This is a genomic window from Metabacillus sp. 113a (genome assembly GCF_050107635.1).
Lineage (GTDB): Bacteria > Bacillota > Bacilli > Bacillales > Bacillaceae > Metabacillus_B.
Map to the genome: position 1 here is coordinate 1 of NZ_JBNILJ010000003.1, position 57,671 is coordinate 57,671.

Sequence of the window (57,671 nt, forward strand, 5' to 3'; positions counted from 1 at the left end):
TCCACATTTAGGGTAAGATTAATCTGGGTCATATTCATCCTCCATTACATTTTTTCTTGGTCGAAAACATTGTAACATGAGGGTGATATGACCCTTTTTCTATTTACACAATTATATGGACTTTACCAAAACCCGGCCGATTTAAGCAAGTATCGGTCGATTTATATGAAGGTCAGCCAATTTAAGCGGGTTTCGGCCGATTTCAAAGGGTTTCAGCCAATTTAAATGAGTTTCGGTCGATTTATATGCGGTTCGGTCGATTTATATGAATTTCGGTCGATATAAATGGGTTTCGGCCGATCTATATGAAGTTCGGCCGATTTAAATGAGTTTCTACCGATATGCAACAACACCCGGCCGATACCCTGCTCATTGGCTACCAGGAGCAGCTTTAAAACCTCCAATACAGCTGAACCGTAGACGGCACCTCCCTCCTGTCCCGCACAATGGACATGGAGAAACCGATTTATCAAAAATGAGACTTGAAAACTGCGCCATAACACAATCTTTCACTCTTCCAAGCTGCCATATTCCGGGCTTCACAGCTAAATGTTTCGAAAGAAATGAGCAGGAGCACAAGCGAGATGCCGCGCCTGGATCAAGTTCTGAACCGCCAGCTTCACTAGAACGCGCGGGGGACAGCGGAAAATCGGAACACACGGCAAAAAAAGTGCTCTGAGCCACTGCTCTGAGCACTTTAAACTATCCTCTTACGGGAGTGACGCAATCCGGTTTGGAATCACGGCACAGGGTCTGAGCTAAGCCCGGTTTCCTCGCCGCTCTTTTTTAATGCTTTATCTGTTGTTTTTATTCACTTGCATGTTTTCTTTCTTTTCGGCTTGGAAGAGAATCCTCAGCACGTACGGCATCTGCAGGTTGGGTTTCTGCACTATGCGGTGATGAACGTTTCCGCTCTTCTAATTCTTTTTTCAGTGCTTTATTCTCTTTTTTTAGAAAGCGGATTCTGCTCATCCCAGTGTACCCCGCCATTAGAGCTCCCATTAGTACGGAGCCTAAAACGATGAGAATCAGCGGCCATTGCGCCTGCCCGAATAAATAATCCACTTCCACCGCTTCAACATTTATAACCGCAAAAACGGCAACAATAAGTGCGAAAAACATGACTAAAAATAAGCTCCATTGCTTTTGCAATTGGATTCCTCCTTTTTAAGAGGTATATGGATTGACATGAACGAATACATTTTGGACTCCATCATGTTCAATCAGGGCACGTTTTACGTTAATGGCAATATCATGCCCATCTTTCACTGTGAGGAAGCTGTCTACAGAGATTTTCACATCCACAATTGCATAATGCCCATGTTCCCTTGCAAACAATTCGTCAATCCTTTTTACACCCTCTACTTGTAAAATGGTCTCTTTCATTTCGGCTGTATCTTCTTCATGCATGACGTGGTCAAGCGAAGCATGAATCGCCTCACTCCCTACTTTCCAGGCGGTAAAAAGAACGAGCATGGAGACAGCGACACCTGCAAATGGATCTGCATATAAAAGCCAGTTCACATTATACCATGAGCCTGCAATGGATCCGGCAATCCCCAGCAGGGCAGCAATAGAGGCAAATACATCCGAGCGATGGTCATAGGCGTTTGCAATAAGAGCATCACTCTTCAATCTTTTACCCAGTCTGTAATTGTATTGAAACATGAGTTCTTTAATAAAGATCGCGGCCACAACCGCTGCGATTGCAATCGGTGAAGGGGCCTTTGCCGGTTTGAAGAAAGCTTCAAACGAGGTCTTTCCAATTTCAAAGCCTACAAGAGCGAGTAATACGGCAACAATTACTGCTGCAATGGACTCCGCTTTTCCATGGCCATACGGATGATCCTTATCGGGCGGTTTTTTGGCCAGCCTGATCCCGAACAGGACCACGACAGAACCGGCTACATCTGTCACAGACATCGCCGCATCAGCAATGAGTGCTTTACTTCCAGAAATAAACCCTATAACTCCTTTTAAAACAGCGAGCAGCAGATTTCCGGCAATTCCTGCCGCTGCTGCAATCTGCACTTTTTTAAATCGCTCTTTCTCCGTTTTAACCGCCCTCCTCCAGCATGGATGCTTCCTCTTATCATATCCCCTTCCAAGTAATTGAATGAGCACAACCATTCATTCCCTCTCTAATTTTTTTCAATAAGGACATATTAGTTTAGAGATCCTTCAACAGGGAGGTGCTGAATGATAATGGAAAAGACGAGCGAATTTGTCAAAGATCTGCATGAGCGGCAGGAAAAAGATGAAGCAAACCGCAGACAGCAGGGAAACCGCAACCCAGGAAGAAAGTCTCCCAGCAAAACAAATAAATAAAATTATTGTTTAGGGTGATTTCCGCTTCAGGACTCCCTCATGCAGGCTGGCGGTGAGCCTCCTGGTTGCCGTCACCGGGCTTTCACATGCCAGCTGGCATGCCGCATTCAAGTAAAAAAACAGGGAAGCGCTGGAATGCGCCTCCCTGTTTTTTCTTCTGATAGCTTCTTGGCTTACACCTCTGGATGCTGGTTGGAATGAATTTCTTTCGTTTGTTCATCTTTCTTTTTCAAGAATTCTCTCTTTTTCATGATAAGCCACAGCTGGGCTGCAATGAAGATAGAGGAATAGGCTCCTGAAATTAATCCGATGAGAAGCGCGATGGAGAAGTTCCGAATTGCTTCGCTTCCGAAAATCAGCAGGGCTACTGTAGTGAACACTACTGTGAGCACCGTGTTGATGGATCTGGTGAAGGTCTGCTGCAGGCTTTTGTTGACAATCGTTTTTAGATCATCGACAGAGCGTACCTTCGTTTTTTTGTAAAGCTCCCTGATCCGGTCAAACGTAACGATCGTATCATTGATGGAATATCCGACAATCGTTAAAATGGCTGCGATAAAGGTTAGCTCAACCTCGAGCCGGGTTAAGCTGAAGATGGCAATGATAAAAAATGCATCGTAAAGGAGCGCTGCGATCGAAGCAACTCCCATCCGCCATTCAAATCTTACCGCTACATAAAGGACTATGCCGACGGATGCAATCAGGATTCCATACAGGGCATTTCTGGCCAGTTCTTTTCCCACTTCAGGTGAAACGGTACTGACCCCAGGCTCCTGTCCGTATCTGGAAGTAATCTGAGTTTTCAGTTCAGCAATTTCCTCTTTATCCAAAACCCCAGCAAAACGGGCAACAGCTGTTTCATTGTTGTTTCCTGCAAGCACAATTTCGCTTGCTTCCATGTTTAATTCCTTCAGATCCGTTTCAACCTGTTCCGCAGTCAGCGGCTGATCCGAACTGATTTGCACCCTGGTTCCACTCGTAAAGTCAATGCCGAGATTCAGTTTGAATAGAAGCAAGATAACGATTCCCGCTGCGATGGTGATCCCTGAGAATGCGAAAAAGGCATTTCTGTATTTAAGAAAATCCACTTTATCAAACCGGGTTGGGGCATCTGTATATTTATCTGTCTCATAAATTTCAAGCATCTGGCTCTTTTTGACGCCGAACCATGATTTCTTTTTGTCCAGCCAGCGGCTTTCCACAAGAAGGGAAAGCAGGATTCTCGAAAGGAACACAGCTGTGATAAAGCTCGCTGTAATACTGACAAGAAGCATGGTCGCAAACCCTTTAACAGCACTGGTTCCAAAGAAAAAGAGAACGCCTCCGGCCAGCATCGTTGTTAAGTTCGCATCCAGGATCGTCATAAAGGATCTTCTGTTTCCGGACTTAAATGCCGAGCGGACCGACTTGCCGAGCTTAAGCTCTTCTTTAATCCGCTCATACGTGATGATGTTGGCGTCGACCGCCATCCCTACCCCAAGAATCAGGGCTGCGATTCCCGGCAAAGTCAGGACTCCGTTCATCCAGTCGAAAATTTGAAGAATAAGGAAAATATAGGCGCTCAGCGTGATAACCGCAACTGCACCGGGCAGTTTGTAATAAAAGAGCATAAACACAAAAATGACCGATACCCCGATAATGCCTGCAAGAACTGTTGTGTTCAGGGCTTCTTCCCCGAATTTAGCTCCAACAGATGTCGAGTACGTCTCGTCCAGCTGCACAGGAAGAGATCCAGCATTCAATAAATTGGCAAGCTCCTGGGCTTCTTTTATTGAAAATTGGCCGGAAATGATGACGTCTGAAGTGTCCAGCACTTCATTTACATTCGGATTAGAAAGATATTTCGGGTTCTCCTTTGTTCTTTCTTCCTTATACTTGTCCCCAGACTGATAATCGAGCCAAATGATCAGCTGATTTTCTCCTTGAGGCTGCTTTGAAAAAATTTCAGCAGTCGTTTCTTTAAATTTATTCTGGTCCTTAAGCTTGACAGAAACGACCGGCTCGTTGGAATTTGGATCGAACGTTTGCTTTGCCGCCCCCTGGACAAGGTCTGACCCGTTCAAGTATTCCTTGTCCTCCACATCCCGGAACGTAAGCTTTGCTTCGGTTGAGAGAATTTCACGGGCTTTATTCTGGTCCTCCACCCCGGCAAGCTGAACCCGGATCCGTTCGCCTTCGATTTGTATATTCGGCTCACTTACACCAAGCACGTTTGCCCGGTTTTCCAGGGCTCTTACTGTGCTGACTAACGCTTCTCTGTCAACAACGTCCCCTTTATTCGCAGGCTTTACATCATAAAGAACCTCGAACCCGCCTTGCAGGTCAAGGCCTTTCGGGATATTTCCTGTTACCTCATCCGTTCTGAATCCGATGATAACCCCTATTAATATTGTTATGAAAAAAAACGCAAGGATGCGCCCCCGCTTAATCATTATGTATCCTCCTTAGCTACCTGAACCTATCCATTAAAGCAGTTCATCCAGCATTCTGCTGCCCTCATCACTGCCGAACCAGTTAGGTGTCTTATATGATTCGACGGCTGCATAATTCATGAATTCACCTGCTCTGACAGACATGATGCCGCTCACCATTTTATGTACTGCTATTTCTTCATCTTTGCTGATTGTTTTCCACTTCTTTTTCACTAAGTATGTCCATAATTCCTGCTCTGAGACCTGATCATAGCCGAGTACTGCAAACTCTTCCAGCTTGCTTTTCATAAATGGCCTGACATGATGCCTGTACAGTTCTGCAGGATGTTTCTCCATTTGCGCACGCTCCTTTGCCAAAGCATTTCAGTTTTATTTTGCCGTACGATAGGCCTTTATTCGTAAACTTGTCATGCTTGGCCATCTGACAGTCATATAGTAATTGTATATGAAAACAAGCTATTTGAGAAGGCAGGGAAGGAAATGTCCAAGCAAACTTTTTTAAAGGGAACGATCATTCTAATTGCCGCAGGACTCGTCACCCGGGTTCTTGGATTTATTAACAGAATTGTCCTTGCGAGATTCGTGGGGCAGGAAGGGGTCGGCCTTTATATGATGGCCGTTCCCACTCTCGTTTTAATTATCACGATTACTCAATTTGGCCTTCCTGTTGCCATATCCAAGCTTGTGGCAGAAGCAGATGCCCGAGGCGACCAGAGACGCGTCAAAAAAATATTAGCTGTTTCTCTCGCTCTGACGGGAACCTTAAGCCTTCTCTTTACACCATTGATCTTGTTATCGGCTCCTTTTTTATCCAATCACCTTTTTACTGATCCCAGAACCTATTATCCTCTGATCGCGGTAGCGCCTGTCGTTCCGATAGTAGCCATTTCCTCTGTTTTGCGGGGGTATTTCCAGGGGAAGCAGAACATGAAGCCGGCAGCCTATTCCCAGGTGCTTGAACAGATTGTACGGATTTCTCTCATCGCTGTATTTACTACTGCGTTCCTTCCATACGGCATCGAATACGCCGCAGCCGGGGCCATGTTTTCTGCGGTAATAGGTGAGCTTGTCTCCCTTTTCTACCTGTTTATCATGTTTAAAAGAAAAAAGAAAATAAAAATCCGGAAAAACTTCTTTCAGTCTGTAAAGGCCGGAAAAAGCACACTAAACGATTTAATGGAAATAGCGGTGCCGACTACGGGAAGCAGGCTGATCGGGTCAGTATCATGGTTTTTCGAACCGATTGTCGTCGCACAAAGCCTGGCCATCGCGGGGATTGGCGCGGCGGCTGCTACGAGCCAGTATGGAGGGCTGACAGGATATGCGCTCCCGCTGCTTATGCTGCCTTCTTTTGTTACCGTATCCCTTTCAACTTCACTCGTACCGGCGATCAGCGAGGCAATGGCACAGGGAAAAAAGAAGCTTGTCGAGCATAGACTCCGTCAGGCCCTGAGACTTTCGCTTGTAACAGGGGGACTTGCAGCTGTCGTTTTATATGTATTCGCCGAACCGCTGATGGAAGGAATGTACGGAAATAAGGATGCCGCCGTGTTCGTTAAGCTTATGGCCCCATTTTTTATTTTCAACTATATTCAAGGCCCGCTGCAGGCCGTTCTTCAGGCTCTGAATTTAGCGGGAGCAGCGATGATTAACAGCCTGATCGGAGCAGCCGTCAAAACCGCCCTGATTTTTCTGCTTGCCTCACGTCCGGAAATGGGGATAAAAGGGGCCGCTTTAGCGATTGTCATTGGAATCATGACCGTAACCCTTCTTCATCTTGCAACGGTCATTAAGGTCGTCGCCCTGACGATTTATGTAAAAGAATATGTTAACAGTTTGTTTGCAATGGCCATCACAGGAATTATCAGCTATTACGCTTATTATAGCTGGCTCGAACAGTTCGGCCTTCTAACCGGACTTTTACTAGCTTTAACTCTTTGCTGCCTGATCTACCTGTTCATCTTATTGACGCTAAAACTCGTGCTAAAAGAAGAGCTGGAGCGCGTTCCTTTTTTAGGGCGGACACTGGCTAAATGGATTCCTTCATCCCGATGATTATACATTCGAAAGATCCACATAAAGCTCTCCGTTTGAAAACGAACAAAAAGAAATATGCTGTACTTCAGGATAGCCCAGCCTGCGGAGCTCCTGCCTTAGCCATAGCTCCGTTTTCCCTGTCTTTTCAAGGTGGCCGGGCTGAATTTCCCCATCAATAATCAGCGCCAATTCAAGTGGCTGCATCGGCTTGCCTTCTTCTTTTTTAAAAACATTCAGCTTCCCCGATGTCTCAAGGATGGCAAACTCTACATCTGAAACGCTGCGCACATCTTTTTCACGGAGCTGGGTCATTAAGTCATCAAAATTGTACCTCTGCGATTTCATCGCTTTCTCATCAATCTTCCCTCTATTGATGATAATGGTCGGCTTCCCATCGATCAGCTGTCTGACTTTCTCGCTTTTAAGTGAAAGTTTAGCAAGAATGTATTGAATGACCAGCAGGAAAAGCATGGATATGACCGAGTTAAGCAGCGGGGCTTTAGGGTCTTCTATGGCCGTCACAGCAAGCTCTGCAATCATAATAAATACGACGAGATCGAGAATGCTCAGTTCGCCGATTTCCCGTTTCCCCATCATCCGGAAAATAAAAATGATTAAAAAATACAGCAGCGCCGTACGGGCAATGATAATCAGATAAACTTCCACCAATGCCCCTCCCTTCGCAATTATGCTCCTAATAGTTTGTACTGGTCATGGCAAACCATGCGGCTTTTTTACATGAATTGATTCTAAACCTGCATGCAGAAGAATACCTTTACACTAGACGAGCATAAACAAGCATGCGCCAAAAGGGAGAGATGCTTATTATGGAAACAAAAAAATGGGGAAAAGCAATATTAAGCGGATTAGCCGTTATTTTCTCAAGCGCCATCCTTATCAGTGTGATTTTTTCACTGCTTCTCAAATTTACCGGGATGACGGAAAGCTCCATTCAATGGATTCTGCTTGCCCTCTCATTTATTACTCTTTTCATCGGCGGTTTCATTGCAGGCGGTAAAGGCAAAGAACGCGGCTGGCTTCTTGGTGGAATTACTGCTTTGTGCTTTACACTGATCATTGTACTATTTCAGTTTCTCGGTTTTGGCTCTTCCATGAAACCAATGCAGCTCCTCTACCATGCAGGCTTCCTCGGCATGGCGATGCTGGGCGGAATGATCGGGGTCAACCTGTCATCGGATTAAAGGTTCAGTAAGCCCCCGGCAGCCGGGGGCTTTTGATTGCTGCAGGGCATTTCACCGGAACGCGTGTTTGACAGCGGATGTTTACTCTTTACACTGTTTTCCCACGCATCCTGCTCTGCCTTCACGTTTTCCAGCCATGCTGCTTCCCGCACATTCCACGGTTCATCCTAAGTACCTGAAACTCAAAAAAAAACAGAGAAAGCATTAAGCTTCCTCTGTTTTATGTAGGACGGATTTTTCTTTTACTTCACGGATGGCTCTCCGTTCGAAGGTTAAACGGGAACCTTCGCCCGTTTTAAGTACGGCTTTTTCTTCATCGATTGATTCGATAGTAGCGTGAAGGCCGCCGATTGTTACGATTTTATCGCCTTTTTGCAGGCTGCTTTGCATTTCGCGGAAAGTTTTTTGCTGTTTTTGCTGCGGACGAATCAGCAGGAAATAAAAAATCGCGAACATTAAAACCAGTGATAGGATCGTAGTCATTGAATTACCCATTTACATTTCACCCCTTTCAAGAATTAGAAGTTGCGAGCGTTCGGTTTATTGAATCCATATTGTTCAAAGAACTCATCTCTGAAATCGCCAAGACGGTCTTCTCGAATCGCTTGTCTAACTTGCTCCATTAATTTTAACAGAAAATGAAGATTATGATAAGACGTAAGTCTGATACCAAAAGTCTCTTCGCATTTGATTAAATGGCGAATGTAGGCGCGCGAGTAATTTTTGCATGTGTAGCAATCGCAGTTTTCATCAATTGGACCGAAATCCTTTGCATATTTCGCATTTTTGACTACCAGCCGCCCTGTGCTCGTCATCAGTGTTCCATTTCGGGCAATGCGGGTTGGGAGTACGCAGTCAAACATGTCAATCCCGCGGATCGCACCGTCTATGAGTGAGTCCGGTGAACCGACCCCCATCAGGTAGCGCGGTTTGTTATCAGGCATCCAGGGAGTGGTAAATTCCAGAACACGGTTCATGACATCCTTCGGTTCACCAACCGATAGACCGCCGACTGCGTAACCGGGAAAATCAAGCGACACAAGATCTTTGGCACTCTGCTTCCGTAATTCCTCATATTCTCCGCCCTGAATGATTCCGAAGAGGCCCTGGTCATTCGGCCGGCCATGCGCATTCAGGCATCGTTCTGCCCAGCGGCTAGTCCGCTCAACAGATTTTTTCATGTAATCGTACTCAGCTGGATACGGGGGACATTCATCGAAAGCCATCATAATATCGGAGCCGAGATCATTTTGGATGTGCATCGCTTTTTCAGGCGAGAGAAAAAGTTTATCCCCATTTAAATGATTTCGGAAATGGACGCCTTCTTCTTCGATTTTCCTGAATTCGCTCAGGGAGAATACTTGAAATCCCCCTGAATCCGTTAAAATAGCCCGGTCCCAGTTCATAAATTTGTGAAGGCCGCCTGCCTCTCTGACAATCTCATTGCCAGGGCGAAGCCAAAGATGGTAGGTGTTGCTCAAGATGATATTGGAACCCATCTCTTTTAAATCTTCAGGAGACATTGTTTTTACTGTAGCCAGTGTTCCGACCGGCATGAAGGCAGGTGTATCAAATGAGCCGTGGGGAGTATGGACCTTTCCGAGTCTCGCACCTGTCTGTTTGCATGTTTTTATAAATTCGTACCGTATCGGTGATGATGAAGCTGTCACCGTCTCTCCTCCTCTGTGTACTGCCTTTTATTCAGTCTATCCTAATTTAATTGATTATAAAGCTTATGCTTCTCGTTTTACAGGATCAGCATGGCGTCCCCGAAGCTGAAGAACCGGTATCGTTCGCTTACTGCCGTTTCATAGGCCCGCAATACATTCTCCCTGCCCGCTAGTGAACTGACGAGCATAATCAAAGATGATTTGGGGAGATGGAAGTTTGTGAGCATTCCGTCTATTGCTTTAAACTCATAGCCCGGATAAATAAAGATGCTGGTCCATCCGTTTTCTTCTCTGAACGTTCCTTCATGGGCTGAAGCGATGGTTTCGAGTGTCCGCGTTGAAGTGGTTCCTACTGAAATGATGCGGCCGCCGTTTGCTTTTGTTTCGTTCAGCAAACGGGCTGTTCCTTCTGTCATCTGATAAAATTCCGCATGCATTTCATGCTCTTCCACCGTTTCTGCGCTGACTGGACGAAAGGTTCCAAGACCTACGTGCAGGGTAATATAGGCTACTGAAACTCCCTTTTCCTGCAAGCCGTTTAAGATCTCCTCTGTGAAATGGAGTCCGGCTGTAGGGGCTGCTGCGGATCCTGCTTCCCTGGAGAAAACTGTCTGGTAGCGCTCGCGGTCGTCAAGCTGCTCTTTTATATATGGAGGCAGCGGCATTTCACCGAGCGACTCGAGAACCTCGTAAAAAATACCGTCGTACGAAAAGTGCAGCGTCCTGCCTCCGTGCTCCTGTTCCTCTACACACTTTGCCGTGAGTTTTCCGTCCCCGAACGTTATAATCGTTCCTTCTCTCACACGTTTTGCAGGCTTAATCAGCGTTTCCCAAGTGTCCCCTTCAGCCTGCTTCAGAAGCAAAACCTCTATTTTGGCGCCAGTGTCTTCTTTCATTCCAAAAAGTCTGGCTGGAAGCACCCGGGTATCATTCAGCACAAGGCAGTCACCAGGCTCTAAATAGCTTGAAATGTCAGGGAACGTCCCATGATTGATGGTTCCAGAGTGTTTGTCAAGCACCATCAGTCTGGAAGCATCCCGTTTTTCAAGGGGAACCTGGGCAATCAGTTCTTCCGGAAGGTTAAAATCAAATAGATCTACTTTCATGTTATCACCTGTTTTTCTGTTGTCATTTAAATCGCCCAAAAATAGAAAAAAGGACGGTCAGCAGGATACTGATGATAATGGAGGTGGCAATCGGGAAGAAAAAGGTGGTATTGCCCTTTTTAAAGACTAAATCGCCCGGCAGCTTTCCCACCGCCTGCATAAACAGGCCGGCTGCAAAAAGAACTCCTCCAATAATCATCAGCAGTTTAGGCATTTCAGTCATGCTCCGGAACCTCCAGGTTAAAATGTCTGTAAACCGCTTCGGTTACCATTCTTCCCCTGGATGTTCTTTGTAAAAACCCTATTTGTAAAAGATATGGTTCATAAACATCTTCAATGGTATGTGATTCTTCTCCAATGGTCGCAGATATCGTATCAAGGCCGACCGGACCTCCCTTATACTTTTCAATGATCCCGGTCAGAAACTTATGGTCAATATGGTCAAGGCCAAGCCGGTCAACCTGAAGCCTTTCAAGAGCCTCTGATGCCAGTTCTTCCGATATGGCATCCCTGCCGAGAACCTGTGCGAAATCACGGACCCTTCTAAGCAGACGGTTGGCAATCCTGGGAGTCCCCCTGGATCTTCTTGAGATTTCTGCTGAAGCGGGCGGATCAATCCCGATCTGCAGAATATCCGAGGTACGGTTAACAATTTCAGAAAGCTCCGTCTCCGTATAATACTCCAGTCTGCTCAGGACACCGAAGCGGTCTCTTAATGGCGCGGTCAGCAGCCCTACCCTTGTGGTAGCTCCCACAAGCGTGAAAGGAGGAAGGTCAAGCCTCACAGATCTCGCATCCGGCCCTTTGCCGATAACGATATCCAGACAAAAATCCTCCATGGCCGGATACAGCACCTCTTCTATCGAACGGTGAAGCCTGTGAATTTCATCTATAAATAAGACGTCACCCGGCTCAAGAGCGGTTAGGATCGCTGCCAGGTCTCCAGGCCTTTCAATGGCCGGTCCGGACGTGGTCCGGAGATTGACCCCCATTTCATTGGCAATAATAGCTGCAAGGGTCGTTTTTCCCAATCCGGGCGGACCATACAGAAGAACATGGTCGAGTGTTTCTTCGCGCATTTTTGCTGCCTGGATAAAAATATCAAGGTTCTCTTTTACCTTTTCCTGCCCGATATACTGACTAAGTCTTTGCGGGCGAAGGCTGAGCTCCAAATATTGCTCTTCATTTTCAGCACTCCCGGAAACAAGCCGGTCATTCATGGTCATCACCTTACTTTAAAAGCTTTTGCAATGCTTTTTTTACGAGCTGGTCTGTGGTCAGCGGCTCATCTTTTAAAGCCGGAATGACCTTGCTGATTTCCCGCTCCGCATAGCCAAGGACTTTAAGCGCTTCAACGGCTTCTGATAAAGCCTTGGCTGAATCATCTTTTTCGGCGTACATTTCATGGGTAAACAAAGATGGAGAAAAAGCCGGTGCCACATCTCCGAGCTTTCCTTTTAAATCAAGGATAATTTGTCTTGCCGTCTTTTTTCCCACTCCCGGAAACTTAATGAGGAAGGCTTCATCCTCGGATTCGATAGCCTGTACAACGCTTGAAGGATCTCCGGTTGCAAGAATGGCCAGCGCCCCTTTAGGTCCTATGCCCGTAACATTTAAAAGCTTTGTAAACAATGCTTTTTCTTCTCTTGATCTGAAACCGTACAAGGCAAGAATATCTTCTCTGACATGCTGGTATGTATAGATGACGGTTTCCGCGCCGTTGGTATAAACAAATGGATTCGGAGCAAAAATTTTATAGCCGATCCCGTTATGGTCGATCACAATATATTCAGGGGAGATAAAGTCAATCCTCCCGCGTACAAATTCAATCACACTGTTCACCTCTTTGCAACTGTACCTCATTGTACCATAAAACAGGCAGGCCAAGAACAAGAACGTTCCATATGTCCGGAATTCCGGCAGTCGCTGTGTTAAATGAGGAGAAAAACAAAAAAACCTGCTTATGCAGGCGGAACAGCTATTTTTTTGCAGGGGGAGTGCCGTAATTCCTGAAGGTTTCAATGACTTTTAAGTAACGGTTTCTGCTTTCAACCCTGATCCCGTTTTCGAGCTCGCAATGTCTTCTCGTTTCCAGTTTCCCAACATCAATCTGGTAGAAGGACTGAATGACTTTCACGGCTTCATCCGGCTTCCCGTCATAAATAGTCAGTATTCCTTCGTTGTCCAAACCAAAATACCCATTTGCTTTCATCAGCGGGGATATATCGTTGATTTTTTTTCTTAATAGGATGGACTGTCCGCTGTGCCTCTCCACAGTCCATCCGCTGTCCCGGGCCATGAGAGATTTAATGTTCCGAACCGTTTCTTCCTTTGTTTCAATGCTTACTTCCCCATCTAAGTACGTTCTTTCAAAATCCACCTTTAGGCGGTCAGCCTGAGCGAACGCAGATTCAGGCGGAACAGACAAAAAGAGAGTGAGAAGCATCATTGATACATAAATCATCCATTTGGCCATTGAAGCCACCTCACGTTCAATTAATAAAATTCACAGGCAGGTATCTTCATCCCTAGAAAAATCATCCATGATTGCCGCATTTATATTGTTGCCATTCCCCGTCAAATTAACCCGGAAAATAAAAAAGCCAGGGAATAAACCCCTGACTTTACCGGTTTGGATTAAGCGTACGCTCAATCGTTTTTCCGGTATTCTTCATAAATTCCTGGATGTCGGCATCAATGCTTTTGCGGTCTGTTCCGCCTTTTATATCGTTATCGATCTGCACGAGACGGTCAAATGAGCCTTCATCTGTGAAAACGTCAACATTTTTGCCTTCTGCCATCTTTTTCGTTTCCTTTATGATGGCATTTTTAGCATTCTTATCATTCACATCACTGGTATCCACACCGACTACCACGTTATCCTCTGTGACAATCGTTCGAACATCGTCGACATTCGGCATGCCGGCAATTTTTTTGGACACTTTATCGGCTATTTTCTGTTCATTATCTGAGTAATACCCGTTTCCATCACCATGATTGTCAGCGATGGGAACCGTCAGGTTATTCATTCCCCGTTCGTTTATTCCTCTATCGGGGCGGTCATTTCTGTCTCCGTCCATCATTTCCGTAATCGGACCTTCGTTATCCGCATGGTCTCTCCCTCTGCCGTCATGTTCATTTGAGTACATTCCGATAGGCTGCATGTTGTCATTGTAATTCATTGCATTATCATCGTTATTTCCGCAGCCGCCCAGCACCCCTGCAGTCAGAAGAGCTAAAGATCCGAATTGAATGGTCTTTTTTATCAAGATGACAACCCCCTGTTTTTGACCAATTGAGCATACATGCTCCTGGTTAGCTTGTGCTGAACAGAATGTTTTAATCTTGACAGTTCTCTCCAGAACCAATCGGCTGCCGTATAATTATCTGGCGGATTTTTATCATCTACAGCCCGGTCTTCCTGTCCCTTTTTTCCTTGCTTTCTTACATTTCGGGGCTGATAGCTCCCTTCCGTTGGGTACAGATTTTGTTATCATCTTCCAAGCCAGACTCCCCTAAATATAAACAGGGAAACGCTGGAATGCGTCTCCCTGTTTATGGTATCGTACCTTTTCAAAGCATCTAGTAAAGATTTCTTAATCTTCTTCCCCATTGTAGAATTCAGGGCGGCCAAACATCGGTCCGTATCCAGGCTGCATTCCGTAGCCCTGTCCCTGCATACCTGGTGTTCCGCATCCGCAATCCTGAGGCATTTGGCCGTACGCGCCGCCGGTCATGGGCTGGCCTTTTCCTTGCTGCGCACCCATTACGTTCGGCATGTTTTCATCCATAGCGCCCATCACGTTCGGCATGTTAGGTGACATGGCACCCATCACGTTCGGCATATTTGGAGACATCGCACCCATCACGTTCGGCATATTCTCATCCATGGCGCCCATTACGTTTGGCATATAACCTCCGTAAGCACCCATCACACCAGGACCAAAACCGGAACCCGGCATGACCGGCGACGAAGGAGTGCATCCTGGAGGGTATGGAGAATACCCCATTTGCGGCATCATTTGCGGCATGCTTTGAGCACCCATTACATTCGGCATGTTTTCATCCATCGCACCCATCACATTTGGCATATTCGGGGACATGGCGCCCATCACGTTTGGCATGTTTTCATCCATCGCACCCATCACGTTCGGCATGTTCGGAGACATGGACCCCATCACGTTTGGCATGTTCGGAGACATCGCACCCATCACATTCGGCATGTTGGGAGACATGGCGCCCATCACGTTTGGCTGGTTCTCGAAGGCACCCATAACGTTTGGCATATTCGGGGACATGGCGCCCATCACGTTTGGCATGTTTTCATCCATCGCACCCATCACATTCGGCATATTCTCATCCATGGCTCCTGCCACTCCATACGGCATCATCGGCGGGGATGGGTAGCACCAATATGGCATTGGCGGGGGTGGACAATGGTGATGATGGTGCATAGGATAGCCATATCCGTACATCGGAGCCTGCATTCCGTATCCAGGACCACCATACATCGGCTGCTGCATAGATGGCTGCATGGCTCCTGCCACTCCCGCAGGAGCGGAATAAGGCATATTAGGCATTTTCTCCATATTCTTTGTTGCCTCCTCTTTCTTGGCTGGTGAAAGTGCCTTTTGTGCATCTTGTTTGGCAGCTTGTTTTTCTGCTGGCTTCTCCTCCGGTTTTTTCATGGCCGGCATGACGTTTGTTGGTTTCTTCATTTCCGGCATGACGTTTGCCGGCTTCTTCATTTCCGGCATGACGTTTGCCGGCTTTTTCATCTCAGGCATAACGTTGGCTGGCTTCGGAGGAAGCTGCGGCTGTTTTGGCGGCATCGACATGTTCACCATATAGTAATTGTTAATGTCCATTTCAGGGAAAACAGGCTGCGGAATATTAGGCATTTTTGGCATGAAAGGAGTTATTGGCTTTTCTTTTTTCGGCTCTTCAACCGGCTGAACCTCTTTTGGCTTTTCCTTAACAGGCTGCTGAACCGGCTGTTCCTTCGGTGGCATTTGCATTTCTTTTTTCGGATTGAAGTTAATCTGAGCCTCTTTTTTAACCGGAACACTTCCAGTCGGCACTTTAATTTTCATACCGGGCATTATGGAATCGGGATTGCTTAATTGAGAGTTCATCTTTTTTAGTTCTTCGAAGTCAGCACCATATTTTTTCGAGATGTTCCACAATGTATCCCCTTTTTGAACGATATGGATTTTCAAAGGTTCCCCCTCCTATGCATTAACTGTATAGTAAAAGCATACAGGCTAATTGCCGTTATTCTTCACCACAAGTTATGCACAAAAGAGAGCGAATATGCCTTTCTTGAAAATACCCGCCCTTGCCTGCAAGTTTTTCCCCTTCGGAAACTTCCCTATTATAAAACGCAGAAACCGTGACAGATGTGCCACTTTTTATGAAATTTTATCCGCTCGTGCCCTGATCAGCTCCTGACCGGCAGAACCGTTTTTCAAAAAATAAATAAAACCCGCATACCATTGCGGGCTGATAACTTTTTATCCGAGAGGCTGGTTTATAGCCTTTCCGATGCCTAAATGGAAAGCATCCTGTTCAATGCGAGTACAGCGTGTCTGGTAACCTCGACGCTGACTTTGATCCGGTTGATTTCTTTCCCTTCAGCAATCGATTCAAGAGACCATAGCAAATGCGCCAGGTCAATCCTGTTCATCGTCAGGCAAGGGCACATATAAGGATTCAGGGAGACAATTTCCTTATCCGGATGAGTGGCGATTAATCTGCTGACGAGATTCATTTCGGTTCCGACAGCCCACTTTGAACCAGGCTCTGCTTTTGAAATTTGGTCGATAATGTATTTGGTCGACCCTGCCATGTCTGATAGCTGAACGACTTCATGAGTGCACTCCGGATGGACAACGATTTTCATCTCGGGTTTGGTATTCCTGATATGGGCAATGTTTTTTTCGGTGAACTTTTCATGGACAGAGCAATGCCCCTTCCAAAGCAAAATCGTTAGTTCCTCTGGATTTCCTTCGTATTCAAGGGTTTCCTTCACCGGATTCCAGACTGCCATGTTTTTGAGCGGAATGCCGAGATCAAAAGCTGTATTTCTGCCAAGGTGCTGATCCGGCAGGAAAAGGATCCGTTTCTTTTGCTTCAGCGCCCAGGCCACGATTTTTGCTGCATTGGAAGATGTGACAGCAGCCCCGCCATTTCTTCCGACAAACGCTTTTATAGCGGCGGTTGAATTGACATAGGTTAACGGGATAATCGTATCCCCGAACTGTGCTGTCAGCTGCTCCCAAGCGCGCTCTGTTTGTTGAATATCCGCCATATCTGCCATGGAACAGCCTGCTCTCATATCAGGCAAATAGACGTTCTGACGGCTTTCTGTCAGCATATCCGCGGTTTCCGCCATAAAATGCACACCGCAAAAGACAATGTGTTCGGCTTCTTTGTTTTCAGCTGCCGCCTGTGCAAGCTGCAGGGAATCCCCTGTGCAATCAGCGAACTGGATCACTTCATCTTTTTGATAGTGGTGGCCTGGAATAAAAAGCCTGCTGCCGAGCTCTTTTTTTATTTTCCAGATTTTCTTTTCCATTTCTTCTGAGGGAAGCTCCGCATAGACAGGCGGAATAAGCGAAACAGCCTCCTCATGCAATTCATCCAGTAGATTCATCTTTTTAATCCCCCTATTTCATCAGCAGGCTGAAATCCAGCGCCTTGACTGAATGTGTTAAGTATCCGAGCGAGATGAAGTTGACCCCTGTTCCTTTGTACTTGTGAAGATTTTCGGGAGTAATTCCTCCGGATGCTTCAGTAATAATGGACGAAGGAGTCATTTCAGCAAATCTTTTTATTTCTTCAGGCGAACGGTTGTCAAACATAATAATGTCAGCCCCTGCCTCAATCGCCTCTAAAAGCTGGGATTCAGTTTCAACTTCCACTTCAATTTTAACGGTATGGCCGATTCTGTTTTTTACTTTGCTGACCGCCTTCCGGATACTTCCGGCAAATGAAATATGATTGTCCTTTATCATGACCGCATCATAGAGTCCGTTTCTGTGGCTTCGTCCGCCGCCGCACTTTACAGCGTATTTATCAAACATCCGCAGTCCGGGTGCTGTTTTTCTGGTATCACAAATAAGCGTTTCAGGACTGTCCAGCAATAGGATGGCATTCCTTGTGGCTGTAGCAATTCCGCTCATTCTTTGAATAAGGTTCAACCCGGTTCGCTCTGCACCGAGGATCGAAGGAATGCTGCCTGAAATGATGGCGACCGCTTCCCCTTTTTCGACCTGCTCGCCGTCTCTTTTAAAAATCCTGATTCCGGCCTGCCCGTCAAGCATCGAAAAAACAATTTTCAATACCATTTCTCCTGAAAAAATCCCGTTTTCCTTCGCCGTTATAACAGCTTCTCCACGGTCAGAATGCGAAAATATTCCGTTTGAGGACACATCTCCATCCCCAAGATCCTCGATTAAAAATTGCCGAAGAGCCTCTTTTACCTTAAGCGGATTCATCGATTCACCTCTAAAGCTTTTTTATTTGGTTGCCATTTGATTTTCCGGCGGGTCCACTCTGTCTGTTTTTCAGGAAAATCCGACCTGAAGTGACAGCCTCTGCTTTCCGTTCTTTCGAGGGCTGCACGGGCAATAAGTTCTCCTGCAGTGATCATATTGGCAAGCTCCATGGTTTCATGGGTCAGTTGGCCGGCATCCCTTGCCTCAAGCTTAAGCTTCTTGAACCAGCCGGATAAATACGTTAAACCCTCTCCGTCTCTTTCAATGCCGGCAAAGCGGTCCATCATCTCCGCTACCTCTTGTTTTGTAGCTGGATAGGTTTGTACTGAAGTGAAGCGGGCAGGTTTTTCAGGAAAGGAAGGAAGAGGCGGAAGGAGGAAAAGATCCTCCGCTATTTTTTTCCCAAATACGATCCCTTCGAGAAGGGAATTGCTGGCCAGCCGGTTTGCACCGTGTACGCCATTACAAGCTGCTTCACCTGCTGCGTAAAGGCGGTGAATACTCGTTCTGCCGGCAAGGTCCGTCTGGACGCCGCCCATCGCAAAATGCATGCCCGGCATGACAGGTATCAATCCTTCTGACAGATTCACTCCTTGCTCCGTACACATCCGGCTGATGTTTGGAAACCGCTTCTGGAAGCCGGTAATTGGTTTGATGTTAAGAAAAACCTGTTCTCCCTTCTGAATGGTGCGGAAAATTTCTCTTGCCACCACATCCCTCGGTGCCAGATCGGCAAGAGGATGGGCTTGCTTCATCAGTCTTCGTCCTGATGTGTCCTGAAGAAAAGCGCCTTCCCCTCTGACAGCTTCGGATATTAACCCCTCCGTCCTTCCGTTCCGGTAAAGCATCGTAGGATGGAACTGCACGAACTCGAGATCCGACAAAATGGCCCCTGCCTGATAGGCGAGGGCGATGCCATCCCCCGTGCTGTTTTTATGGTTAGAGGTATAGCTGTATAGCGCTCCGCAGCCTCCAGTGGCAAGAACCACGGCCGAGCTGTAAATGGAATGCTGTCTTCCCTCCAAATCCACAGCGCGCACACCGTAACAGCTTCCATCCTTTACGAGAAGCTCTGATACCATCATCCCTTCAAGGATCTTTACCTTGCTTCTCGTTTGCTCTGCGAGGAATCCAACAGCCGCCCTCCCTGTCTGATCTCCCCCTGCATGAATGATCCGATTAATGCGGTGGGCCCCTTCCCTGCCAAGCGCAAGGCTGCCGCAGCTCGTTCTGTCTGCCGGCAAACCCATTGAAATCAAGTCACGGATAAGCTTTTCTCCCTCTTTAGCGAGCATTTCAGCTGCATGGGGGTTTGTATGGCCATCTCCAGCCTGCATTGTATCAGCTAAATGAAACTCCCATGAATCGTCCTCTGCAAGGGCTGCTGCAATGCCTCCCTGAGCCATAGCGGAGTTTCCATCATGAAGCTTGCCTTTCGTGACAACGGTTACGTTCAATCCTTCACAAATATAATAAGCAACGGCTAAAGCTGCGATGCCGCTTCCGACAATCAGCACATCAGTTTGCTGCATAGTTTCACCTTACTTTACATGTGTCTTGACACTTATCTTTACATAATTTTAAAATAAGCACAAGAGTTTTTTAATTGGAGGAACCCCTATATGATCTACTTGGATTACGCAGCTACAGCCCCTATGCGGCAGCAGGCGGTTGATGCATATGCAAAAGCGGCGAAAACCGTTTACGGCAATAGCCAGAGCCTTCATGAAGATGGGGGCCGGGCTGCTGAATGGCTCAATGCCTCAAGGAAGAAAATTGCTTCTTTTCTGGGAGGGGAAGCAAAAGGGCTTTATTTCACCGGCAGTGGTAGTGAGGCGAATACACTTGCAATCCGCTCCCTTCTAAACGGAGCAGACACTTATAAAAACGAGATCGTGTCAGGGGGAATGGAGCATGCTTCCATCCGTACGTATCTGGATGATTTAAGCAAATCCGGATATGTCATAAGGAAGGTGCTTCCAGGCGAAAATGGCCATATAGGAGCTGCTGAGGTGGAACCCCATCTATCCAGCCGCACAGCGCTCATTACGGTCCAGCATGCGAACTCAGAAACCGGAATTGTTCATGATATTAAAGAAATCAGCAGGCTTGCTCAGCGCAGCAGCATCCTGTTTCACTCGGATTGCGTACAGACGTTCGGGAAAATTCCCATTCCAGCAGAGGAGTGGGGGCTGAGTGCAGTATCCATCTCGGCTCACAAAATTGGAGGTCCTAAAGGAATGGGGGCGGCTTATATTACGCCAGAAGCAAGATGGAGGCCTGTTATTGAAGGGACAGCCCACGAAGGAGGCTTCCGTCCCGGCACAGCGGACGTGCCGGGGGCCGTTTCTTTTGCAGTGGCGGCAATGGAAACGATGAAGCATATGGACAGAGAATGGACGAAGATGAGAGAATACAGAAAGCATTTAACCACTTTCGTGAACCATACGAAGCTTGGAAAAATAGTTGAAGCGGCAAGACCGGAATTTCAGCTGCCGGGAATCACCGGCATCCTGCTCTCTCATCGTGAGGGGCAGTATGCGATGCTGGCCTGCAGCCAGATGGGCATTGCTGTATCGACAGGAAGCGCCTGCCACGCCGGTATGACGCACCCGCCTCCCGCCCTTCTTGCGCTGGGTATTCCGGAAGAGGAGGCTCATTGTTTTATCAGGGTCTCAGCCGGAGAAGGCACGGCGCTTGCCCATTTAGAGAAACTGGAAGCCATATTATCGGCAGCATGTTCCGGAGCGGAAAGGATGAATCACCTTTGAATTCAAAGATATACGGGGATGAGCGCCGGGAGCGCATTTTGCAATTGCTGAAAAAAAGCCCTGCTCCTATAACCGGGAGCGGGCTTGCTAAAGAAATGAATGTCAGCCGTCAGGTAATCGTTCAGGATATCTCCCTTTTAAAAGCAAAGTCCGAACCAATTGTAGCCACCAGCCAGGGATACGTGTATATGCTCCAGCATGCACCCAGGAAAGCCGCCGAGCGCCTGATCGCCTGCTCTCATCCTCCAGAACGGACGGAAGAGGAATTAAAAATAATTGTCGATTTCGGAGCCGCTGTAAAGGATGTATCCGTTGAGCACCCCGTATATGGAGATATAACAGCCTCCATCTTGGTGCACAGCCGCAAGGAAGCGGATGAATTCCTTGCAAAAATCAAAAACACCCAGTCCTTTTACCTTTCCCAGCTGACAGAAGGAGTTCACATGCATACCATTTCTGCAGATTCGGAGGACATTCTGGATGAAGTGTGCAATGCATTGGACGAAGCAGGGTTCCTTATTAAAGATTAAGCGGATTGTGCGGCAGGCACACAATCTATTGGTACATGGGGTAAAATGCGGATAGAAGCCTTTACCTGAAGCGAATCGAAAAGCACCAGAAAATAAAGAAGCTGAACCGGACAGTCCGGTTCAGCTTCTTTTACGCGTAAAACGCTTTATAGCTTCCAAGAATTTTAACACCGCAGCCAAGAGCTTCAAGCTCATTCACAGCTCCCGGAATCAGCACGCTGTCCATTGCATGCTCTAAGTCAATGATAAAAAAGTAATTGCCAAGCCCGGTTTTCATCGGTCTGGATTCAATTTTGGACATATTCAGCTTTCTCCAGGAAAAGGCAGAAAGGACCTGATGCAGCGTTCCGGACTGATTGGAGGGCAGCGTAACCATGACCGTAGTTTTATCCTTGGCTTCGTAGCCGGGCAAAGTCGGAGGCTTTTCATCCATTGCCGGGTGCAGGATGGCGAAAAGCGTATGGTTGTAGCTGTAGTCATGAATATCCCGCTTAACGATGGATAAACCATAGACTTCCGCAGCCATTTCGTTCGCAATCACTCCCGCGTTTTCCTCGGGATGGGAGCTCACATACTGGGCAGCTGCTCCTGTAGAAGCAGCATGGGAGTGCTCAGCGCTTGGAAATTGCTGATGCAGATACCTGTGGCACTGGGCAATCGCATGGGAATGGGAGACGATTCGCTCAACTTTTTCCCATGCGCCTGCCCGATCAGGATGAACCATAAAGTGCTGGCTGATGGGTACGACCAATTCACCGACAATGTGCAGAGGCTGTTCATGAACCAGGTAGTCCACCGTCAGATTAACGGATCCTTCAATCGCATTTTCAAGGGGAACAATAGCAAAATCCACGTCACCATCAGCAACCGCATCCATGCATGCAGGAATGGTCGCATAAGGAATTTGGATGTTTTGTGAATGAAAAAATGTTGAAACGGCCAAATGGGTAAACGTTGCTTCAGGTCCTAAAAATCCAATGCGATAACTCAATAGTACCAACTCTCCTTAAGCGCCTGATCCAAGAATCTCTACTTTTTCGACAAACTCCATTTTTTTAAAGCGGGATATTAATTGGTTGATATCTACATTCATTCCGTTAATATTCAACGACAGGGTTACGTTCGCTCTGCCCTGAAGCGGAATGGTCTGATGAATGGTCAGAATATTGCAGCCTGCACCGGCGGCAATCCCAAGCAGCTCCGACAGCGTTCCGGAGCGGTCTTCAAGCTGAAAGAACAAGGTAATGATTTTTTCCTTTACGACTGTATGGAATGGGAAAACAGCGTCTCTGTATTTATAAAAGGCGCTGCGGCTGAGGTCTACTCGCTGAACCGCTTCAGCTACGGAGCCTGCCTTTCCCCTCTCCATCATTTTTTTTACTTCCAGCGTCTTTTTCATCGCTTCTGGAAGGACGTCTTCACGGACGAGAAAAAACGTTTCTTCTTTCAACCCTATCACTCCTCCTGGAAAAAAGTAAGTGAAGAAAAGGACAGCACGAGAGGACCCGCGGAACCTCGTGATTTACTCAATATGTACAATGTCCAGGCAATTTGCCTGGACATTCTTTCGTTTCTCAGTCAACAAAATCAAATTCGTAATCAAGCAATCTGACCGTATCTCCGTCCTTTGCCCCTCTTTTGCGGAGAGCTTCGTCCACTCCCATGCTTCTAAGCTGGCGGGCGAAGCGGCGGCTCGATTCTTCCCTGCTGAAATCTGTCATTTTAAATAGACGTTCGATTTTTTCACCTGTAACGTCAAAAACACCTGCACTGTCTCTGGTGATGACAAACGGAATTTCTTCTTCTTCAAGCGTGTAAACAACCCGGTGCACGCCTGGATCTTCCTCTTCCTCGTGAAGAGGGAATTCCGGTGTGTCTTCAAGTGTATCCGCTATTGTGAACAGCAAATCGCGAATCCCGTCTCTCGTTGCCGCTGACACAGCAAACACCGGATAATCCTCCTGAAGCTTTTCTTTAAAAGCTTTCAGGTTTTCTTCGGCTTCTGCAATGTCCATTTTGTTGGCGACAATAATTTGAGGGCGCTCCGTCAGGCGGAGATTGTATTGTTTCAGCTCTTCATTTATTGTTAAATAGTCTTCGTAAGGATCCCGTCCTTCAAGCCCGGACATATCGATCACATGGACAATAACCCTTGTCCTCTCGATATGGCGGAGGAACTGATGCCCCAGTCCGATCCCTGAATGGGCCCCTTCAATCAAGCCCGGTAAATCTGCCATAACAAAGCTGCGTCCATCCTGGGTTTCAACCATTCCAAGGTTTGGAGCGAGCGTCGTAAAATGATAGTCGGCAATTTTCGGTTTAGCCGCCGATACGACAGATAGCAGGGTCGATTTCCCTACACTTGGGAAACCGACGAGACCGACGTCAGCAAGCAGCTTAAGCTCCATGACGATATAGCGCTCCTGACCCGGCTCGCCATTTTCAGCAATCTCCGGTGCCGGGTTGGCCGGGGTAGCAAAACGCGTATTTCCGCGTCCCCCTCTTCCGCCTCTGGCAATGATTGCACGCTGGCCGTGCTCTGTCAGATCCGCTAGCACCTGCTTCGTATCGTCATCCATAACGACCGTGCCAGGCGGAACCTTGACAATCATTTCCTCCGAATTGCGGCCATGCATATTTTTAGACATGCCATGCTCTCCGCGGTCTGCTTTAAAATGTCTCTGATACCGGAAATCCATGAGGGTGCGCAAGCCTTCATCCACTTCGAACACGACGTTTGCTCCCTTGCCTCCGTCGCCGCCTGCAGGACCTCCGTCCGGTACATATTTTTCACGGCGGTACGCAACCATCCCGTTGCCCCCGTCGCCGCCTTTTACATATATCTTGACCTGATCGACAAACATTATGTCTTTCCTCCGTTCTATTAAAACGCCATTACTGTGTATAGAAAATGACAGCCGCTGTAAATTCTTCAGCTGAAATTGTCAGTTCTGATAATTGATTTTTCTTCAGCTTTTGAAAGTATGTATGCAAACCGGCCGTTTCCTTTAGCATGCCATGAAAATCTAAAAAGAAACGGACTTGCCCCATCTCTTCAAACATTTCCATCGTAATGACAAGCTGATTGTCACTCTTTTCGCTCACACACCGATCAAGAAGTCTGAAAAAATCACCGTACCATGCCGAAAGCCATTTATCAATTGAACTCAGATGAAAGGTATCTCCGATTATTTCATATTCAAGGGAAAAGGAATGGCGGTCCCACCCAAAGCTGATCAGCCTCTCTGCGAGCTCGGGGGCCTTCAGATTGCACAGCTTGGACTCCTGCTGGGCTTCAATAATAATTTCTTCCATGATTTCATTGACCCGTTCATATTTTTCAAGAGACAGATTGCCCTTGATCAGCTGCAGGCGGTTCATCCAGTCATGTCGGTAGTGGCTGATGGCTTCAACCATATTCCAGTTTTTACTCTCTTTTGTCATCTGCACTCCACTCTTTCTATTTCTTTTAGGAGCATGTATTGATCCAATGGCAGGTAAATTAGCTGGTTTCTCTAAAATGCAGCATTTCAGAGGAAGAACGTATTTTTGAAAAGTTTACTTGATGAAATTATAGCAAACCTATGAGCTGAATAGAAACGGTTTCTAGAGAAAATAGGGATTAAAGAGGTTTCAGAGAGGATTTCCTGCCTGCCAATGCGTTCGCTGAAAAAGCTCTGTTAAACAAGACGGCTGATTTCCGCTGCAGCTGTCCGGTATGATCAGGGCGGGGGCTGTGCCTCCTCAGCTCTTTGCATGTGCGCAGCCACACCTGTCACGCTGCTCCCGCAGGAGTCTCACAGCTTGCTCCATTCAACAGGTGCTTTATACTTTATCACTGTAAAAAAAAAAGAAACTCTAGCCCTTATTCAGCTAGAGTTTCGGTTGAATTAAGCTTCTTGAGCTGCAGGGTATACGCTCACTTTTTTGCGGTCGCGGCCGAAGCGTTCGAAACGCACTACACCGTCAACTTTAGCAAATAGAGTGTCGTCACCGCCGCGGCCAACGTTCTCACCAGGATAAATCTTTGTACCGCGCTGGCGGTAAAGGATGGATCCTCCACTTACGAATTGTCCGTCAGCACGTTTAGCGCCAAGACGTTTCGATTGTGAATCACGGCCGTTTTTTGTGGAACCTACTCCCTTTTTGGAAGCGAAAAATTGAATGTCCAATTTCAACATGAGGTTCACCTCCTACCTTTGCAGAATGGTAACGCGAATGTATTCTCCATATTGATCTTCAATCGTCTTCATGGAGACAAGCATGCCCTCCAGCAGCAGCTGGCCTTTTTGAAAAGCTTCACCTGCTGCTGATTCAGGCCACTCAAAGGACAAATACCCGTGCTCCTGATTCATTTCCAACACAGGCTCGAGACCGGTAAGCGCAATGACTGAATTGATCGAGCCAAACGCAACGCAGGATGCACCTGCACATACCAGATCTTTGCCCGTATCATCAAAATCAGCGTGTCCCGACATAGTGAAGGATTGAATGGAACCGTCCTCAGAGCGGTTCACTGTAACGTTTATCATAGGATCAAGCCTTACGCGTTGATTTTTTCAATAACAACTTTAGTGTATGGCTGACGATGACCTTGTTTTTTACGCTGGTTCTTCTTCGCTTTGTATTTGAAAACAACCAATTTTTTCGCACGGCCCTGTTTTTCAACCTTTGCCGTAACGGTTGCTCCGGATACTAGAGGGCTTCCAACTTTAGCGTCGTCGCCGCCTACGAATAAAACCTTGTCAAAAGTAACTGTTTCACCTAGCTCGCCTGCCACTTTTTCAATGTAGACTGCTTGGCCTTCCGCTACTTTAATTTGCTTTCCGCCAGTTTCGATAATTGCGTACATTCCACTGCACCTCCTATTTATACTCAGACTCGCCAGTGTACAGGTGAACAGCCATGAAGCTCACAGCGATTGCTTAAAACCTGCATCCGAGCGGTTGTAGCCACGGGTGCTACAAACAGTAACATATGAATATTACCAGAACATCGTTCTATCTGTCAATATTCTTTTCCTGATTCGCGATTCGTTCAAGAATTTCTTTTTCACTTCCTGTGTGGCGGAGTGAATAGCCCGGCCTGTCCATTTCAGCAGAAGTAATCATGATCCGAAAATGCAGACTTTGCTCAAGCTCTTCTCTTCTTTTATGTAATTCAGCCGCCACCTCAGAGTCTGCCTGTACCCAGACTGCCTCATAGTCCATATAGCGGCAGCTTTGCAGCACCCTCTCAAGGCTGATGATGGCGGTTTCGGCAGATTCCACCCTTCCGTTCCCGCTGCAGACCCTGCATGGAGCGGATAAAAGCGTGCTTATATCTTCACTCGTCTTTTTCCTCGTAATCTGGAGCAGGTTCAGCTCTGTAAATCCAATGATTCGGGTTTGGATGCGGTCCCGCTCGAATTGCTTCTGCATAATAGAGAGGATGCTCTCCTGATCGGCAGCGTCCTTCATGTCTATAAAATCAATGAGAATAATCCCGCTTAAATTTCTTAGCCGTATTTGCCTTGCCGCTTCTGAAGCCGCTTCTCTGTTGGTTTCGAGAACTGTGCGGCGCTGAGAGTCTTTGCCTGTGTATTTTCCTGAATTTACATCGATGACATGCAGGGCTTCTGTTTTTTCGATCAGGAGATAGGCCCCGTTTTTCAGCCATACCGCTTTTTTCTGAAGCTTCTGTATTTCTGCATCAAGGGTATCGTAAACTTCAGAGCCGTCTCTCATGAAAAGCACTTCCGTTGCTGCGTCCTCCGGCAGCTGCCTCTTCAGGCGCCCGGCCAGCCCGGCCTCGCTGCAGTGAATAGACCCGTAGGCAGTGAGAGGCCGTTCTGATACGATGGCCTCCAGCAGATCACCGCCTGATTTCATTTCGGCCGGCGCTTTAGCCGAGGCAGGCAAAAGAAGCTCCTTCCACTGGTTTTTAAGCTCAGCGAATTCCTTTTCCAATTCTTCATTCGTCAACGCAGCCGCTGCAGTCCGGATCAGAATGCCTTCTCCATTTCGAAGAAGAGCATTCCCCCATTCTCTTAATCTCTTTTCATCCGATTCAGCTAACTTTCTGGACACAGTCATTTTGCCTCCAAAAGGCATGTAAATAAATGCATGGCCCGGAATTTCAATATTCGCCGTTAAAGCCGGACCCTTCCATTCATCCCCTTCTTTTTTGATCTGGACAATCAGCTTTTGCCCTTCATGTAAATAAGAGGAGACCGGTTTTTTTGATTCGGCGAGCCTGTATTCAGGCAGGTCCTCCACCCTGATAAATCCATTTTTTTCAAGTCCTATATCAACGAATGCAGCCTGCATTCCTTTGATTACTTTCTCGACCTTCCCGAGATAAATACTTCCGGCCTTGCCTTGCCGGCTGGATCTGATGATTTTCACATCTGTCAGTTTTCCATGCTCAAACAAAGCAATCCTGTTTTCCTGCTGACTGGTTTGTACAATTAGCGTTTTCACCGATTTCCCTCTTTTACGCTCATTTTCCCCCATTTACTCACTTTTTTCAGCGGAAGTCAATACGCATAGACAAGTTCCTCAATTCTCGAATTCGTGCGCTTCTCGGAAAAGAACGCGTGCAGAAGTTCATTTTCATCCAGTTCCGACCACTTATCTCCTTCACGATAAACGATGATGGGATGCTTGCAGCCTCTCTTAAACCTGGACATCACGGCCAGCAGTTCTTCATCGGACTCCACATTTAGAGGATCGAGCTTTTGGATGGCTTTCTGGCTTCCATAGTAGCGGTCCATCAAAAACCGGAGATGAACAAACCGCCGCTGCTTATACTCATGATATAAGCTGTAGCATAAAAAGACGGTAATCATCCATAAATTCAGCTGAAATGGGAAAAGGGTGAGGACCGCCAGCTTGTAAACAATTAAAAAACAGGCAGAAAAAACGATCATTTGCTTATGCGCCGCCGGAAAGGGCTTATAAAGGGAAAACAGGATAAACAGAAGCTTCCCCCCATCAAGAGGCCAGATTGGAAGAAGGTTAAATAGAAAAATGGAGAGATTATAAAACGTGAAAAGCGAAAAATCATCCGGCGATACGAGGCCCGCAAGATACATCATCCAGACGAACCCCTGCATAAGAATATGCTGGCATGGGCCTGCAAGGATGACAGCGAGCTCCTCTTTGATGGAACGGTTGCCGTGCTCCTCCATTTCTGCAGCACCGCCAAATGGCAAAAGCACAATCGACTTCACTCTCCATGAAAAATAAACCGCACATACGGCATGCCCAAGCTCGTGAATCAAAACGATGATCAAAAGAAGGGCAAGCGTTTTAAACTGGGCCGTTGCTGCGCTGATTGCCATCATAACCCACATAAAAGGGTGAATGTGGATTTTCCGGAGCAAAGACCCGTATTTAGTCAAAGGAAATCACCTTATTCGGGTCAACAAAGCTGCCGCCCTGCTTGATTGCAAAATAATACGTTCCCTTTTTATTTTCATTCACCTTAATTGTCCCGACTTCCTTGCCCATTTTTACAAAATCATAAAGAGCAACATCCACTGCGTTAAGATTCCCGTACCACGTTTCACTGCCGTCTGCATGCTGAAGGACGACAGTCAGACCGGTATCCGGCTGCTGGTCCGCAGCAATAACGATCCCTTCGTTCATCGCTTTTACAGCCGGCTGAACAGTCTCCACCAACACGCCCTGGCCGTTCGCTTTAAAATTTTCCATCACCTTACCTGAAGCAGGCAAAGCAAACTCCGTTTTTGGGGACAGCTGCTCCGGAACCCCTTCATTTGGAGCGGCTTGAAACAAGGCAAGCGGGTGGCCAAACTGCTTCTGATACCAGGCTGAAACCGAAGCAAATTGAAATTCCTGGCTTAAAGCCGTTTCGACCGTTCCCCGGACAGGATCAAGTTTTGCGGTATGGTCCTTAAAAACGACCGCCATCGCCAAAACGAGACAGGCTGAAAGAAACAGTTTAAAAAGAAACACTTCGGGCTTAAACAAAGGGTGGCCGGCTTCCTTCAGCGTATCCGGTCCACCCTCATAGGACTGAAGAATTCCTGTATATTTTTCCTCTTCTTCAACAAAGGCTTCTTTTTTCCAGATTAATGGACTATCTGCTTTTTCCGCAGAAGGTTTTGCTTTTCTTCTTCTCGCCATCCGTCTCCTTATTTCATCGGCCCTTCTGGACATCCGCATCCTCCACCCTCTACTAATCATTTGTACAAGTCTATGACTTGTCCGGCGGAAATATGTTTTCTTCAGCATGAAAAAAGCCAGGCGGCGGTGCGCCTGCTCAAGGGATCTGTTTCCTCTGGGGTTCATGCTGCGATTAGTAGGCTGACGGGGGCTTCTAACAGAGTTGCTGTGCCTCCTATGCTGCCTGAAGTGGAAAGGATCACCGATGCGGCTGATACGAACATGGCCGTACATGACCTATCTGACTTACAGGCTTACGGGCGCTTTTAACAGAGTTGCTGTGCCTCCTATGCTGCAAGAAGTGGAAAGGATCACCGATGCGGCAGACACGAATATGGCCGTACATGACCTATCTGACTTACAGGCTGACTGGCGCTTTTAACAGAGTTGCTGTGCCTCCTATGCTGCCTGAAGTGGAAAGGATCACCGATGCGGCAGACACGAACATGGCCGTACATGACCTATCTGACCGGGGGAGTGGTCGGTTAGAGGAGTTGGTGTGCAGCAGCGGGGCTTGCTCCTATTGCTAGTAACGGACCTAGCTTTGGCGAATTTTGTCGAAAAGTAATTATATCGAAAGTACGGACAATAAAATGAGGAGTACGGACAATAAAATAAAAGTTAGGACAATAAGTTGAGGAGTACGGACAATAAAACAGAAGTAAGGACAATATCCTGATCATCCTCCCCTGAAACAGCTTCACAAGTATAAAAATCAGCTATGAAAAGTGCTCCCATCGCTAAAAATGTGAGTAAACGGTCTTATTGCCTTCAAAAAAGACCTGAAAAGTGCCCGCATGCTTATCCGCCAACTAAGTCCTCACGCTTCATTTCCCGCTTATTCGAAGATTCGGTCTGATGGGAGTCAAAAGGACGCCCCCCACCGCTCCGGACCGCTCTTCTCGCTGTTCAATCTCCGAAATAAACCCTGCTGTGAGAAAGCGTAAATGAAGCCCCGGCGCAAAAAAAAGCAACCCCCTTACAGGGATTGCTTCTGCATAGCCTGGCCCGGTTAAACCCTGGCCCCAAAGAACTTTTTAATTTTATCAATAAAGCCCAGATCCTGCGGATCGAGTGCCTGCAGCGGAACGGATTCGCCGAGGATTCGTCTGGCGATGTTCCGGTAGGCAATAGAGGCGCGGTTATTCGGATCCATCGCGATTGGTTCTCCGCTGTTGGAAGCTTTGATCACCTGATCATCATCGGCCACAATGCCGAGCAGATCAATGGAAAGATGCGCCACAATTTCATCCACATCCAGCATGTCGCCATTCTGGACGAGGTGATTGCGGATCCGGTTGATAACAAGCTTCGGCGGCTCAATGTCTTCTTTTTCAAGAAGTCCGATGATCCGGTCTGCATCTCTGACTGCCGATACTTCCGGGGTCGTGACGACAATCGCCTTGTCTGCTCCGGCTACAGCATTTTTAAAGCCTTGCTCAATTCCAGCCGGACAATCGATTACGATATAATCATAGTCCTGCTTGAGTTCATCGACGAGTTTTTTCATCTGCTCGGGCGAAACGGCGGATTTATCGCTCGTCTGTGCGGCCGGCAGCAGGTAAAGCAAATCATCAAACCGTTTATCCTTCACAAGTGCCTGGTGGATTTTGCAGCGCTCTTCGACAACATCTACTAAATCATAAATAATCCGGTTTTCGAGTCCCATTACCACATCGAGATTACGCAAACCAATATCGGTATCAATCAGACATACCTTTTTGCCCAGTATGGCCAGGGACGTTCCTAAATTGGCAGAGGTAGTGGTTTTCCCAACCCCGCCTTTTCCAGAGGTTACAACAATCGCCTCTCCCACGGTTACATTCCCCCCTCAAGCGTAGTTATATCAGGTCTTACATACATTACATTTTGGAGCCGGTCTCTTTTCATGTGCCCTTCATCGTCTATGTACGCACACTCCATCCCGTGTTCCTCTGCATGGATACGCTCAGGAGCCTGATTAAGAGAATCAAAGATTTTAAGCTGTGCCGGTGCCATGACAGACGCGGCGATAATCGCCCGGCTGTTTCCGCTGTACCCTGCATGTGCCATACCTCTCAGGACGCCGAGCACAAATATGCTGCCGTTCGCAATGACTGTGCCGCCGGGATTGACATCCCCGATTAAAAGAAGATCCCCTTCCACGTGCAGCACTTGTCCGGAACGGACAATTCTTGCAGCTTTCACAACCTCGGCCTCTTTTTTCAGCCTGTTGGCCTCTTCTTTTGTCACAACATCAGACTCGATCTGTTCGACGACAAGATTTTTCTTTTTTCGGATGGTTGTTTTCACCGTTTGCTGCTGCTCTTCTGTGAGAAGGCGCTTGCCGGACTTAACGCTCACCCCGATTAACGGGCCGTTTTCCTGTACGTATTGCTTTGAGGAAAGCATCTCTTCCAGTTCGGAGATCAGCGTTTCATACGTACAGCCATCATCTAAATAAAGAGTGAGGCCATCCTTTGTTCCTTTTATTGTCACATACTGCTGTTTTTGGGCTTTCACGATGTTCACCTCAATAGCATTACAAATTCGACAAACCGATCCGATTCTCCTTTTTTGCCGGTAACAGCTGCCCGGTCAATATTCCCTGCTGTAAAAGAGAGAATACGGCAGGTCTGGTTAGTCCTCTGTTTGCCTTCTCAGAGCAGTCAGGAACGTTTTTAAAGGAAAAATCATGACAAGACCCGCAATTGAATTTACGGCAAGCGTCGGAAGCAGTCTCCGGTTGGTAAATTCATAGAAATTGAGCGGATTTAAGCTGATAATCAGCTGAATTCCATATATATAGAATTCAAAAAGGCTAATGGCGAGCATCCCCACCAGTAATACAACGAAGGCATTGTTCTGAAGAACTCTAAGCGCTCTTCCTGCCATATACGTCAAAAAGGGATAGGCAATCAGATAGACTCCAAGTATTTCTGTGTAGACAATATCATGGAGCAGGCCGAATATGGCAGCATAGGGAATGGCAAAGCTGTCTTTAACGTAAACCGATATGAAAATTAACAGGAGCAGAACGAATCTCGGGATGTAAAACATATCCTCCGAAAAGGCTGGGACCAGAAACAAATCACCTGCTGTACTCTCCATAATAAAGAAAAACAAGACAACAAGCGGAAGAAGAAATCTCCTCAATTGGATTCCTCCTCCGCTTCACCGTCACTGACATCCCCTTCTGGAGGCACAGGGGCATCACGTTTAGCAATAAAGACGTTATCAACATCATATAGATCAGCTGCAGGTTTCACGTAGGCCATTTTCGTCAAGCCGTAGGAATCGGGCTGTACGTCTTCCACCGTTCCTATCAGGAGACCGCCTGGAAACACGCCGCCATTTCCGGCCGTAACGACCTTTTGTCCTTTTTTGATATCCATGCTTGTGTTGATGTTCCGGTACAGCAGCATTTCTTTTTTCTCATCATAGCCCGCAATGAGACCGAAAATCTCTTTGTCCCCCTCAACGATTGCAGGCACCTGGTTCACCCGGTCCTGGGCGCTTAGAAGCTGAACAGTGGAGGTAAATTCATTCACGCTTTTAATTTTTCCGATGAGCCCTTTGCCGGTCATGACCGCCATATCCTCGGTCACCCCATTTTTGTTTCCGCGGTCGATTGTAATGTACTCATACCAGCGGTCAGGGTTTCTGGCAATAAGCGTTCCCGTAATCGGCTCATATTTGCTCAAGTCTGTTTTGGCGTCAAGGTCGGTCCGAAGCTCTTCATTTTCTTTTCTTAGGCGCTGAACCTCGGAATCGAGGCTTGCATATTTTTCAATTCTGGACTTTAAATATTGATTTTCATCATATGTATTCTTCAAATCTGACATTCCTTCAAAGGCACCGCCGAAAAATTGGGCAGGCTTATGAAAAACAGATTGAAATACACCGGTCGTATCTTTGACAAACTTCTCGGGCCAGGTGAGTTCTCGGTCGCCTTTTAGAGAAAAGCCAATTAATGCAACGAGCAAAATGACGCTTGCCAGCAGCAGAATGAGTCGTTTGTTCATAAAAAAAGGCGGCATCATTTACACCTCTTCACATTTAGAATTCCTTTTCCTTACAATTATGCCTGAAAAGCATTCGGCGCCTCTTTAAAGAGACACCGAACGAATATACCTTCAGCGGAAATTTTTTGTTTTTCCTTTGAACAAATGAATATGCTCCAGAGCTTTTCCCGTTCCGATGGCGACGCAATCAAGAGGATTCTCAGCGATCAGAACAGGCATGTTGGTCTCCTCGCTGATGACTTTATCCAGGTTGCGGAGCAAAGCTCCTCCTCCTGTTAACACAATGCCGCGGTCCATAATATCGGCCGCCAGTTCAGGCGGAGTTTTTTCAAGCGTATTTTTTACCGTATCAACAATCGTGTACACCGTATCACGAAGGGCTTCAGCAATTTCCTTCGCCGTAATTTCGATGGTTTTCGGAAGACCCGTCAGCAAGTCCCGGCCGCGAATTTCCATATTGTCTACACTCTCATAGGATCCGGCAGAACCAACTTCCATTTTAATCGCTTCTGCAGTACGGTCCCCGATCATCAGGTTGTACGTTTTCCGGATATAATTAATGATGGCGTCGTCCATTTCATCCCCAGCTACCCGGATGGACTGGCTTGTGACAATTCCCCCAAGTGAAATGATTGCCACTTCCGTCGTACCGCCGCCGATGTCCACAACCATGCTGCCTGTAGGCTCCCAAACAGGGAGGTTTGCACCGATCGCAGCGGCAAAAGGCTCCTCTATCGTGTAGGCATCCCGGGCGCCGGCCTGTCTTGTAGCATCAATGACTGCGCGCTCTTCAACTGCCGTGATGCCGGATGGCACACAGACCATAACGTATGGCTTTCGTGAAAAAAGGCTTTTGTTTTTCGTAGCTTGCTTTATGTAATACTTCATCATTGTTGCAGTTGTCTCATAATCAGCAATTACGCCATCTTTCATCGGCCGCAAAGCAACCACGTTTCCCGGAGTCCGGCCAATCATATTTTTAGCATCGTTTCCGACGGCAACGATGGATTTGGTATCTGTTTGCAGTGCCACAACTGAAGGCTCACGGAGAACAATTCCTCTTCCTTTTACAAACACGAGGGTATTCGCTGTACCTAAATCTATTCCAAGGTCTCTAGTACCAATTCCAAACATTCATGTATCTCCCTTTCTGAAACGAATCACTTTTTTATTTATAAGGATGTCGTGCAATGAAAAAACTCATAAACCTTATTATAACGTAATTTGTCAAAAAAAAAAGTGAAATTCAGGTTACAAATAGCCTTTTTCCTTTAAGCTGATGTATTTTCTGTCACCAATGATCAGATGATCCAGCAATTCAATTCCAATCATTTTTCCGCATTCGGATAAACGTTTCGTCACTTCAATGTCTTCACGGCTGGGGGAAGGGTCCCCTGAAGGGTGGTTATGGATGCAGATAAACGAAGCAGCGGAGCGCCTGAATGCTTCCTTGAACACCTCCCTCGGGTGGACGATGGAAGCATTCAAGCTCCCAATAAAAACGGTGTGCTTATGAATGACGTGGTTTTTCGTATTGAGGTATAGACAGACAAAATGCTCCTGCGTCAGAAACCGCATTTCTTCCATTACATAGTTGGCTCCGTCCTGCGGCGACCTGATGACATATCTTTCTTCGTTTGAAAGCTTGAGAATTCTTTTTCCGAGCTCCATTGAAGCAAGAAGCTGGGTGGCTTTCGCCTGGCCGATTCCCGAAATCGAAGTCATCTCTTCAATCGAAGCATCCTTAAGGAGCTTCAATCCTTCAAAATGGGCGAGCAGTCTCGAAGCAAGCTGAAGAACAGACTCGCTTGCAGAGCCCGTTCTCAGCAGGATGGCAATAAGCTCCTGATTGGAAAGATTGCCCGGTCCATCGTTCAAAAGCCTTTCTCTCGGTCTTTCTTCTGCAGGGAAATCACGGATTTTAAGCAATGATGGATTCATTGTTCCTCCTTTTCCCTTTTGCGCTCATCTTTGCTAACAGGAAAACCCTATCTCTCTTAATTCACGGATCAGTCTGGAGACCGGGAGCCCGACTACGGAAAAGTAATCGCCGCTGATTTCCTTTACGAATGCTTTTCCCAGTCCCTGGATGCCATAGGAGCCTGCTTTATCAAGCGGTTCGCCCGTTTCAGCATAAGCTTGAATTTCTTCTCCGGACAAATTCCAGAATGTTACGTCTGTTGAAGTAAAAAAGGACTTTTCCTTTTTTCCTCTGAAAATGGAAACTCCGGTCAGCACCCTGTGAGTCTTGCCTGAAAGCTGTCCTAACGTTCGGATGGCATCTGATTCATCCCGCGGTTTGCCGAGAATCTGCCCGTTCAAAACCACAGCTGTATCCGCAGCGACAATAAAGGAGTCGGGAAAAGATTCTGCAATATGCATGGCTTTTCTCCTTGCAAGCTGCTGAACCGCTTCTTCAGGAGACACCTCTCCTTCAATGGTTTCATCGACATCGGTAATGATTACATTGAACGGAATTTGAAGACCTTCCAGCAATTCTTTTCTGCGGGGCGAACCAGAAGCTAAAATAAGGTGCTGCTTTAAATGTACCTGCATAAAATAAACATTCATCCTTTCAAAAAGTGATTCTAAAGGGAGATACAGAAGTATCGTATCAAATAGCCCAATGAAGCACAATTTCTGAAATACGCCATTTACCGTGCCAAATCTGTTTTTTACCTGCCTTTTGTTTTTGCATGGTGTTTTTTCAGAACGATCCCGGCGGACAGCACAAGAATCATCAGGAGATACAGGACAAACCACCACAGCGTCCAGTATTTAAGGACGAAATTATTGAAATCTACCAGGCTTTCGTGTGTTTTATTTGCCATGATCCAGACAAACAGAGCAGATGGAAGGATAAAGGGTCGATAGGTGGAATGCTTTGTAAGAGTTTTAAATCCAAGCATTGCAGACTGCAGGCAAAACGTAATTTTAACAAAAATTCCAAATATCCAAAATACGCCAATCAATACTTCAACCCGTTCAAAAAGCTTCACAATGGTAATGTCCCTCATCATTTCAAAGGTGGAATAGGTTTGTCTTATGACAAGGTCATAGCCCTGAATGCCGATACTCAGCAGCACGATGACAGATAGGATCACCCCCCCAATGAGCAAGCCCGCCAAATACGTTCTTCCAAGTTTGTTTTTATCGCTCACATACGTAAAAACACACGACATAAGTATAATTTCAATAAATGGAAAGCCAAGGACTGTATACGCTCCATGCCAGATTGCGTGGAAGCCCCGTGAAAAATAGGGCTTTAGGTTCGCAAGTTCAAATTGATTCATAACTAGTAGAACAGAAAACAGCAGCAGGAGGATCATGACAGGAGTAAAAAATTCATTGACTCTCGCAACGTTGTTTAACCCGAAAAAAACGGAGTACATCACAACCAGCAAAATGAGGATTTGAAAGACGGCAGGACTGCTTTCAGGGCTTATGGAGCTGGTCATAAAGTTGCTTAAGTTTCTTAAAATGTATGCCGCAAGGTGCAGGGCGTAAAAAATGATAAGGACATTTACCAATACACTTGCATGCTTTCCAAGCACCTTTTCACAAACTTCAAATATAGATGCGTAATGATATTTTTTCAAAAGAAGGATTAAGGCAAAATTTAAGAGAAGTCCGATAACGAATGCAAGAATCATTGATAACCATGCTTCATTTTTGGCAAAGCCTGCAGTGAGACCCGGTGCCATTAAAACAGAGCTGCCCGTTATAAAACTGATGGTGATGTATAAGAGCTGCCGCTTGGAAATCACTTGATTCATGGCTGGTCTCCCCCTTCAAACAGGATAGAATAAAGAGGGTCAAGCGCAGCTGAAATCCATTCATCTACTGGAAAAACCTCGATTTGGAAAAAAGAGAAAATGCCATATCCAGCAGTGAAGAACCAGACAATCGCAAGCACTGCCTTGTATTTTTTATTTTTCATAAACACTCTTCACCCTCAACCCAGTCTGTTCAATGCTGATATCCACTGCCGGTTCAAGCTTTGCTGTTTTATAAAGCTGTTCCCATTGTTTTTTCATTCTCCTCCAGTCTGAATAATGATTTTCATAAAGCAGCTGTCCAAGCCCTAATGGATCTGAACCAGAAGAAACGGTTTTGGAAAAGGTTTTTTGCATCTCTTCTTTAAGTTTTTGCTCTGCTTTTTTTTCGATTTCTTTAAGGCCGCTGCCTTTTTCCAGAATAACGGGACATGTTACCTCTTGAATCACTGCTTTCGCTGAAATTCCAGCTGTATAAAGCAGTGGCTCCAACGAACTGACCCTGATCCGCCCTTTCGTCTGCTTAAACCGGAGCCCAACCTGCTCTCCCGGGTATCCGGGGCAATCGACACTGGTTTCAAATTCTGCTGCTTTACCTGTCAGCAAAGCCCATCCGCGTGATTCCTCCTGTGTAAACCATCCCGAGAGTTTACGATCCCCAAAGTATGCAAGCCCCGTCATTTCAAACATCTTTTGATCACCATCAATTTGTTCAAGCACAGAGGTTTCAGAAGCATCCATCTCGATTTTCTTTCTAATTCCCGGTATGACGGGATCTATGTATGAACCGAAGCTCCAGCGGACAACATCCTGGATTTCAATTCCTCTCTCCAGCCCCATGCTGCCCCCGTATATTTCAATTCTTCTGCTGATGGAGAGGGCAGGCATATTCTGAATTGGCAGATATACAGAAAGGATTTCCTTTGCAGAGCTTTCCTTTGCAACGAACATATTGATGTTATCCCTAATTTGGTAATAACGCTCCAGATAATCAATAATCGGGAGAAACCCTTTCTTTCTCGCGAGCTGCTCACCAATCAGAATAACGGACACATGAGAAAAATAGACTTTGCGAGAAAACAGATTTCTGGCTTTTTCCATGATTTCTGTAATGTTTCGGCCAGTAATAGTATAGGTAAATACAGATCCACCCGTACCTCCCGAATCATTTGCGCCTTTCGACTTTGCTGTAGCACCCGGATTAACGAGCTGCATGGACATACTGAGGCCCTCGGAACTTTCATCAAAACCGAGTCCGGAAATAATAGCAAGTTCGTTCAATTCTACTCTTCCACAGGATGCCAGCAAAATGCATATTGCTATTAGGAGCGGCCATTTTTTCATTGCGCACCACCGTTCTCCTGCCTGGCTTGGAGCCGCTTATACAGCTTTGTATTCGTAATCCATAGAGGCATTCTTAAAAAGCTGTCCTTCTGATCATCCAGTTTGAAAGGAGCAAACGGCTGAAAGTAAGGAACACCGGCAGACTCAAGCGATGCAAGATGAATGACGAGAGCGATAACGAATAAAGTCATTCCATATATTCCAATGGTTGAAGCGGTCACCATTAAGGCAAAGCGCAGCAGCCGGCTGGCGCCTGCAAATGAATAATAAGGAGCAACAAAGCTCGAAATCGCTGTCAGCGATACGACGATAACGATTCCAGGGGAGACAAGTCCTGCTGCAACCGCCGATTCCCCTATTACGATCGCACCTACAATCGATACGGCAGAACCGACCGGACGGGGCATACGGACCCCTGCTTCCCTTAAAATTTCAAAAATGACCTCCATTAAAAGGGCTTCAATGAAGGCAGGAAAAGGAACCCCTTCTCTCTGAGCAGCCAGACTGATTAACAGTTCAGATGGGATCAGCTCCTGATGAAATGTTGTCACAGCTATATAAGTAGCAGGAAATGCAAGGGATATGATATAGGCAAGGAGCCTGATGACCCTCACAAGGGAAGCAATATCATAGTTTTGATAGTAATCCTCTGCAGCTTGGAAAAACGACCAAAACGTCGCTGGGGCAATTATGCAAAAAGGAGTGCCTTCCATCAGGATGATTACTTTTCCTTCGGTAAGAGCAGATGCCGCAACATCCGGCCTTTCCGTAGATAAAAATAGCGGGAAGGGCGTAAACAGGTTATCCTTAAGCAATTCCTCAATCATGCCCGTTTCGAACAATTTATCTGTTTCCAGTGTAGACAGCTTTGAATGGAGGTGATTGAGCACCTTTTTATCTGCAAGTCCTTCAACATATCCGATAATCAGCTTCGTTTGCGTAATTTTCCCTGCAGTCATGGATTGGAAATGAAGAAGCGGTGTTGAAATTCTTCTTCTGATCAGCGGAAGATTTTCAGAAAGAGTTTCCACGAATCCTTCCCTGGGCCCCCGGACCATTGTCTGTGACTGGGGTTCTTCGATCGTACGCGATCTCCAGGATGTCAGAGGAATTGAATAGGCTAAAGACAGCCCGTCTGCAAAAAGCAAAACTCCCCCTCTTAATAGAGAATCCGTTGATTCATTAAACTCCGTCAGATGCTGCATTCCTGCAGAAACCGCGAGCGTATCTTTTATCCATTCCGGACCGCCCACTGGAATATCCTGCTGCAGCTTCTGAAGAATAGGAGCTACGATAAATTCTTCAATTTGCTGTCTGTCTGTCATATTCTCAAGATAAACGATCATAAAGGAAAACGATTCTCGCTCATACAATTGAACAATTAAATCATCACTATTTCCGAACAGTTTGACAAGTGTCGCTTCATTCTCATATAACCGATCCGAAACCGGAAGAGCGGCCCATTCCGACCTCTTTTCATCAAGCTCCCTGATCCGGTCTTTCTTCATTTTCAGATTTACCATAGAGCGCCCCTCCTCCCGGAACATTCGCTGCCAATAGTATGCTTCACAGAATTTTCCTTATTCAGCTATTTATGGCGGGCTGCACTAGTTGACGGGATTTGGAACGTGACGGATGGAATCAATGCTAATGCAAGGGGGCTAAGCGGCAAAACCCTGGAAAACAATAGGGGATACAGGCCCGGGTGAGTGGATGTGTTGCATGATCTGAAGGACATTAGGGGGAATAGCGGGTAGAACGTTGCTGGATAAAGGCTCGTTTAAAAAAACAATGACGGCTCTAGGGCCGCCACGAAATGCCAATCTGACTTTTTTGCTTTCTATTTATGGGCAAGCCGTTTATTTCCCGACGTTTAGCCCATCCAGAATCATTTGCTGAGCCTTCCAGCCGCTTGCTGGCGAAGACTCTTTAGACAGCTGGCTGACAGCTTCAAGCAGGCTGCTGCTTAAAGAAGGCGAGGCGGATTTTATCTCTTCTGCTGCTTTTAAAGCTTCTTTCAGCTTACCTGCATCCAATTGGCTTCCATTAATGGCGGCTATGGCAAGCCCGGATGCATCTCCAACAGCTTTTTGCATATCTGCCGCAGCTTTTTCAGAGCCAGCCACTTCCCATTGGGCCTGCTTGCCTCCCCATGCGTCCAGCTTGCTTTCCTGATAAACCTTGCTCAGCCCGGCTGTTTCCTCCTTGGAAAGGCCAATTCCTCCATATACAAAGAACGAACCGTCCTCCTCACGGATGGCAGCTGCATACCCTTTGCCTTTTATTTCTCCTGCTACCTGATCAGCGGAAGCTTTTGAGGAAAATTTTCCATTCTGCACAACATAGGAAGTCAGATTTCCTGTCACAGCTTTTGCTCCATCTGCCGGCTTAGCATCAAGTGCGGCCGGAGCGGTTTCCCCTTCGCCTGCAGAGCCCTCCGTTTGAACAGCAGCCGGCATCTCATCATTGGAAATCACATTGAGCGCGATAAAACCAAACGAAACGCCTAATACAACAGCGACAATCACCGTAAATAAAAATTGTTTAACCGGGAACAGACGATCCTGGAGACCTGAGCTGCTTTCGCCCGCAAATGAAAATCCTTTCTTCTTTTCTTTTTTCTGAATGAGCACCTTAGGATCCTCTTCATATACTTCCGCGTCGTCATCAGGCAGCACCCAGTTAAACTCGTCTTTTTTCTCCGAAGCTGCGGCTGACTCTTTAGCAGCATTTTCTTCCCATGAAGAAAAAGGAATAACGGTCGGCTTCACCGATTCCCCGTTCATATTTATTTTAATGGTCCTTCCTTTTTTCTGCTGCTTGTCCATTTGCTCACCGCCCCTGCTGGCCATTTTCTTTCATGCTAGCATAGGAAATATAAAAAAAAACAAGACCTGTGTCGTCTTGTTTAAAAAGCTTTCGCCATCTATTCGGCTGATTCGCCAATGTTTTCAGTGGACGGAGATTCAAACGGATCTATGACGCTGCCGGGATTCGTTTTCGGAAACGGCGGCAGATCATCCTTCAGCTCTTCTAAGTTCGGCATATAGTAAGCAGAAACAATCACATCATATTTCAGCGTCTCCTCCACAGCTTCTTCCGGTATTGCTGTTTCCGGATTTGAAAGCGCCACAGACTCGATTTGGGTGATTCGCTTTAACGATTCCAGCGTTTCCAGAAATCGTCGAACGGAGCTGTAATCATCGGATTCAAGAGAAACCGTAACTGAAATTTTTTCCATCCCTGATGGAAGGGATGGTTCATCGGAAGCAGGCTGCGCTTCCACAGCCTTCTCTTCTTCTGACCCTTCTGCCGGTTCATCCGTCTCGTTCCCGGCATCAGCCGCTTCGTTCTCAGCGGTCTCTTCAGCCGAGCTGTCTTCCTCCGGTGCCTGCTCAGCTGTTTGATCAGAAAAGGTCTCATCAGCGAAGGCTGCTGATTTCACGGTGCTTCCGGATAGTGTTTCCGCTTTTTCAAGATCTAAAAGGAATTGCTCTTCAAAGCGGTTATTTGGCACTTCCATTTGAAGCTCAGCGAGAGAATACTGATTAAGAACAGCGCTCGGCGCCCCCGAGACATTCGCTGAGGAAAGTTCCTCCTCCAGACTTTCGATATTCTTCTCCTGCGTCTCCTGCTTCTGGACAAGCGGGCTGATAAGCAGGGATTGAAACGCGGCGTAGCCTGCACCAAGAAGGGCGAGTGTCAGAATGGAAGCAATAAGGTGTTTCTTATTGAATTGAATCATCCTGCACCCCCTCCTCCTCATTGTCTTCCGCTGCATCCTCCTGAAGCTCTTTCCATGCTGCCCTGTCCAGGTCCATTTCATAGGTGGCGGTATACGGCAGAGCCTCCTCCAATCCGGAAGGGACTTCCTCGCCTTCTTCGCTTGAGAGAGCGGGTTCCTTTCGTTCCTCGGCGTTCATCTCAAGCAGACGGACCGAGCTGAAATAAGGAATCTCCTTTAGCCTGTTAAGCAAAAAGGCCCCCTCCCTGGATTCTTCCAGTTTAACGGATAGAAGCAGCTTATTGGCTTCGGTATAGCCAATCTCCTCTATAAATCCCCCGTTCGGGAGCTTCAGTCTGAGCTCGTCCATGATCGGCGCAAAATCCACCGGGTATTCCTTCGTCCAGACAACCGCATCTGCGAGCGTCTCAAAGGCGTTCCCTCCTGAATTTTTATCGGCTGATTCCGCTTGCGCAATCATCTGCTCCTGGATCGTAAGGTATTCCTGCTCCAGCTTTTTTAAATGGCTTTCTTCAGTGGTATATTGATGCTGCATTAATAGCAGGACTGCAACAGCAGCCAGCGCAAGCAGGCCAAACAGAGCAAGGGTGGCATAATTTTTCCGTTTTCGTTCCGGAAGCAGGTTGATTTCGGCCAGCATGCTAATCCACCTCTTTCAGCGCAAGACCAAGCAGCACATTAAATTTCCCGGGCAATGCTTGATTATCCGGCGTGTATACGGTTTGGCTGCGGATATTGTTCACCGGCATGACAGCAGAGTCCGCAATTCTTTCCGTTAATTCACTGAGAAGCGGATGGTCGCCGGTGACAAAAAGTTTTTCGATCTTCCGGGTGCCTTCATTTAACGTAAACTGATAAAAATTCATCACCCGTTCAATTTCCTTTAAGCTGTCCTCGAATGCTGAGAGGACTTCATCCGGAGACTGCGTTTTATGGATAAGCTGAAAATAATCTCCCGATACAGCCGAGTATTCACAATCCCATTCTTTAATTTGCGCCTCAATCGGCAGGCTTCTCATCATCAGAAGCTCATCCTTTTCAAAAATAGAGAAAGTGACGCTCTTTACATTGGCCTGAACAAGGAGACTGCTGTTCTGCTCTCTGTTTTCACCCTGCAATTGATTGTGCAGCCTGAATAAGCAAAGCGGCGAAATATCGGCAGCGGAAGGCGAGAGCTTATGGGCCTCTAAAAACTGAGAATAATCGCGGACAACAGCTTCCGGTGCAGCAAACAGACAGACGTCCCGCTTTTGCCCGGGCCGGTCCAGGATCTGGATGTCAAAAAGAGGGTCCTCAAAGGGCAGATGAATGCTGTTTCCAAGCTCTACATACAAATAACTTTTCAATTCATCTCCGGGAATGTCTTCCGGAACTTCAATCTTCTTCACAACCACAAAGGAATCGGGAACGACAAACCGGATTTTCTTCTTTTTCAGATTCCATTCTTCCTTGCATTCTTCAAGAATAAGAGAAAGCTTTTCGGGATCCTGAATTCTGCCGCCCGAAATAATCCCTTCTGGCAGGAAATGCTCCCCAAACCGGCTGACCCGGAGAGGATCTGCAGAGTGGAGCTCAAGGTATTGAATCGAATAATCCGTAAAAAGCAAGTTGGCAGCTGCTGATCTGGTGCGAAATAGAGATCGTTTCATACAAAAGCTCCTTTAGTAAGAATGACCGGCACTCCCGGCATTATAATGAAAACCATGATAAATACCAATCAATCAGTTCATAGCCTTTAAAGTACGAAACCAAAGCGCCAAGAACGAGGTAAGGACCAAACGGAAACGGTTTGCCCTTTTTCACTTTTCCTGCCGCGATGCCGGTCAGACCGGCGGCGGTGCCAAATAGTGTGGCAAGAAAAAACGCAAGCAGCACAAGCTTCCAGCCAAGAGCAAGCCCAAAAACTCCGAGCAGCTTCATGTCCCCCGCACCCATTCCTCCCCCGCTTGCGAGAATGATAACGAACGGAATCAATGCGCCGAGCAAAAGACCCGCAATCGGATCCCACCAGGGGACAAGCGGGATGAAAATGCGCTCTGCCGCGAGCAAGGGCAGGAAAAACAGGAGCACTTTATCCGGGATGATCATATAGCGGATATCTGAAACCATGACAATCAGGCAAAGGGAAATGAGTGTCCAGGCAACCACTAATTCCATCGTCCAGCCGATCAGCAGCGGAGTCATGGTAAAAAGCAGCGCCGCCGCCAGCTCCATAGCCGGATAGATGGGAGAAATAGATGTGCCGCACCTGGCACAGGATCCTTTTTGAAGAAAAAAGGAGAAAATCGGAATCAGTTCTTTCGCTGCCAGCTGATGACGGCAGCCGGGACAGGCAGAACGAGGACGGACAATGGACTGTCCTTCAGGTACACGAAGGCCGACGACGTTAAAAAAAGATCCAAGAACGGCACCGAGCGTGAAGAGGTATGTATGGATGATGATTGGGAGGGTCATGGGTTCGGTTCACCTTCCTGCTGGAGTATAGAAGATTGAGTTAGTTATAGAAAAAGGGAGAAGTCCTCCCGGGGGAGGACTTTTATCCACTTATACGTTACTGACGTTTTCTCTATCAATTTCTTTTACTTCTTCACTACCATCAATATATGTTTCATCACCTTCAACTAAGGTTACATAAAACTTAACTTTACCCTCTTCATTACTCGCCCTTACTTGTGAACCTTCACCATACTCAGTACCACTAGGGTTTTTAATTTCTTCCAAATGGCCATCAGTAATTAATGTGTCTAATGTAATAGTTACATCTCCTGCTTTTACATCAGAGTTGTTAGTGGCAATATAAATCCTAGCCGCATTTGCAATTTGCTCTGCATTCGCAATGTGTGCATCTTTTTTAGAATTACTTATCATCCCGCCAATAGCCGGAATCGCAATCGCCGCAATAATCCCCAAAATAACAACAACAGCCAATAGCTCGATCAATGTCAGTCCGCGTTCATTTTTAAACAATTTCTTAAACATGGTCTTGGTTTCCCCCTAAATAGTAGTTAGTAAATTTAACCTAATTTACTAGAATGATTATACAATATGATTGGTTATTTAGATACAGTTATTTGACAATTTTTATTACTGGACGTGGTTAAATATGTCGAACATCGGGACTATTATCGCTATGACAATGGTACCGACAATTCCGGCGAGAAGGACGATCATGAGCGGTTCGATAATCGATTTGAGACGGTCGGTGCTGTTTTCAACTTCCTCTTCATAAAAGTCGGCGACTTTGCCGAGCATGGCGTCGAGGGAGCCTGTTTCTTCTCCGATGGCAATCATCTGGGTGACGAGCGGCGGGAAGGCCCAGTGCTTGCGCATCGGCTCTGTCAGAGAGTATCCGTTTTCGAGGGAATTCCTCGATTCTGCGATGACTTTGGCGATGACGTCATTTTCGACGACTTTTTCAACGATTCCCATTGCCTGAAGAATGGGAACAGAGCTTGAAAACAGCGAGCTGAGCGTTCTTGTCATCCTGGCCAGCACTGCTTTTTGGATCATTTTTCCGAAAATCGGCATCTTTAGGGCGGAATAATCCAGGTAATAGCGGGTTGCAGGTGTGTTTCTCATGACAATGAATGCACCTGCTATCAGGACTGCAGCAATCAGGACAACCCACCAGTAGCCCTGCATAAAATTGCTCGCGTTCAGTACGAGCTTCGTAATGGCAGGAAGCTCTGCACCGAATCCTTCAAACATCGAGACGAATGTCGGCACAACAGACAGGAGAAGGAAAATGACAACCCCCACTGCTACGACGGCGACCGCCATCGGATAAGCGAGAGCGGATTGGATTTTCTGCTTTGTGCGGTTTTGCTTTTCATAGTGCTCGGCAAGCCGTTCGAGCGTTTCATCCATATTTCCGCTCGCTTCCCCGGCCCGGATCATATTGATAAACATACCGGTGAATATTTTCTTGTGCTTTGCAGAAGCAGCGGATAGCGGATTTCCGGACCGCAAATCCTCTTCCATTTGCTCGAGCGCTCTTCTTAATGCTTTGCTTTCGGTTTGCTTTGCCAAAATGTTGGTGGAATCTACAACGGAAATGCCGGCTTTGAGAAGGGTTGCAAATTGACGCAGGTAGATGACAAAATCCTGAAGCTTGACCGGATTTCCAATGCTGATGTCTTTAGTAAGAAGCGTCTCCGGCACCTCGGTGAGCTTCGTTACCCGGATCCCGGATTCACCGAGCTTCAGCACCGCTTCCCGTTTGGATGGCGCTGTCAGTTTCCCATTGACTTTCCCTGATTTCCCGCGGCCTTCATACGTATAGCGGCCCATTATTCTGCTGCTCCATTCATATATGGCAAGGCTGTTTCCCTGTCTATGATTCCGCTTTTGACAAATTCATCAAGCTTGCTTTGAAAGGAGTGCATTCCTTGAGCGCGGCTTGTCTGAATCACACTTGGAATCTGATGTGTTTTTTCATTGCGGATCAGGTTGGAAACAGCCGAATTGTTTAAGAGGATTTCCGTCACAGCCCGTCTTCCTTTACGGTCGGAGGTTGGAAAAAGCCGTTGGGAAATGACGCCAATCAATACAGAAGCGATTTGCATCCTGATTTGCGGCTGCTGATTAGCCGGAAATACATCAATCATCCGGTCGATCGTAGTGGCGGCGGAGGATGTATGCAGGGTTGCAAGAACAAGATGCCCCGTTTCGGCCGCTGTAATGGCCGTATGAATCGTTTCTAAATCGCGCAGCTCCCCGACTAGGATCACGTCCGGATCCTGCCGAAGCGCTGCCTTCAGCCCTGCTGCAAAGGTCATTGTGTCGAATCCGACCTCACGCTGCTCGACCACGCATTTTTGATGCTTATGCAAATATTCAATCGGATCCTCGAGCGTAATGATATGCTTGCGGATCGATTTATTCATGTAATCTATCATCGCGGCAAGCGTTGTCGATTTGCCGCTCCCGGTCGGCCCGGTGACGAGAATCAGGCCATGGGGCTTCTCGACGATATCCTTCAGGACGGGCGGAAGCTCCATTGAGTCAATGGAAGGAATGGTTCTTGGAACGATCCTGATAGAGAGGGAGATGCAGGAACGCTGCCGGAACGCATTAATTCTGAAGCGCGAAACACCAGGGATGCCGTAGGAAAAGTCCAGCTCGCCTTTTTCCTCGAACATCACCCATTTGGTTTTGCTTATAATGGTTTTGGCCATCCCCTCCGTGTCTGACGGCATAAGCGGTTTATCCCCGAGCTTTAGTAAATCCCCGTTGATGCGGAGTACGGGGGGTACCCCGACGGACAGGTGAATATCTGAGGCCTGCCGTTCAAAGGCCGTGGAAAGAATCGCATCGATCTCGTTTTTCATATCAGCTTTCCCCTGTTAATCCGGAATGGCGACCCGGAGGATTTCTTCTGTTGTTGTCAGCCCCTGCTTTACCTTTAAAAGGCCGTCATCAATCAGAAAGATTGTTTTATTTTTAACTGCTAAATCGCGGATAACCGATATAGGCTCGTTGTTTAAAATCATCCGCTTCATTTCATCGTTAATCATGAGAAGCTCATGGATGGCGATCCGGCCTTTGTAGCCGGTCATGCTGCACATGCCGCAGCCGGCACCCCTGATGGTTTTTTCAATCCGGAGCCCGCGTCTCGCAAAGATCTCGGCCTCCCGTTTCGTGACCGGCTGCTCCTTTGCGCAGTCTCTGCATACTTTCCGGACAAGACGCTGTGCCACCACTCCGCTAAGAGACGAAGCAACCAAAAACGGTTCAACTCCCATGTCAATCAGCCTTGTGATCGTTCCGAGAGAATCATTTGTATGGAGCGTGCTCAGCACAAGATGTCCGGTCAGAGAGGCTCTAACCGCGATTTCAGCTGTTTCGCGGTCCCGGATTTCTCCTACCATGACAATATTCGGGTCCTGCCTGAGGATGGAGCGCAGCCCCTTAGCAAATGTCATGCCTACGTTGGCATTCACCTGAATCTGGTTGATTCCTTCAAGCTGATATTCCACCGGATCTTCAATGGTGATGATGTTAACCTCTTCACTGTTCAGCCTGTTCAGCGCCGCATACAGGGTAGAGGATTTTCCGGAACCGGTCGGTCCTGTAATCAGGACGATACCGGTCGGCTGTTCGATCAGGCTGTGAAACCGCTGCAGGTTTAAACTGTTAAAGCCAAGCTTATTCAAATCATTCAGCGTACTTCCCAAATCCAGAATCCGCATAACAATTTTTTCCCCGTACACGGTAGGCAGCGAGGAAACACGAAGGTCTATCGGATGCAGGTCAATCGCCGTTTTAATCCGTCCGTCCTGCGGGATGCGGTGCTCTGTGATGTCGAGGTTCGCCATGATTTTGATTCGCGCTGTCAGGACGCTTTGCATATTTTTCGGCAAGGTGCGTTCAGTTTTCAGCACTCCATCGACACGGTAGCGGATGACAATTTTCGTTTCATGCGGATCCATATGGATATCGCTCGCCTTTTGCTGAACGGCGCTCTGAAGAATTTGGTTCACCAGGCGGACGACCGGAGAATCTTCCCCTGTAATGGCCTCTTCCTCCACTTTTTCTTCCGCTGTAATCTGGCTCATAATATCGGTCATGCTGTCGTCGGTATCATAATATTTCGCAATGGCTTTCATGATATCGTCTCTGGAAGCGATGGCCGTCTGGATCTGGAAGCCGGTTGCGAGCCGCAGATCATCGACGGTGTAAAAGTCCATCGGATCTGCCATGGCTACAAACAGCTTGTCTCCTTCTTTTTTCAGCGGAATGACCAGACTTCTTTTTGCCATCTCTTTTGGAACAATGCTCATCAGCTTCTGGTCAAACGGATACCTGAAAAGGCTGATATGAGGAATGCCGAGCTGAAATTCAAGCACTTCAATCAGCTGCTGCTCTGTTACATAGCCTCTTTCAACGAGCGCATCCCCGAGCTTTTGGCCTTTTTGCTTTTCCGAAAGAGATTGATTCAGCTGGTCTTCTGTAATTAGTCCGGCTTCTACAAGAAGATCGCCTAACCGCTTACGGATTGTTGTCATCTTCGTCCGCCCCCGCTGCTGTTATTTTTCAATGGGCTCTTCTGCCTCTTGCTCTGACGCTTCATCTGCCTCGGCAGAATCCTCCGCCGGCACGGTTTCGGTTTCCTCTAAGGGCTTTTCCTCACCCTCAGCGGTCTCTCCGCTTTCGGCCGGGAGCTCTTCCTCTCCTTCAGATGGAACAGCTGGATCTTCAGGGATGGAAGGCAATTCTTGTTCTTCTTCCGGCAAATCCGTTAAGACTTCATCTTGCGGTTCAACCGGTTCTTCATAGCGTTTCTCAATAATTTCATGAATCGGCGGGTAGAAATCCTCTGAAATCTCTTCGCTCTCTTTTTCATTCCCCTGAAGGTCTGTCACGCTCCTCGTTACTTTTACAAAAAGACCGTCCGTCCCTTCACGGATTCTTCTTTCCTCACCGACAGAAAGAGCAGCGTTGTAGCGAATAATTTGTTTAAATGAAAAGTATTCAGGCTGGTCAATGACTGCTTTATACATATTCAAAAGAGGCTTCCCTGTAACCCTGACAATCAGGCTTTCTCCGCTTAGTTCAAAAGAAAGCGTATAGGCGGTATGATTTGGATTGAAAATCTTTAAGTCCATTTCCTGCGGTACAGCCTTCGCTTCAAAGCCCGGCTCCGTATATTCGGGAACGGTCATCCCTGTATGGCGCTCTACAATGGATAAATTCGTGCTGAGCACGGCTTTGTAAATAGCGGAAGCAATCATGCTGAGCGAATCCTGGCTGGTCGCTTCCGGAAATTGCTCCAGCAGGGACCACTGGGAGAGCGGCTCCATTTTAATAGATGGGTGCAATTCAACGAATTTGCTGATTTCAGGATCCCCAGCGGGAATCACAAGACTCTGTTCGGAAATGAGCTGGTCTTCACCCGCTACGTAGCTTTCCAGATCGTACTCCTGACCGGCTGCAAGGACTGCGGCTGATTCAGAGATCTGTTTTTTTACATGATCCATATCAATCCGTTCTGATTCATCTAAAGCTAAATCCAGCATAACCCGGTCTGCAAGCATACTGTCTATTGATACGAGCAGCGGAGAAGATTGCCCGTCTTCTGCTTCCCTGATGCTTTCCGTTACTTTAAACCGGATGGCTTCAGCCGGGAGGACCGCTTCCTGGTCCCGGAACATGAACTCAACCGGGCTGGAAGCCTGCCATTCTTTAATTGAATCCTCTACTTTTTGTTCTGCTTCCCTTGCAGGAAGACCTGAGATATCAATCGATGCTATTTTCGTGTTGGGCTCAAACCGGTCCCCGTTGCTGAAGTAATCCCACACAGCTTGTCCTGTGTAGGAAAACCCAGTCAGATAAGCGGTACAAACAAGGAGGGCGAGGAATACTTTTAAACCAGAGTTTCTCACCTGTGCATGACTCCTTACATTTCTACATTCATAGATAATTCAACAATAATGCCCGGTCCTTCTTCCTGTGCGTGGCGGATAGCTTCAGCCGAAAGCAGGCTGTCCTTTTTCACAAGAATATGGCCTGATTTTGTATAAATGTCTTTTAAAATCCGCTTGCCTTCCAGAAGCTGCAGCTGTTTTTCTTTTATTTCGTCCATCGGCTGGCGGCTGTATCCGTTTGAAAACGACAGCATGGAAGCTGATGGTGGCTCAGCCGGAGTGAGGGCAGGAGATTCTTCAACTACTCCTTCCAGCGCTTCCGGTGTCTCCTCTGCCAGCTCTTCAGGCTCTTCCTCAAGCTGTTCCGGGGCTGTGTAATAATGGACATCCTCTTTCACTACCAGAATATCTTTTCCAAATGTTAAAACATCCGCAGATTCAATAACGACCTGCCTATCTTTTTGGCCTACCTGGATCCCAAGGATCGCGCCGCTGTCATCATCTACGAAAAATTCATTTGCTTCTCCAAGCAGCTGCCCTTTTCGGGTCATCACGCGGGTATCGTTTATTTTAATGCGCTTGTTAACGAGCTGATTCGCAATCGGAATTTCGTTTAAATCAATAATGGAATTCTCCGACTCGATCGTAACGGCATATTCCCCGATTCCTACAATTTTTTTAAACGGAATGGCTTTCACACTCACTTGCCATTCGGCATGCTCAACCGTTAAAAAATCGACAGTTCCCTTTTCAGGGTTAATAACAAGGGATTTCACTTCTCCGGCTTCTTTTCCTTCTGATATGCATACGATCGGCAATCCAACGATTTCGATACTTTTCTTCATCATTCACCACATCCAATAGATTAATAGATTCTTTTTACTGCTGATTAGTCCAGGATAATTGCTCTGTTAAAGATGGATAAGCCTCCAGATGCTCCAGAGCCTCGTCATATACAGATTGAAATGCGCCTTTTTGACCGGCTTCCTGTAAATGGATCAAATACAGCTGAACGAAAACAAAATATTCCCTCACGCCCTTTGATTGAATGAGAACCTCGTCCATCATGGCGCTGAATTCTCCCGCCTCAGACGTATCCTTCAGCATAAGCAGCTGGTCATACAGGGCATGCAGCAGGTCATCCTGCATTCCTTTTTCAGGGATGGGTTCGGGTTCGGGTTCGAGTTCTGGGTCTGATTCCGGTTCCGGTTTTGACTCCGGTTCAAAATCAGCTTCTTCAGAATCGATCTCATAGCCGGAGCCGGACTCTGCGGGATCTGTACTGTCCAGTTCATGGTTGATAGGATTCATTGCCTGCAAATCCAGATCATAGTGCATTTCTTCTTCGTCTGGTTCTTCAAACAGTTTATGAAAAGCTTCTTTTTCTTCAGCGGATAAACTCAAACCGATCTCATCTGCTTCTCCGCTGTTATTTTGTTCCGGGTCTTCTGCTTCAGCCTTGCTCTGTTCAAACCATTCCGTTTCCCAGTCGTCAGACACCTCAGAAGCACTTATCTCCGGCTGGGCATCCAATTCAGTCTGCTTCGCATTTTTTTCGCCCGCACCGTCAGCCGCTAATTCATTTAAAAACTGCCGGTCTTCAGGAACAGAAGCCAGTTCAATACTTCCTGAAGAATCTGAAAGTTCCTGGTTTTCAAACCATTCTTCCAGGAGCTCAGGCTCTGACGGGACTTCAGCAGAAGGCTGTGGCTGCTCCACCTTTAATTCCTCTATCTCAAGATCAGCTGCAAACCATTCCGTTTCCCACTCGTCCTTTTTTTCTTCCTGTTCGTGATCTTCTGCTATCTCTGCAGACTCAAAGTCCTCATTCCGAACGTAGGCCTCTTCCTCATCTGCCGTCTCCGTCATGTCTTTGCTTGCCGCTGAGGAATACAGAGGCGCTTCATCATCCTGCCGGTCAAAATATACCGCCTCCTCCTCATCATCCTCCTCATGGAGCCCTTCAGCTGCAAGGAAGCTTGATCCCTTCTGCTGAACAAAATAAGCTGCCATTCCAAGAAGCAAAACTGTGATCAGGATGGCCTGCCACATTGGCAGCACTTGCGATGCAGCCAGATAAAGGACGGCTAATAAAAATGAAATACCTGTGATCAGCCACTTCCCCTCAGATCGCAATGGAAACGGTACAAGGAGGAATACAGGAATCCAGATCAGCAGCGCAATCAGTAAATATAAAATAAAATCCCAACTAAATAATTCCAATTCATCACCTCAGCCGAAAGTTTTACGCACAAAGAACTATCATACTCTTAAAACCAGTAAAAAAATCCCTAAAATAGACATTATTCGACTATCACTTATTGTATAATAAAGCTATTGAATTGGAAAGAAGGGATTTCCATTGTTTGAAAGATTTATATCTCCCGATAAGAACGGATTTACGCTGATTGAGGTCCTGCTTTCCATATCCATATTCAGTATCCTGACGCTCGGAATGCTGCAGTTTTTCACCCAGGCAATGGACTTTTCCGGTAAAAACGAAGACAAAACGATAGGCATTTATGTCGCGCGCAATATGCTGAATTATATGGAACAGCAAAGCTTCAGTGCCGTAAGCGGACATTATTTAACCGGCAGCGGACCCGTAAATATTACCGGAGAAGCCTGTCAGAGCGACAAGCTGTCTTCAGGCAGAACCGTGCTTAACCAGACGGAACAGATTGTGATCAGCGGAAACAGAACATCTAAATGTGAGCTGAACTTTTCTCCTGAAATCAATAACCGCCAGTATGAAGTTTCCGTTACAATCCAAAAACATTCATCCATAGATCTTCAGGATTCGCTTATTCCTATTACCGTTTCGGTGGAATGGGACGAGGACGATACAGAGCTCGGGGGGTATATCGCCATTGAAAAAAACCGCTAGCGCCCTGAGGAATGAGAAGGGCATCACACTCATTGAACTGCTGGCCGTTTTAGCCGTTTCCGGCATCTTTTTAACGGTCTTTTACAATGTGTTTATGATGGGTATAAAAACCTATGAAAAGACGTCGATCGAGGTTCAGCTGAGAGAAGAAGCAGATTATGTGCTATCCGCCCTACTGGATACACTGGATGAATCGAAAATTGATGCCGCCAGAAGCTGTACATCCATAAACGGTCAGCCCTGTCTCCAATTTATCCAGAACAAGGAGATTCAAAAGCAAAACAGAGCCGACGGCAGTGAAGGGGAAATTTTTGTTGAGGGAGAAGCATTGAGCGAAACGGTCATTACGTTTACCTTTGGAGAACAGGTAACAAAAGAAACGGCCATTGTCACGAAGAATGAAAAGAACGAAGAGGTCAGCAGAGAAGAGGATACCGCCACCCTGACAAGCCAGCCCTATGAGCTCGTCAACCCAACAGCTGACATCATCTGTCTTGAACGCTCCATCGACGAACCGGACAGCTGCACATCCGGTTTAATTGAAATGACGCTCAGTATCCAGGATGCCAACTACACAAAGGAAAGCCCCATTGCCGTTGAACCGATGACCTTAACCAGCCAATTTGGATTTTAATTTGGAGGAGCAGAAAATGCTGAACAATCAAAAAGGGCAAACCCTGTTAACCGTTATGCTCATTTCCCTTGTATTTACCGTCCTCGGTTTGACGATTGCAGCCGGCACGATCGGCGGTACGAAACGGACTGAAATCCGGGTGGATGATATACAGCTTACGGCTCAAGCAACGCGTAAACTAAACGAAGTGATAGCGGATTTTCGGGACAGCGTATCAGACATCAAGCTGACCGGCTCCAATCAAATTACTCAGGTGCACGCAGAGCTTAGAACGATAAACAATTCCTTGCTGGATAAAGAGGGAAAGCTGACCATCACAGATGAGTCTGAAGCGAGCGGCATTAAGGATCCTTCCTCTGTGCTGACGAAAGCCTACAATTTTTCTTATACAGACACAGATGGAAATTTAACAAAGACCGTTTCCAAAAAAGTGTTCCTCAGTCCTACCCCGACCTTTCTGAATTTTGCTGCCGGGACCGGTGATGGTCTTGATGAGTATGGTAATGATGAAGTTGATAAGGGCATTATGGAATTAAACGGGGCTTCAGAGTTTAAGGGAAACATTTATACAAAGGAGCTTAAAACGAAGGATACAGCGCGGTACGTTGATGAGGAAGCCGCTTTAAACAATACAACCGCAGAGACACAAACGAGGTATCCTAAGCTCGACGGGACAGCCACAATCCGGAAATCCATCAATGGAAAAGATATTTTGTCCGACTACTCTGTTCTTAAAGGCTACTTCGAGGAAGGCAGCAAAGTCACGTTCCGGAAGGACACGGAGGACTACATTCCCGTTGATTTTGAGCAGACACTGGCAAAGGTGCTGAATACCGTCAGCGGGACAGCTGACTACGTAAAGGAAGATATTACCGTTAAAAAAATTAATCAGGCACTCTCGAGTCTTAATTTCTGCAGCACTCCCATAACCGGGTGCACACTCCAAGTTGATGATGGGTTTTCGCAGCTGCTGGAAGATCTGAATGGTGCAGGAGAGCCGATTCCTGAAAACGTCATTTATTCCCCGTCAGCGAAATTGGAAGACCCTTTTACGATTGATTCAGATTTCTTGCTCGCCGATGAAAAATGGCTGATTGTAAATGGAAACTTAACCATAACGGCTGACACGGATAAACCGATTAAAGTAGCCGGCAATATCTTTGTAACCGGGGACCTAATTATAGAAGGAAATCAGACAAACTCCGCGGGCGGGACCGAAGCAGCGGAAGATGATGAGGTGCAGGTGGACTCCACCATATATGTGCTGGGCGAAACCTCTATTTCTAACACAAATATTAAAGGGTTAGATGATAAACAGCTTGTGGTCATGTCAAAGGAGAATCTATTCATGTCACGGATTAACGAGTTTAAGGATTATCAGCAATCGGAAGCGATCGACGCTTTTCTTTTCACAGAGCAGTCTGCAGAGCTTTATGGGGTAGGGTCCATCTTTAAAATTAATGGCGGTGTGTTCGCTGAGAAGAAACTGACGATTAACGCCATCAGACAGGACCGGATCAGCCGCTCTAAGAGGCTGGCGGATCAGATTAGTACCCCCTCCTACCAGAAAGGACAAAAATCACGCTTCTATGTTGAACACGATCCGAGCGTTCTGATTGATCAAATGGATGCCCTCCCCCGCGTGGAAACCTATCAAGTTATACTGGACGATACGATAATCAGCCGGTAACGCAGAAAACGCCTCCCAAACTGGGAGGCGTTTTTCTTACCATTTTAATGAGTCAGGGTCTTTTACATAAATCTTTCCTTTTGGCCTGAATACATTGTCACCGCTCAAAATCTCAGCTGTGATGTCATCAAATCCCGGACTTAGGCCGGTAGCCGTGAATATCCCGTTTTCTACGGAGATGGAAAATGCCTGATTGGAAGCGTTGGCCTTCTTTATCTTATCAAGTTTTTGGAAGGCGTTGGCCGGCTCAATCCTCAAAAGCGGATTTAAGGTGACCGTCTCACCGACTTCAATCGTAATCGGATCAAAGGCTGCAGAGGAAACCGGAATAGGCTTAACATTCAATACAGCTTTATTCGTCTTCTTGTATTCTCCCCCGTTGAAGCCCATCTCTAAATCGATGGAATAACTGCCCGGCTGGCTGAAGGTAATTGGAAGCGTGTAGTTGACCTGTTCAGGAATAGGCGTTCTATCGTATTCAATTCTTGTATCAAGATCAATTTGATATTTGCCCCCTGATAGCCTCCTCGCCTTTGAATCCGGATCCAGCGAAGCTCCTTCAGGAAGATTAAATTTAATATAGCCGCCTGTCAGAACCGGGACAGCGGATGAAATATTGCGGGAAATCGTCTGGAAAACCTCAACAATGCTGCTTCCTACCGCATTGATCGCCTGCCCTTTTCCTTTAAGAGAAAGATCATTTAGGAAATCCATGTCAATCTGTGAAGCATTCCGGGCTTCTCCAAATCCAATCGACTGCAGAGAAATGCCCTGGTCTGCTATTAACTGTGCCTGTTCGTGAATATGGCCTTCGATATCTGACTGAACCGCTGATGCGGATTTCAATTCAATATAATACTTGCCGCCGTGTTCTGCTATAACATAATTCTGGCTTGGATTGGAATCAAAATACTGTTTTTTAGTGCCTGTGATATACACATTGCGGTTGCCGGAATCACCGATTACATACGTACCGTCTTTGAAGGTGGTGACCATTCCCGAAAAATATTTAATCCAGAAAGATCTGTTCCCAAACCGGCTCGAGTAGTCGTCGACCTCGATCAGCTCTTTAAAGTTTCGGTTCGCTGCAGTTATTTTCTCTGAGTTGGTCGGCTTGCCGTCCGTCATAAAAATAATATACTGCTTTCGGTCAGCCGAATCCTTCCCCTGCTCCAAAATCTGCCTGGCTTTTTCAAGAGAATTGGTGTAATTCGTTCCCCCTTCAGCACGCATAGCAGAGATCTTCGAAGAAATTCCAGATGTATTCGAGGTAAGGGAAAATTGAGAATTGGCGTCACTGACTCCGGAATCAAAGGCTACCAGTGCAAAACGGTCTGAAACCATCCGGTTTTTGTTATTCTCATTAAAAGTGGAAAGCGCAGCATCCATCGCCTCTTTCGCGTGCTGCAGTTTCGTTTTTCCATTTACGGTGTCGTTCATCGAACCGGATTTATCAAATACAAATACCACATCAATCGG

The 57,671-nt window shown here is 46.8% G+C and carries 59 protein-coding genes and 1 other annotated feature (1 of these 60 running past the window's edge); of the genes, 8 read left to right on the forward strand and 51 right to left on the reverse strand.

Features of this window, described 5'->3' with window-relative positions:
- Positions 1-807: 807 nt before the first annotated feature.
- Together ACQCVE_RS06300 and ACQCVE_RS06305 are read right to left on the reverse strand one after the other, a co-directional pair.
- Positions 808-1,152 (reverse strand): LapA family protein, encoded by a 345-nt coding sequence (locus tag ACQCVE_RS06300; RefSeq protein WP_426843791.1) that lies wholly within the window; start codon positions 1,150-1,152, stop codon positions 808-810.
- 15 nt (positions 1,153-1,167) lie between these two features.
- Positions 1,168-2,130, reverse strand: a complete 963-nt coding sequence (locus ACQCVE_RS06305) for a cation diffusion facilitator family transporter (RefSeq protein WP_426862147.1) — start codon at positions 2,128-2,130, stop codon at positions 1,168-1,170.
- Positions 2,131-2,199: 69 nt separating this feature from the next.
- Between ACQCVE_RS06305 and ACQCVE_RS06310 the strand changes: the two genes are divergently transcribed.
- Positions 2,200-2,328, forward strand: coding sequence for a DUF4023 family protein (locus ACQCVE_RS06310; RefSeq protein WP_426843789.1), 129 nt, complete (start codon positions 2,200-2,202; stop codon positions 2,326-2,328).
- A 173-nt stretch (positions 2,329-2,501) separates the two neighbouring features.
- Here the strand turns inward: ACQCVE_RS06310 and secDF are convergent, their stop codons facing one another.
- Positions 2,502-4,757, reverse strand: a complete 2,256-nt coding sequence (gene secDF, locus ACQCVE_RS06315) for a protein translocase subunit SecDF (RefSeq protein ID WP_426862365.1) — start codon at positions 4,755-4,757, stop codon at positions 2,502-2,504.
- Positions 4,758-4,793: 36 nt separating this feature from the next.
- Complete coding sequence (locus tag ACQCVE_RS06320; RefSeq protein ID WP_426843788.1) at positions 4,794-5,096, reverse strand: post-transcriptional regulator; 303 nt, start codon at positions 5,094-5,096, stop codon at positions 4,794-4,796.
- Positions 5,097-5,240: 144 nt separating this feature from the next.
- Here ACQCVE_RS06320 and spoVB point away from each other — a divergent pair, with 144 nt between their 5' ends.
- On the forward strand, positions 5,241-6,815 hold the full coding sequence (gene spoVB, locus ACQCVE_RS06325) for a stage V sporulation protein B (protein ID WP_426843787.1): 1,575 nt from the start codon (positions 5,241-5,243) through the stop codon (positions 6,813-6,815).
- Here the strand turns inward: spoVB and ACQCVE_RS06330 are convergent, their stop codons facing one another.
- The gene (locus ACQCVE_RS06330) at positions 6,816-7,463 is read right to left on the reverse strand and encodes a DUF421 domain-containing protein (RefSeq protein ID WP_426862149.1); all 648 of its coding nucleotides are present in this window, start codon (positions 7,461-7,463) and stop codon (positions 6,816-6,818) included.
- A 158-nt stretch (positions 7,464-7,621) separates the two neighbouring features.
- Here ACQCVE_RS06330 and ACQCVE_RS06335 point away from each other — a divergent pair, with 158 nt between their 5' ends.
- Positions 7,622-7,999: a TIGR04086 family membrane protein gene (locus ACQCVE_RS06335; protein ID WP_426843815.1), complete on the forward strand. Its 378-nt coding sequence runs from the start codon at positions 7,622-7,624 to the stop codon at positions 7,997-7,999.
- Positions 8,000-8,203: 204 nt separating this feature from the next.
- Here the strand turns inward: ACQCVE_RS06335 and yajC are convergent, their stop codons facing one another.
- From yajC to nadB, 12 genes are all read right to left on the reverse strand, one after another.
- Positions 8,204-8,494 carry a preprotein translocase subunit YajC gene (gene yajC, locus ACQCVE_RS06340; RefSeq protein ID WP_426843785.1) on the reverse strand — a complete coding sequence of 97 codons (291 nt, stop codon included), beginning with the start codon at positions 8,492-8,494 and terminating at the stop codon, positions 8,204-8,206.
- A gap of 23 nt (positions 8,495-8,517) precedes the next feature.
- On the reverse strand, positions 8,518-9,669 hold the full coding sequence (gene tgt / locus ACQCVE_RS06345) for a tRNA guanosine(34) transglycosylase Tgt (RefSeq protein WP_426843784.1): 1,152 nt from the start codon (positions 9,667-9,669) through the stop codon (positions 8,518-8,520).
- A 77-nt stretch (positions 9,670-9,746) separates the two neighbouring features.
- Positions 9,747-10,775, reverse strand: a complete 1,029-nt coding sequence (gene queA, locus ACQCVE_RS06350) for a tRNA preQ1(34) S-adenosylmethionine ribosyltransferase-isomerase QueA (protein ID WP_426862151.1) — start codon at positions 10,773-10,775, stop codon at positions 9,747-9,749.
- Positions 10,776-10,797: 22 nt separating this feature from the next.
- Positions 10,798-10,998 carry a DUF2905 domain-containing protein gene (locus ACQCVE_RS06355; RefSeq protein ID WP_426843782.1) on the reverse strand — a complete coding sequence of 67 codons (201 nt, stop codon included), beginning with the start codon at positions 10,996-10,998 and terminating at the stop codon, positions 10,798-10,800.
- Positions 10,991-11,995 carry a Holliday junction branch migration DNA helicase RuvB gene (gene ruvB, locus ACQCVE_RS06360; protein WP_426843780.1) on the reverse strand — a complete coding sequence of 335 codons (1,005 nt, stop codon included), beginning with the start codon at positions 11,993-11,995 and terminating at the stop codon, positions 10,991-10,993. The genes ACQCVE_RS06355 and ruvB overlap by 8 nt, the downstream gene beginning before the upstream one ends.
- 10 nt (positions 11,996-12,005) lie before the next feature.
- A complete protein-coding gene (gene ruvA / locus ACQCVE_RS06365) occupies positions 12,006-12,608 on the reverse strand; it encodes a Holliday junction branch migration protein RuvA (RefSeq protein ID WP_426843779.1) in 603 nt (200 codons plus the stop codon).
- Positions 12,609-12,753: 145 nt separating this feature from the next.
- Entirely contained in the window at positions 12,754-13,251 is a 498-nt protein-coding gene (locus tag ACQCVE_RS06370; protein ID WP_426843778.1) for a BofC C-terminal domain-containing protein, read from the reverse strand.
- Positions 13,252-13,399: 148 nt separating this feature from the next.
- Positions 13,400-14,044: a YhcN/YlaJ family sporulation lipoprotein gene (locus ACQCVE_RS06375; protein WP_426862153.1), complete on the reverse strand. Its 645-nt coding sequence runs from the start codon at positions 14,042-14,044 to the stop codon at positions 13,400-13,402.
- A 327-nt stretch (positions 14,045-14,371) separates the two neighbouring features.
- Positions 14,372-15,994 carry a SafA/ExsA family spore coat assembly protein gene (gene safA / locus ACQCVE_RS06380; protein WP_426862155.1) on the reverse strand — a complete coding sequence of 541 codons (1,623 nt, stop codon included), beginning with the start codon at positions 15,992-15,994 and terminating at the stop codon, positions 14,372-14,374.
- Between the two features lie 329 nt (positions 15,995-16,323).
- Entirely contained in the window at positions 16,324-17,430 is a 1,107-nt protein-coding gene (nadA, locus tag ACQCVE_RS06385; RefSeq protein ID WP_426862156.1) for a quinolinate synthase NadA, read from the reverse strand.
- 13 nt (positions 17,431-17,443) lie between these two features.
- Positions 17,444-18,274 (reverse strand): carboxylating nicotinate-nucleotide diphosphorylase, encoded by an 831-nt coding sequence (gene nadC, locus ACQCVE_RS06390; RefSeq protein WP_426843774.1) that lies wholly within the window; start codon positions 18,272-18,274, stop codon positions 17,444-17,446.
- The gene (nadB, locus tag ACQCVE_RS06395; protein WP_426843773.1) at positions 18,271-19,806 is read right to left on the reverse strand and encodes an L-aspartate oxidase; all 1,536 of its coding nucleotides are present in this window, start codon (positions 19,804-19,806) and stop codon (positions 18,271-18,273) included. The genes nadC and nadB overlap by 4 nt, the downstream gene beginning before the upstream one ends.
- A 90-nt stretch (positions 19,807-19,896) precedes the next feature.
- Between nadB and ACQCVE_RS06400 the strand changes: the two genes are divergently transcribed.
- On the forward strand, positions 19,897-21,045 hold the full coding sequence (locus tag ACQCVE_RS06400; protein WP_426843772.1) for an IscS subfamily cysteine desulfurase: 1,149 nt from the start codon (positions 19,897-19,899) through the stop codon (positions 21,043-21,045).
- A complete protein-coding gene (locus ACQCVE_RS06405; protein WP_426862158.1) occupies positions 21,042-21,575 on the forward strand; it encodes a transcription repressor NadR in 534 nt (177 codons plus the stop codon). Before ACQCVE_RS06400 ends, ACQCVE_RS06405 begins: the two co-directional genes overlap by 4 nt.
- Before the next feature lie 130 nt (positions 21,576-21,705).
- On the opposite strand, the gene pheA is transcribed toward ACQCVE_RS06405, so the two are convergent.
- The 33 genes from pheA to ACQCVE_RS06570 form a co-directional block, all read right to left on the reverse strand.
- The gene (gene pheA / locus ACQCVE_RS06410; protein WP_426843770.1) at positions 21,706-22,566 is read right to left on the reverse strand and encodes a prephenate dehydratase; all 861 of its coding nucleotides are present in this window, start codon (positions 22,564-22,566) and stop codon (positions 21,706-21,708) included.
- Positions 22,567-22,581: 15 nt separating this feature from the next.
- Positions 22,582-23,031, reverse strand: a complete 450-nt coding sequence (locus tag ACQCVE_RS06415; protein ID WP_426843814.1) for an ACT domain-containing protein — start codon at positions 23,029-23,031, stop codon at positions 22,582-22,584.
- 118 nt (positions 23,032-23,149) lie between these two features.
- On the reverse strand, positions 23,150-24,439 hold the full coding sequence (gene obgE, locus ACQCVE_RS06420) for a GTPase ObgE (RefSeq protein WP_426843769.1): 1,290 nt from the start codon (positions 24,437-24,439) through the stop codon (positions 23,150-23,152).
- 31 nt (positions 24,440-24,470) lie between these two features.
- A complete protein-coding gene (locus ACQCVE_RS06425) occupies positions 24,471-25,019 on the reverse strand; it encodes a Spo0B C-terminal domain-containing protein (protein WP_426843768.1) in 549 nt (182 codons plus the stop codon).
- 446 nt (positions 25,020-25,465) lie between these two features.
- On the reverse strand, positions 25,466-25,756 hold the full coding sequence (gene rpmA, locus ACQCVE_RS06430) for a 50S ribosomal protein L27 (RefSeq protein WP_426843767.1): 291 nt from the start codon (positions 25,754-25,756) through the stop codon (positions 25,466-25,468).
- 12 nt (positions 25,757-25,768) lie between these two features.
- A complete protein-coding gene (locus ACQCVE_RS06435; RefSeq protein ID WP_426843766.1) occupies positions 25,769-26,107 on the reverse strand; it encodes a ribosomal-processing cysteine protease Prp in 339 nt (112 codons plus the stop codon).
- 11 nt (positions 26,108-26,118) lie between these two features.
- Entirely contained in the window at positions 26,119-26,427 is a 309-nt protein-coding gene (gene rplU, locus ACQCVE_RS06440; protein ID WP_426843765.1) for a 50S ribosomal protein L21, read from the reverse strand.
- A 15-nt stretch (positions 26,428-26,442) separates the two neighbouring features.
- Positions 26,443-26,533, reverse strand: a sequence feature (ribosomal protein L21 leader region).
- A gap of 42 nt (positions 26,534-26,575) precedes the next feature.
- Positions 26,576-28,036 carry an Rne/Rng family ribonuclease gene (locus ACQCVE_RS06445; protein ID WP_426862160.1) on the reverse strand — a complete coding sequence of 487 codons (1,461 nt, stop codon included), beginning with the start codon at positions 28,034-28,036 and terminating at the stop codon, positions 26,576-26,578.
- 56 nt (positions 28,037-28,092) lie between these two features.
- A complete protein-coding gene (locus ACQCVE_RS06450) occupies positions 28,093-28,959 on the reverse strand; it encodes a site-2 protease family protein (RefSeq protein WP_426843763.1) in 867 nt (288 codons plus the stop codon).
- Positions 28,952-29,740, reverse strand: coding sequence for a peptidoglycan DD-metalloendopeptidase family protein (locus ACQCVE_RS06455; protein ID WP_426843762.1), 789 nt, complete (start codon positions 29,738-29,740; stop codon positions 28,952-28,954). Before ACQCVE_RS06455 ends, ACQCVE_RS06450 begins: the two co-directional genes overlap by 8 nt.
- A gap of 1,018 nt (positions 29,741-30,758) precedes the next feature.
- On the reverse strand, positions 30,759-31,562 hold the full coding sequence (gene minD, locus ACQCVE_RS06460) for a septum site-determining protein MinD (protein ID WP_426843761.1): 804 nt from the start codon (positions 31,560-31,562) through the stop codon (positions 30,759-30,761).
- Positions 31,563-31,564: 2 nt separating this feature from the next.
- Positions 31,565-32,257, reverse strand: coding sequence for a septum site-determining protein MinC (gene minC, locus ACQCVE_RS06465; protein ID WP_426843760.1), 693 nt, complete (start codon positions 32,255-32,257; stop codon positions 31,565-31,567).
- Between the two features lie 108 nt (positions 32,258-32,365).
- The gene (gene mreD, locus ACQCVE_RS06470; protein ID WP_426843759.1) at positions 32,366-32,881 is read right to left on the reverse strand and encodes a rod shape-determining protein MreD; all 516 of its coding nucleotides are present in this window, start codon (positions 32,879-32,881) and stop codon (positions 32,366-32,368) included.
- Positions 32,878-33,765, reverse strand: a complete 888-nt coding sequence (gene mreC / locus ACQCVE_RS06475) for a rod shape-determining protein MreC (protein ID WP_426843813.1) — start codon at positions 33,763-33,765, stop codon at positions 32,878-32,880. Before mreC ends, mreD begins: the two co-directional genes overlap by 4 nt.
- Positions 33,766-33,861: 96 nt before the next feature.
- Positions 33,862-34,884, reverse strand: a complete 1,023-nt coding sequence (locus ACQCVE_RS06480; RefSeq protein WP_426843758.1) for a rod shape-determining protein — start codon at positions 34,882-34,884, stop codon at positions 33,862-33,864.
- Positions 34,885-35,001: 117 nt separating this feature from the next.
- The gene (radC, locus tag ACQCVE_RS06485; RefSeq protein WP_426862161.1) at positions 35,002-35,691 is read right to left on the reverse strand and encodes a RadC family protein; all 690 of its coding nucleotides are present in this window, start codon (positions 35,689-35,691) and stop codon (positions 35,002-35,004) included.
- A gap of 33 nt (positions 35,692-35,724) precedes the next feature.
- Positions 35,725-36,306: a Maf family protein gene (locus ACQCVE_RS06490; protein ID WP_426862163.1), complete on the reverse strand. Its 582-nt coding sequence runs from the start codon at positions 36,304-36,306 to the stop codon at positions 35,725-35,727.
- 119 nt (positions 36,307-36,425) lie between these two features.
- Entirely contained in the window at positions 36,426-37,526 is a 1,101-nt protein-coding gene (locus tag ACQCVE_RS06495; RefSeq protein WP_426843755.1) for a GerAB/ArcD/ProY family transporter, read from the reverse strand.
- Entirely contained in the window at positions 37,523-37,690 is a 168-nt protein-coding gene (locus tag ACQCVE_RS06500) for a hypothetical protein (RefSeq protein ID WP_426843754.1), read from the reverse strand. The genes ACQCVE_RS06495 and ACQCVE_RS06500 overlap by 4 nt, the downstream gene beginning before the upstream one ends.
- Positions 37,680-38,870: a Ger(x)C family spore germination protein gene (locus tag ACQCVE_RS06505; RefSeq protein ID WP_426843753.1), complete on the reverse strand. Its 1,191-nt coding sequence runs from the start codon at positions 38,868-38,870 to the stop codon at positions 37,680-37,682. The genes ACQCVE_RS06500 and ACQCVE_RS06505 overlap by 11 nt, the downstream gene beginning before the upstream one ends.
- The gene (locus tag ACQCVE_RS06510; RefSeq protein ID WP_426843752.1) at positions 38,867-40,393 is read right to left on the reverse strand and encodes a spore germination protein; all 1,527 of its coding nucleotides are present in this window, start codon (positions 40,391-40,393) and stop codon (positions 38,867-38,869) included. The genes ACQCVE_RS06505 and ACQCVE_RS06510 overlap by 4 nt, the downstream gene beginning before the upstream one ends.
- Before the next feature lie 336 nt (positions 40,394-40,729).
- Positions 40,730-41,698, reverse strand: coding sequence for an SPOR domain-containing protein (locus tag ACQCVE_RS06515; protein WP_426843751.1), 969 nt, complete (start codon positions 41,696-41,698; stop codon positions 40,730-40,732).
- 98 nt (positions 41,699-41,796) lie between these two features.
- Positions 41,797-42,615: a hypothetical protein gene (locus ACQCVE_RS06520; protein ID WP_426843750.1), complete on the reverse strand. Its 819-nt coding sequence runs from the start codon at positions 42,613-42,615 to the stop codon at positions 41,797-41,799.
- Entirely contained in the window at positions 42,599-43,255 is a 657-nt protein-coding gene (locus ACQCVE_RS06525; protein WP_426862165.1) for a hypothetical protein, read from the reverse strand. Before ACQCVE_RS06525 ends, ACQCVE_RS06520 begins: the two co-directional genes overlap by 17 nt.
- A gap of 1 nt (position 43,256) precedes the next feature.
- A complete protein-coding gene (pilM, locus tag ACQCVE_RS06530; protein WP_426862166.1) occupies positions 43,257-44,264 on the reverse strand; it encodes a type IV pilus biogenesis protein PilM in 1,008 nt (335 codons plus the stop codon).
- 40 nt (positions 44,265-44,304) lie between these two features.
- Positions 44,305-45,069, reverse strand: coding sequence for a prepilin peptidase (locus ACQCVE_RS06535; RefSeq protein WP_426862168.1), 765 nt, complete (start codon positions 45,067-45,069; stop codon positions 44,305-44,307).
- Between the two features lie 90 nt (positions 45,070-45,159).
- Positions 45,160-45,594 carry a prepilin-type N-terminal cleavage/methylation domain-containing protein gene (locus ACQCVE_RS06540; RefSeq protein WP_426862170.1) on the reverse strand — a complete coding sequence of 145 codons (435 nt, stop codon included), beginning with the start codon at positions 45,592-45,594 and terminating at the stop codon, positions 45,160-45,162.
- Between the two features lie 105 nt (positions 45,595-45,699).
- Positions 45,700-46,905 (reverse strand): type II secretion system F family protein, encoded by a 1,206-nt coding sequence (locus ACQCVE_RS06545; protein WP_426862172.1) that lies wholly within the window; start codon positions 46,903-46,905, stop codon positions 45,700-45,702.
- Positions 46,905-47,945 carry a type IV pilus twitching motility protein PilT gene (locus tag ACQCVE_RS06550; RefSeq protein WP_426843744.1) on the reverse strand — a complete coding sequence of 347 codons (1,041 nt, stop codon included), beginning with the start codon at positions 47,943-47,945 and terminating at the stop codon, positions 46,905-46,907. The genes ACQCVE_RS06545 and ACQCVE_RS06550 overlap by 1 nt, the downstream gene beginning before the upstream one ends.
- A 15-nt stretch (positions 47,946-47,960) precedes the next feature.
- Positions 47,961-49,622 (reverse strand): GspE/PulE family protein, encoded by a 1,662-nt coding sequence (locus ACQCVE_RS06555; RefSeq protein WP_426843743.1) that lies wholly within the window; start codon positions 49,620-49,622, stop codon positions 47,961-47,963.
- A gap of 21 nt (positions 49,623-49,643) precedes the next feature.
- On the reverse strand, positions 49,644-50,999 hold the full coding sequence (locus ACQCVE_RS06560) for a VanW family protein (RefSeq protein ID WP_426862173.1): 1,356 nt from the start codon (positions 50,997-50,999) through the stop codon (positions 49,644-49,646).
- 14 nt (positions 51,000-51,013) lie between these two features.
- Positions 51,014-51,826: a PRC-barrel domain-containing protein gene (locus tag ACQCVE_RS06565; protein ID WP_426862366.1), complete on the reverse strand. Its 813-nt coding sequence runs from the start codon at positions 51,824-51,826 to the stop codon at positions 51,014-51,016.
- 34 nt (positions 51,827-51,860) lie between these two features.
- On the reverse strand, positions 51,861-53,204 hold the full coding sequence (locus tag ACQCVE_RS06570; protein WP_426862175.1) for a hypothetical protein: 1,344 nt from the start codon (positions 53,202-53,204) through the stop codon (positions 51,861-51,863).
- A 139-nt stretch (positions 53,205-53,343) separates the two neighbouring features.
- Between ACQCVE_RS06570 and ACQCVE_RS06575 the strand changes: the two genes are divergently transcribed.
- From ACQCVE_RS06575 to ACQCVE_RS06585, 3 genes are read left to right on the forward strand one after another with little or no spacing between them, the layout of a single operon-like run.
- Positions 53,344-53,868 carry a type IV pilus modification PilV family protein gene (locus tag ACQCVE_RS06575; RefSeq protein WP_426843740.1) on the forward strand — a complete coding sequence of 175 codons (525 nt, stop codon included), beginning with the start codon at positions 53,344-53,346 and terminating at the stop codon, positions 53,866-53,868.
- Positions 53,852-54,502 (forward strand): type II secretion system protein, encoded by a 651-nt coding sequence (locus ACQCVE_RS06580; RefSeq protein ID WP_426843739.1) that lies wholly within the window; start codon positions 53,852-53,854, stop codon positions 54,500-54,502. Before ACQCVE_RS06575 ends, ACQCVE_RS06580 begins: the two co-directional genes overlap by 17 nt.
- A gap of 16 nt (positions 54,503-54,518) precedes the next feature.
- Complete coding sequence (locus tag ACQCVE_RS06585; protein WP_426843738.1) at positions 54,519-56,192, forward strand: hypothetical protein; 1,674 nt, start codon at positions 54,519-54,521, stop codon at positions 56,190-56,192.
- Positions 56,193-56,228: 36 nt separating this feature from the next.
- Here ACQCVE_RS06585 and ACQCVE_RS06590 read toward each other — a convergent pair whose 3' ends face one another.
- Positions 56,229-57,671, reverse strand: partial view of a VWA domain-containing protein gene (locus tag ACQCVE_RS06590; protein WP_426862177.1) — the 3' portion only. The gene runs 219 nt beyond the window's last position; only the last 1,443 of its 1,662 coding nucleotides appear in the window; its start codon lies beyond the right edge, outside the window; the stop codon is at positions 56,229-56,231.

Coding starts and splice junctions, on each gene's coding strand:
- ACQCVE_RS06305 (WP_426862147.1), bottom strand. CDS start 2,130: ATGGTTGTGCTCATTCAATTACTTGGAAGGGGATATGATAAGAGGAAG.
- ACQCVE_RS06310 (WP_426843789.1), top strand. CDS start 2,200: ATGATAATGGAAAAGACGAGCGAATTTGTCAAAGATCTGCATGAGCGG.
- ACQCVE_RS06320 (WP_426843788.1), bottom strand. CDS start 5,096: ATGGAGAAACATCCTGCAGAACTGTACAGGCATCATGTCAGGCCATTT.
- spoVB (WP_426843787.1), top strand. CDS start 5,241: ATGTCCAAGCAAACTTTTTTAAAGGGAACGATCATTCTAATTGCCGCA.
- yajC (WP_426843785.1), bottom strand. CDS start 8,494: ATGGGTAATTCAATGACTACGATCCTATCACTGGTTTTAATGTTCGCG.
- queA (WP_426862151.1), bottom strand. CDS start 10,775: ATGAAAGTAGATCTATTTGATTTTAACCTTCCGGAAGAACTGATTGCC.
- ACQCVE_RS06355 (WP_426843782.1), bottom strand. CDS start 10,998: ATGACTGAAATGCCTAAACTGCTGATGATTATTGGAGGAGTTCTTTTT.
- ruvB (WP_426843780.1), bottom strand. CDS start 11,995: ATGAATGACCGGCTTGTTTCCGGGAGTGCTGAAAATGAAGAGCAATAT.
- ACQCVE_RS06370 (WP_426843778.1), bottom strand. CDS start 13,251: ATGGCCAAATGGATGATTTATGTATCAATGATGCTTCTCACTCTCTTT.
- nadA (WP_426862156.1), bottom strand. CDS start 17,430: ATGAATCTACTGGATGAATTGCATGAGGAGGCTGTTTCGCTTATTCCG.
- nadC (WP_426843774.1), bottom strand. CDS start 18,274: ATGAATCCGCTTAAGGTAAAAGAGGCTCTTCGGCAATTTTTAATCGAG.
- nadB (WP_426843773.1), bottom strand. CDS start 19,806: ATGCAGCAAACTGATGTGCTGATTGTCGGAAGCGGCATCGCAGCTTTA.
- ACQCVE_RS06400 (WP_426843772.1), top strand. CDS start 19,897: ATGATCTACTTGGATTACGCAGCTACAGCCCCTATGCGGCAGCAGGCG.
- obgE (WP_426843769.1), bottom strand. CDS start 24,439: ATGTTTGTCGATCAGGTCAAGATATATGTAAAAGGCGGCGACGGGGGC.
- ACQCVE_RS06425 (WP_426843768.1), bottom strand. CDS start 25,019: ATGACAAAAGAGAGTAAAAACTGGAATATGGTTGAAGCCATCAGCCAC.
- rpmA (WP_426843767.1), bottom strand. CDS start 25,756: ATGTTGAAATTGGACATTCAATTTTTCGCTTCCAAAAAGGGAGTAGGT.
- ACQCVE_RS06435 (WP_426843766.1), bottom strand. CDS start 26,107: ATGATAAACGTTACAGTGAACCGCTCTGAGGACGGTTCCATTCAATCC.
- rplU (WP_426843765.1), bottom strand. CDS start 26,427: ATGTACGCAATTATCGAAACTGGCGGAAAGCAAATTAAAGTAGCGGAA.
- ACQCVE_RS06455 (WP_426843762.1), bottom strand. CDS start 29,740: ATGTCCAGAAGGGCCGATGAAATAAGGAGACGGATGGCGAGAAGAAGA.
- mreC (WP_426843813.1), bottom strand. CDS start 33,765: ATGCCGCCTTTTTTTATGAACAAACGACTCATTCTGCTGCTGGCAAGC.
- ACQCVE_RS06480 (WP_426843758.1), bottom strand. CDS start 34,884: ATGTTTGGAATTGGTACTAGAGACCTTGGAATAGATTTAGGTACAGCG.
- radC (WP_426862161.1), bottom strand. CDS start 35,691: ATGAATCCATCATTGCTTAAAATCCGTGATTTCCCTGCAGAAGAAAGA.
- ACQCVE_RS06490 (WP_426862163.1), bottom strand. CDS start 36,306: ATGCAGGTACATTTAAAGCAGCACCTTATTTTAGCTTCTGGTTCGCCC.
- ACQCVE_RS06495 (WP_426843755.1), bottom strand. CDS start 37,526: ATGAATCAAGTGATTTCCAAGCGGCAGCTCTTATACATCACCATCAGT.
- ACQCVE_RS06500 (WP_426843754.1), bottom strand. CDS start 37,690: ATGAAAAATAAAAAATACAAGGCAGTGCTTGCGATTGTCTGGTTCTTC.
- ACQCVE_RS06505 (WP_426843753.1), bottom strand. CDS start 38,870: ATGAAAAAATGGCCGCTCCTAATAGCAATATGCATTTTGCTGGCATCC.
- ACQCVE_RS06510 (WP_426843752.1), bottom strand. CDS start 40,393: ATGGTAAATCTGAAAATGAAGAAAGACCGGATCAGGGAGCTTGATGAA.
- ACQCVE_RS06515 (WP_426843751.1), bottom strand. CDS start 41,698: ATGGACAAGCAGCAGAAAAAAGGAAGGACCATTAAAATAAATATGAAC.
- ACQCVE_RS06520 (WP_426843750.1), bottom strand. CDS start 42,615: ATGATTCAATTCAATAAGAAACACCTTATTGCTTCCATTCTGACACTC.
- ACQCVE_RS06525 (WP_426862165.1), bottom strand. CDS start 43,255: ATGCTGGCCGAAATCAACCTGCTTCCGGAACGAAAACGGAAAAATTAT.
- pilM (WP_426862166.1), bottom strand. CDS start 44,264: ATGAAACGATCTCTATTTCGCACCAGATCAGCAGCTGCCAACTTGCTT.
- ACQCVE_RS06535 (WP_426862168.1), bottom strand. CDS start 45,069: ATGACCCTCCCAATCATCATCCATACATACCTCTTCACGCTCGGTGCC.
- ACQCVE_RS06540 (WP_426862170.1), bottom strand. CDS start 45,594: ATGTTTAAGAAATTGTTTAAAAATGAACGCGGACTGACATTGATCGAG.
- ACQCVE_RS06545 (WP_426862172.1), bottom strand. CDS start 46,905: ATGGGCCGCTATACGTATGAAGGCCGCGGGAAATCAGGGAAAGTCAAT.
- ACQCVE_RS06550 (WP_426843744.1), bottom strand. CDS start 47,945: ATGAAAAACGAGATCGATGCGATTCTTTCCACGGCCTTTGAACGGCAG.
- ACQCVE_RS06555 (WP_426843743.1), bottom strand. CDS start 49,622: ATGACAACAATCCGTAAGCGGTTAGGCGATCTTCTTGTAGAAGCCGGA.
- ACQCVE_RS06565 (WP_426862366.1), bottom strand. CDS start 51,826: ATGAAGAAAAGTATCGAAATCGTTGGATTGCCGATCGTATGCATATCA.
- ACQCVE_RS06585 (WP_426843738.1), top strand. CDS start 54,519: ATGCTGAACAATCAAAAAGGGCAAACCCTGTTAACCGTTATGCTCATT.